Annotated in this window: 49 protein-coding genes (2 of these 49 running past the window's edge); 18 read left to right on the forward strand and 31 right to left on the reverse strand. The window is 57.8% G+C overall.

Going from position 1 to position 57,671, the window contains the following annotated elements:
• Nucleotides 1–298, forward strand: partial view of a type VI secretion system ATPase TssH gene (tssH, locus tag FIV03_RS21680; protein ID WP_152510939.1) — the final stretch only. 2,510 nt of this gene lie to the left of the window's left edge; 298 of the gene's 2,808 nt are visible here — the last part of the coding sequence; its start codon lies beyond the left edge, outside the window; its stop codon occupies nt 296–298.
• Between the two features lie 91 nt (nt 299–389).
• Here tssH and FIV03_RS21685 read toward each other — a convergent pair whose 3' ends face one another.
• The 7 genes from FIV03_RS21685 to FIV03_RS21715 form a co-directional block, all read right to left on the reverse strand.
• Entirely contained in the window at nt 390–686 is a 297-nt protein-coding gene (locus FIV03_RS21685) for a PAAR domain-containing protein (protein ID WP_077292990.1), read from the reverse strand.
• 107 nt (nt 687–793) lie between these two features.
• The gene (locus FIV03_RS21690; protein ID WP_173013905.1) at nt 794–2,611 is read right to left on the reverse strand and encodes a M23 family metallopeptidase; all 1,818 of its coding nucleotides are present in this window, start codon (nt 2,609–2,611) and stop codon (nt 794–796) included.
• Between the two features lie 280 nt (nt 2,612–2,891).
• Nucleotides 2,892–4,775, reverse strand: a complete 1,884-nt coding sequence (locus tag FIV03_RS21695; RefSeq protein ID WP_209009738.1) for an adenylate/guanylate cyclase domain-containing protein — start codon at nt 4,773–4,775, stop codon at nt 2,892–2,894.
• A 50-nt stretch (nt 4,776–4,825) separates the two neighbouring features.
• Nucleotides 4,826–5,506: a hypothetical protein gene (locus tag FIV03_RS21700; RefSeq protein WP_209009739.1), complete on the reverse strand. Its 681-nt coding sequence runs from the start codon at nt 5,504–5,506 to the stop codon at nt 4,826–4,828.
• 161 nt (nt 5,507–5,667) lie between these two features.
• Nucleotides 5,668–7,293, reverse strand: coding sequence for a caspase family protein (locus FIV03_RS21705; protein ID WP_152510942.1), 1,626 nt, complete (start codon nt 7,291–7,293; stop codon nt 5,668–5,670).
• 24 nt (nt 7,294–7,317) lie between these two features.
• The gene (locus tag FIV03_RS31645) at nt 7,318–7,641 is read right to left on the reverse strand and encodes a hypothetical protein (RefSeq protein ID WP_173013906.1); all 324 of its coding nucleotides are present in this window, start codon (nt 7,639–7,641) and stop codon (nt 7,318–7,320) included.
• Nucleotides 7,642–7,661: 20 nt separating this feature from the next.
• Nucleotides 7,662–10,286, reverse strand: a complete 2,625-nt coding sequence (locus tag FIV03_RS21715) for a caspase family protein (protein WP_173013907.1) — start codon at nt 10,284–10,286, stop codon at nt 7,662–7,664.
• 382 nt (nt 10,287–10,668) lie between these two features.
• On the opposite strand from FIV03_RS21715, the gene FIV03_RS21720 reads away from it, so the two are divergent.
• Nucleotides 10,669–11,520 (forward strand): GNAT family N-acetyltransferase, encoded by an 852-nt coding sequence (locus tag FIV03_RS21720; RefSeq protein ID WP_152510944.1) that lies wholly within the window; start codon nt 10,669–10,671, stop codon nt 11,518–11,520.
• A 33-nt stretch (nt 11,521–11,553) separates the two neighbouring features.
• On the opposite strand, the gene FIV03_RS21725 is transcribed toward FIV03_RS21720, so the two are convergent.
• From FIV03_RS21725 to FIV03_RS21755, 7 genes are all read right to left on the reverse strand, one after another.
• Complete coding sequence (locus FIV03_RS21725) at nt 11,554–12,498, reverse strand: ornithine cyclodeaminase family protein (RefSeq protein ID WP_055653978.1); 945 nt, start codon at nt 12,496–12,498, stop codon at nt 11,554–11,556.
• A gap of 103 nt (nt 12,499–12,601) precedes the next feature.
• Nucleotides 12,602–13,702: a calcium:proton antiporter gene (locus FIV03_RS21730; protein WP_286202218.1), complete on the reverse strand. Its 1,101-nt coding sequence runs from the start codon at nt 13,700–13,702 to the stop codon at nt 12,602–12,604.
• Nucleotides 13,703–13,833: 131 nt separating this feature from the next.
• A complete protein-coding gene (locus FIV03_RS21735; protein WP_152510945.1) occupies nt 13,834–14,613 on the reverse strand; it encodes an ABC transporter ATP-binding protein in 780 nt (259 codons plus the stop codon).
• Nucleotides 14,610–15,365, reverse strand: coding sequence for an ABC transporter ATP-binding protein (locus FIV03_RS21740; RefSeq protein ID WP_022999385.1), 756 nt, complete (start codon nt 15,363–15,365; stop codon nt 14,610–14,612). The genes FIV03_RS21735 and FIV03_RS21740 overlap by 4 nt, the downstream gene beginning before the upstream one ends.
• 11 nt (nt 15,366–15,376) lie before the next feature.
• Nucleotides 15,377–16,444: a branched-chain amino acid ABC transporter permease gene (locus FIV03_RS21745; RefSeq protein WP_228932952.1), complete on the reverse strand. Its 1,068-nt coding sequence runs from the start codon at nt 16,442–16,444 to the stop codon at nt 15,377–15,379.
• A gap of 73 nt (nt 16,445–16,517) precedes the next feature.
• Nucleotides 16,518–17,546: a branched-chain amino acid ABC transporter permease gene (locus tag FIV03_RS21750; RefSeq protein ID WP_152510947.1), complete on the reverse strand. Its 1,029-nt coding sequence runs from the start codon at nt 17,544–17,546 to the stop codon at nt 16,518–16,520.
• 89 nt (nt 17,547–17,635) lie between these two features.
• Complete coding sequence (locus FIV03_RS21755; protein WP_152510948.1) at nt 17,636–18,982, reverse strand: substrate-binding protein; 1,347 nt, start codon at nt 18,980–18,982, stop codon at nt 17,636–17,638.
• A gap of 484 nt (nt 18,983–19,466) precedes the next feature.
• On the opposite strand from FIV03_RS21755, the gene FIV03_RS21760 reads away from it, so the two are divergent.
• The 5 genes from FIV03_RS21760 to FIV03_RS21780 all read left to right on the forward strand — a co-directional run bounded on the left by FIV03_RS21760 (nt 19,467) and on the right by FIV03_RS21780 (nt 25,361).
• On the forward strand, nt 19,467–20,075 hold the full coding sequence (locus FIV03_RS21760) for a pyridoxamine 5'-phosphate oxidase family protein (RefSeq protein ID WP_152510949.1): 609 nt from the start codon (nt 19,467–19,469) through the stop codon (nt 20,073–20,075).
• Between the two features lie 225 nt (nt 20,076–20,300).
• Entirely contained in the window at nt 20,301–22,343 is a 2,043-nt protein-coding gene (locus tag FIV03_RS21765) for a M3 family metallopeptidase (RefSeq protein WP_173013908.1), read from the forward strand.
• Between the two features lie 63 nt (nt 22,344–22,406).
• On the forward strand, nt 22,407–22,802 hold the full coding sequence (locus tag FIV03_RS21770) for a DUF423 domain-containing protein (RefSeq protein ID WP_353622179.1): 396 nt from the start codon (nt 22,407–22,409) through the stop codon (nt 22,800–22,802).
• Nucleotides 22,803–22,860: 58 nt separating this feature from the next.
• Nucleotides 22,861–24,291: a cytochrome P450 gene (locus tag FIV03_RS21775; RefSeq protein ID WP_152510950.1), complete on the forward strand. Its 1,431-nt coding sequence runs from the start codon at nt 22,861–22,863 to the stop codon at nt 24,289–24,291.
• Nucleotides 24,288–25,361, forward strand: coding sequence for a lysophospholipid acyltransferase family protein (locus tag FIV03_RS21780; RefSeq protein WP_152510951.1), 1,074 nt, complete (start codon nt 24,288–24,290; stop codon nt 25,359–25,361). Before FIV03_RS21775 ends, FIV03_RS21780 begins: the two co-directional genes overlap by 4 nt.
• Before the next feature lies 1 nt (nt 25,362).
• On the opposite strand, the gene fghA is transcribed toward FIV03_RS21780, so the two are convergent.
• Together fghA and FIV03_RS21790 are read right to left on the reverse strand one after the other, a co-directional pair.
• Nucleotides 25,363–26,190: an S-formylglutathione hydrolase gene (gene fghA / locus FIV03_RS21785; protein WP_152510952.1), complete on the reverse strand. Its 828-nt coding sequence runs from the start codon at nt 26,188–26,190 to the stop codon at nt 25,363–25,365.
• Between the two features lie 151 nt (nt 26,191–26,341).
• Nucleotides 26,342–27,454 carry an S-(hydroxymethyl)glutathione dehydrogenase/class III alcohol dehydrogenase gene (locus FIV03_RS21790; protein ID WP_022999395.1) on the reverse strand — a complete coding sequence of 371 codons (1,113 nt, stop codon included), beginning with the start codon at nt 27,452–27,454 and terminating at the stop codon, nt 26,342–26,344.
• Between the two features lie 392 nt (nt 27,455–27,846).
• Here FIV03_RS21790 and FIV03_RS21795 point away from each other — a divergent pair, with 392 nt between their 5' ends.
• The 6 genes from FIV03_RS21795 (at nt 27,847) to FIV03_RS21820 (ending at nt 35,217) form a co-directional block, all read left to right on the forward strand.
• Entirely contained in the window at nt 27,847–29,100 is a 1,254-nt protein-coding gene (locus FIV03_RS21795) for a sarcosine oxidase subunit beta family protein (RefSeq protein ID WP_031268788.1), read from the forward strand.
• A gap of 14 nt (nt 29,101–29,114) precedes the next feature.
• Nucleotides 29,115–29,420: a sarcosine oxidase subunit delta gene (locus tag FIV03_RS21800; protein ID WP_152510953.1), complete on the forward strand. Its 306-nt coding sequence runs from the start codon at nt 29,115–29,117 to the stop codon at nt 29,418–29,420.
• Nucleotides 29,417–32,419 carry a sarcosine oxidase subunit alpha family protein gene (locus FIV03_RS21805; protein WP_152510954.1) on the forward strand — a complete coding sequence of 1,001 codons (3,003 nt, stop codon included), beginning with the start codon at nt 29,417–29,419 and terminating at the stop codon, nt 32,417–32,419. The genes FIV03_RS21800 and FIV03_RS21805 overlap by 4 nt, the downstream gene beginning before the upstream one ends.
• Complete coding sequence (locus FIV03_RS21810; RefSeq protein WP_152506733.1) at nt 32,412–32,987, forward strand: sarcosine oxidase subunit gamma family protein; 576 nt, start codon at nt 32,412–32,414, stop codon at nt 32,985–32,987. The genes FIV03_RS21805 and FIV03_RS21810 overlap by 8 nt, the downstream gene beginning before the upstream one ends.
• Nucleotides 32,988–33,066: 79 nt before the next feature.
• Nucleotides 33,067–34,428, forward strand: coding sequence for an HD-GYP domain-containing protein (locus tag FIV03_RS21815; protein WP_152510955.1), 1,362 nt, complete (start codon nt 33,067–33,069; stop codon nt 34,426–34,428).
• Between the two features lie 72 nt (nt 34,429–34,500).
• Nucleotides 34,501–35,217, forward strand: coding sequence for an endonuclease/exonuclease/phosphatase family protein (locus tag FIV03_RS21820; RefSeq protein WP_055653958.1), 717 nt, complete (start codon nt 34,501–34,503; stop codon nt 35,215–35,217).
• Nucleotides 35,218–35,229: 12 nt separating this feature from the next.
• On the opposite strand, the gene FIV03_RS21825 is transcribed toward FIV03_RS21820, so the two are convergent.
• The 12 genes from FIV03_RS21825 to FIV03_RS21880 form a co-directional block, all read right to left on the reverse strand.
• Nucleotides 35,230–36,720 carry an inorganic phosphate transporter gene (locus FIV03_RS21825; protein WP_055653956.1) on the reverse strand — a complete coding sequence of 497 codons (1,491 nt, stop codon included), beginning with the start codon at nt 36,718–36,720 and terminating at the stop codon, nt 35,230–35,232.
• 120 nt (nt 36,721–36,840) lie between these two features.
• Nucleotides 36,841–37,326, reverse strand: a complete 486-nt coding sequence (locus tag FIV03_RS21830; protein ID WP_152510956.1) for an NUDIX hydrolase — start codon at nt 37,324–37,326, stop codon at nt 36,841–36,843.
• Nucleotides 37,327–37,447: 121 nt separating this feature from the next.
• Nucleotides 37,448–38,956, reverse strand: coding sequence for an inorganic phosphate transporter (locus tag FIV03_RS21835; protein WP_286202219.1), 1,509 nt, complete (start codon nt 38,954–38,956; stop codon nt 37,448–37,450).
• A 32-nt stretch (nt 38,957–38,988) separates the two neighbouring features.
• Nucleotides 38,989–39,474: an NUDIX hydrolase gene (locus tag FIV03_RS21840; protein WP_022999405.1), complete on the reverse strand. Its 486-nt coding sequence runs from the start codon at nt 39,472–39,474 to the stop codon at nt 38,989–38,991.
• A gap of 113 nt (nt 39,475–39,587) precedes the next feature.
• Complete coding sequence (locus tag FIV03_RS21845) at nt 39,588–40,478, reverse strand: nitrilase-related carbon-nitrogen hydrolase (protein WP_152510957.1); 891 nt, start codon at nt 40,476–40,478, stop codon at nt 39,588–39,590.
• A 118-nt stretch (nt 40,479–40,596) separates the two neighbouring features.
• Complete coding sequence (locus FIV03_RS21850; RefSeq protein WP_022999407.1) at nt 40,597–40,788, reverse strand: hypothetical protein; 192 nt, start codon at nt 40,786–40,788, stop codon at nt 40,597–40,599.
• An 85-nt stretch (nt 40,789–40,873) separates the two neighbouring features.
• Nucleotides 40,874–42,691: a single-stranded-DNA-specific exonuclease RecJ gene (recJ, locus tag FIV03_RS21855; RefSeq protein WP_152510958.1), complete on the reverse strand. Its 1,818-nt coding sequence runs from the start codon at nt 42,689–42,691 to the stop codon at nt 40,874–40,876.
• 10 nt (nt 42,692–42,701) lie between these two features.
• Nucleotides 42,702–43,697 (reverse strand): class II fructose-bisphosphatase, encoded by a 996-nt coding sequence (gene glpX, locus FIV03_RS21860; RefSeq protein ID WP_022999409.1) that lies wholly within the window; start codon nt 43,695–43,697, stop codon nt 42,702–42,704.
• Nucleotides 43,698–43,748: 51 nt separating this feature from the next.
• Nucleotides 43,749–45,071: a homoserine dehydrogenase gene (locus FIV03_RS21865; protein ID WP_022999410.1), complete on the reverse strand. Its 1,323-nt coding sequence runs from the start codon at nt 45,069–45,071 to the stop codon at nt 43,749–43,751.
• A 22-nt stretch (nt 45,072–45,093) separates the two neighbouring features.
• Nucleotides 45,094–46,311 (reverse strand): LL-diaminopimelate aminotransferase, encoded by a 1,218-nt coding sequence (locus tag FIV03_RS21870; RefSeq protein WP_022999411.1) that lies wholly within the window; start codon nt 46,309–46,311, stop codon nt 45,094–45,096.
• 342 nt (nt 46,312–46,653) lie between these two features.
• A complete protein-coding gene (locus FIV03_RS21875; RefSeq protein ID WP_062488910.1) occupies nt 46,654–47,889 on the reverse strand; it encodes a GGDEF domain-containing protein in 1,236 nt (411 codons plus the stop codon).
• Nucleotides 47,890–48,030: 141 nt separating this feature from the next.
• Nucleotides 48,031–48,282 carry a hypothetical protein gene (locus FIV03_RS21880; protein ID WP_152506738.1) on the reverse strand — a complete coding sequence of 84 codons (252 nt, stop codon included), beginning with the start codon at nt 48,280–48,282 and terminating at the stop codon, nt 48,031–48,033.
• 233 nt (nt 48,283–48,515) lie between these two features.
• Here FIV03_RS21880 and phaC point away from each other — a divergent pair, with 233 nt between their 5' ends.
• The gene (gene phaC / locus FIV03_RS21885; RefSeq protein WP_055653945.1) at nt 48,516–50,321 is read left to right on the forward strand and encodes a class I poly(R)-hydroxyalkanoic acid synthase; all 1,806 of its coding nucleotides are present in this window, start codon (nt 48,516–48,518) and stop codon (nt 50,319–50,321) included.
• 75 nt (nt 50,322–50,396) lie between these two features.
• On the opposite strand, the gene FIV03_RS21890 is transcribed toward phaC, so the two are convergent.
• Nucleotides 50,397–52,718 carry an EAL domain-containing protein gene (locus tag FIV03_RS21890; RefSeq protein WP_152510959.1) on the reverse strand — a complete coding sequence of 774 codons (2,322 nt, stop codon included), beginning with the start codon at nt 52,716–52,718 and terminating at the stop codon, nt 50,397–50,399.
• A gap of 327 nt (nt 52,719–53,045) precedes the next feature.
• Here FIV03_RS21890 and FIV03_RS21895 point away from each other — a divergent pair, with 327 nt between their 5' ends.
• Nucleotides 53,046–53,651 (forward strand): DUF6653 family protein, encoded by a 606-nt coding sequence (locus tag FIV03_RS21895; RefSeq protein WP_152510960.1) that lies wholly within the window; start codon nt 53,046–53,048, stop codon nt 53,649–53,651.
• A 35-nt stretch (nt 53,652–53,686) separates the two neighbouring features.
• Here FIV03_RS21895 and FIV03_RS21900 read toward each other — a convergent pair whose 3' ends face one another.
• Nucleotides 53,687–54,331: a hypothetical protein gene (locus tag FIV03_RS21900; protein WP_152510961.1), complete on the reverse strand. Its 645-nt coding sequence runs from the start codon at nt 54,329–54,331 to the stop codon at nt 53,687–53,689.
• A gap of 19 nt (nt 54,332–54,350) precedes the next feature.
• The gene (speB, locus tag FIV03_RS21905; RefSeq protein ID WP_152510962.1) at nt 54,351–55,313 is read right to left on the reverse strand and encodes an agmatinase; all 963 of its coding nucleotides are present in this window, start codon (nt 55,311–55,313) and stop codon (nt 54,351–54,353) included.
• 286 nt (nt 55,314–55,599) lie between these two features.
• On the opposite strand from speB, the gene FIV03_RS21910 reads away from it, so the two are divergent.
• The 3 genes from FIV03_RS21910 to guaD form a co-directional block, all read left to right on the forward strand.
• Nucleotides 55,600–56,547, forward strand: coding sequence for a cation diffusion facilitator family transporter (locus tag FIV03_RS21910; RefSeq protein ID WP_152510963.1), 948 nt, complete (start codon nt 55,600–55,602; stop codon nt 56,545–56,547).
• Nucleotides 56,548–56,640: 93 nt separating this feature from the next.
• Nucleotides 56,641–56,826, forward strand: a complete 186-nt coding sequence (locus tag FIV03_RS21915) for a hypothetical protein (protein WP_152510964.1) — start codon at nt 56,641–56,643, stop codon at nt 56,824–56,826.
• Between the two features lie 182 nt (nt 56,827–57,008).
• A protein-coding gene (gene guaD, locus FIV03_RS21920; RefSeq protein ID WP_152512028.1) for a guanine deaminase crosses the window boundary here: on the forward strand, nt 57,009–57,671 show its 5' portion. It continues 633 nt past the right edge of the window; only the first 663 of its 1,296 coding nucleotides appear in the window; its start codon is at nt 57,009–57,011; its stop codon lies beyond the right edge, outside the window.

Consider the following 57,671-nt stretch of genomic DNA (forward strand, 5'->3'; position numbering starts at 1 on the left):
TCCGCTATCGCCATCCATGCTCGGGTTCATCGTCCGGCTTCAGCTCAACCGTATTGTCAAACGGGTCAAGCAGAACCGGGATGCCGTGCTGAGTTATGGCGACGACGTGGTGAGCCATATCGTTTCACTCTGCCGCGACCCGGACAGCGGTGGTCGCATGATCGACAACATCCTGACCAACGACCTTCTGCCGAAGCTGTCACGTGCGTTCCTCACCGCGCAAATGAACGGCGAAGAACTGAAGGGTGTGACCTTGAAAGCGACGGAAACCGGAATCGAAATCGAGCCGACCAACTGACATCAACCAACAAAAACGCCGGACAGGTTCTCCCACCTGTCCGGCGTTTCGATTCCGCCCGGAAATCCGGCTGATTGTCGCAAGTCCTGGTTCAGCCCCCGATAAGAACGGTAAATTCACCTGTCGTGATCGCGCCACCCTTGGCTGTTGGATCGCCAATGCGAGCCGCAGGCAAACTTCCGATAAGAACAGTCAGCGACCCCATGATAATGGGGTCGACATTTGCCGGCGGTGGGCCGACACACACGCAAAGGTCCGTCATTCTCGCAGCAGGACGCTTGCCGATCAGGACGTTGATCTTGCATGGTGGCGCAATCGGCAACCCTGGCGGAATGGGTGTCATCGGGCACATATGAAAATCGCCCAGGCGGGCAGCTGGTCTGGTCATGGCAGCCTCGTGCGTTGTTCCACTCTTGCCAGAATGAACGTTCCTGCGACAAATACTGGGACCTGGATCACAGTCTGGCGTATTTCAGCGCTGCCGCAAGTCCTGTTTCACTGCACGCTCAAAATGTCGGCAATCACCGTCCGGTATTCCTGCAGATCCTTGCCCCCGACAGACTGCGGTGCTTCCGCTCCCGTCTCCATTTCAAAGGCCAACGGGTCTGTCGGCTCTCCCCTGTGCCTGATTTCGAAATGAAGGTGCGGTCCGGTGGAAAGCCCCGTAGTTCCGACGTAACCAATCAGATCACCCGCCTGAACCACAGACCCCAGCTGGATGCCATCGGCGTATTCATGCATATGCGCGTAGCGGCTGGTAATTCCGTCCTTGTGGGTAAGTTCAATGAAATTGCCGTAACCGCCTCGAACATCGCGATAGGTGACCTTTCCGGAAAAGGCCGCGTGGATCGCGGTTCCCGTGGGGGCCGCCCAATCGACACCGGCATGCAGGCGTTCCGTTTTCTTGATCGGATGAAATCTCATGCCGAACTTCGATGTCAGAACACCTTTGACCGGGACAAGCATGGCGCCGGACAAGCTGACCTTGCCGCCTTCATTCACACAGGCAAAACCGCGATTACCGGGAGCTTTCAGCACGTAGCAGCGAACGGACCAGTCGTCCCCGCGCCGAACACCGGCAAAGAGCACCCTGCCACCGCCACGCTTCTCGTCTCGAGCACTGTCCGTGAATACCAGAGTAACTCTCTCATCTGGTTTGATCGACCGCTTCAGGTCGGTCATGGGCGCCAAATATGCGATTGCCTCGCCCACGATAGAAGCGGGTACGGCATTGCGGACTGCGGTGGCATAAACACCGTCGATCAAGCGATGCGAATTGGCAGGTTGAGTTGCCTCCTCACCCGCGATCTTCTGTTCAACGATAGTCTTGCCAAACCAGGGATCGGCGCCTGCTACATACCCGTCCCCGTCTCTCCCAACCGAATAGGCGGCTGTACCGATATACCCTTCCCGGCCGTAGATCGAAATCTGGACAGGCCGATAATAATCGCCAATCCGGCCTACCTTGTTCGGCATACGAACACCACGCACCGCGATCTTGTCGCCTGCGATCAAATCGCTTTTGTCAAAGTTGTCCCTGACGAATTCCACCAGCGAATCCAGGACTTCCTCGTCGAAGCCTTTGCCTTTCAGGAAATCCTTGAGCGGAGCCGCCTTTGTTACCTCCTCGCGTACTTCGACCCGGCTAGGCCCCTGACCGATGGGACGCTCGGTAAGATAGAGGTTCAATGTGTCCGTTGACGGTTTCAGAAACACCGGCAAATCGGGAGAACCATCGTCCGCGGGCTGCGCATCTTCTTCAACGACTATGCCCTCGGCTTCATCCCCGCCCCCGAAATTGCCGAACTGAAAGTCCGCCTCGCTACCCGGTGCGCGAATAACAAGGTTGCCGTCATCGTCCAGCATCTGACTGTCCAGCACGTATGCGGCAACAGACGGCACCGACGCAGCACCGTCCCCGATCGCAGCGGTTGGCACTGGACGCTCCGACAAGTCAATCCGCCGATTGGCAGCACCATCCTTCAGAAGGACCGGGTCGCCCGCCAACGGAATGACAGCAGAGAGGGCCATGTCGAAAAACGGATCGGCCGGAACATCGAGATCCTCCTCGTTGGTCAACGCAGTGTCATCAACATCCTGTTCCAGGGGTTGGTCATTGGCGGCGGTTTCGTCGGGATCTTGCTGCGGAGCATTTTCCGGAGAGGCGCTGTCCGACACCGCTTCGGCGATATCCTGTAACCCGATTTCCTCGGGAGGTGACAAGGATATCGCGCCGGAGGAGATCAGATGGGCAATGCCGCCAGCAGCACCACCCAGCACCAGGAACCCGATGGCCATTGCGGCATAAAGCACAATGGGTGACCGTTTCGGAGCTGCCGCCTTGGCCGGCGCAGCTCCTGGGTTTGGCGGTGATGTAGCGGTAGGGCCAGCTTGTGGCGCCTTTTGCGACGGACGGATCACGGTCCTGTCAAACTCTGGGCGATGAGCACCCGGATTTTGGTTGTCAGGCCATTGGACCATTGTGAGACCTTAAGCGCAGCGTCGCAGCTGCTCAGGCTGCTGAAAATCAATACCCCGATCATGCCGGATGATTGGGAAAGATGCAAAAAATGCTGTGTTTGAAAGCGCTTCGTCAGGAGCGCGGAAACGTGACCAGCTTGCTCCTGTCCTGTTCCTGCCGCGCGATTGTCCGTCTTTCTTCCGGTTCCATGTACATTTCAGGTAGATCCAGAGTGTAAACGGTGATGTCGGAACTGAGACCACGCAATTGTCCCTTCCAGATCTCAGCAACCGGATAGGACGAAGGCAGTTTCTCGGCGACCGATTGACTGACTGCGAGACGAACCTTGTGGTCCTTGGCAACGGATTCGACCCGGCTTGCCGTGTTGACGGTGGTACCCATGACTGTGAAGGAACGTCGATGTTCACCACCGATGTCGCCAACCAGAACCGGTCCGGCGTTAAGGGCTATGCGCAGGTCCAGCGGCGGTTGTCCGGTGATTTCGCGCAATCTGTCTAGCAGGTTTATGATTTCTGTTGCGGCATCGACAGCCGATTTTTCGGGATGCTCAACCGTATTGGGTGCGTTCCAGACCGCCATGATCGCATCGCCGATATACTTGTCGATATACCCTTGGTGAGCAGTGATCACCTGTCCGATCCTGTCAAAACAGGAATTGACCACGCGCACCACATCCTTATCGGCGAGCTTTTCAGACATCTTGGTGAAGCCCACGATATCGATGAAAGCCACGACGACATGCCGGGTTTCCCCACCAAGCGCCGGCAACTGTTCGGAACTCGCCATCAGCTTGATGACATCCGGGGCAAGGTAGTGACCGAAGAGCCTCACCAGAGACCTCTGCCGGCGCTGCAGGATGCCAACCTTCCCGACAGCCGCGATGATTGTCGCGGTGACGAAGGCAACCGGAGCAACGCCTGGCGAAGGAAACATGCCGAGCTCCATACTGCCAAGGCTCACGCCCAGTCCGCAAAGCACTCCGCCGACAACCACAACAGGCAAGACGACCAGCGGAAGCGACAGGCCTGCGAGCGCGCCAACCACGGCAAAGATCACCGCAAATGCGGGGACGAGACCAGCGGGGGGCTCGGTCACGATCCTTCCGGCGATAGGCGAGCCGATGAAATCGGCCAGTACAAATACACCGGCGGTTTGCGGCTGTACGCGTGGTCGCCCGCTTGGCCCCGTTTCCGCCAGCTCTTCCGGCAGATGCGGCAGGAAACGGTCTGAAAAAAGATGCTCGTCTTCATAGGGCAACAGCCCGCCGAACAGTACGATGCGGCCTTCTGCAAAACGGGCAAGCTCTTGCCTGCCCTCTTCACTTTCCAGAAGCTGCAGAACGTCGATGAGCGAAAGATACGGAACGGACGTCGCGAGGCGGGCGGATGGCACCGGAATGTAGGTTTGAGCGACCTCGGCACCTGCGATACCCAAAAGCGCATCGATCAGATGTGGCGAAGCGGTGAGAGGTGAATGCGGCTCGTGTCGTCGCACCACACCGTCGCTGTCAGTAGAAACGATAACCGACCTGACACCACCCTCACCGGCTGCAGCGGAAAACATGCGTTGAGGTACGCCTATTTCGGTGTGAGCAATGAAGACCCTGCCGCGGTTCTGATAGAGGAACCGCTGAAATGCCAGGTCAAAGCCTTTCAATCTGGCTTCGCCGGTGCTGGGATCCACAAAGCCGTCCGCACTATAGGCAAATACAAAGTCATAGCCCAGCGCCACAGCGCCGGCATTCAGCATGGCTTGTCCGGCCTCTGCCAGAACCGGGGTCATCAGGACCCGAGGTATTGGTGCCAACCGGTCGGAGTTAAGCGCTTTTTGATCAAGACCGACCACGACAACAGGTGCAGGACCTGCCTGCTCCTTGTTGTCCATGAGGGCCTTGATCTGGAACAGGCGGTCTGTCACCCACCCTTCCCAGATGGCCTTTTGAGCGGATAAACCGATGGCGATCCCAGCCCCTACCGCAACGAGTGCGATGAGCAAGATGAGCTGTTTTCGTCCAATGGCTGCGTCCGCGAACCGGCCGCCAAATATCATTTCACGATGACGACAGCGGTTTTCCGTCCAACCTGGACCGGGTCAATGGTGATCGTACGCATGACGACACCATAGTCTGGCGCCTTGCCTTGCAGGAACAGTTCAACCTCAACGGCCTCGTCTTCCGGCTCACGGTTCGGCATGTCGGTCAGAATATTGTCGAGCATGTCGAAGCGCTTGGGTTCACCGCCACCAAAGGAAACAAACACCGTGTCGTATTGATCGCGCAGCTTGTTGTCGAACCGCAGCATCAATGACGCAGCTTTCTTGTTTTCCAGCGTAAGGCCACGCAGCGTGACGGTCAGACCCTTGTCAGCCTTTTCGCTGTCGGTTCCGCTGTCTGCCTGCAAGCAGTTACCCGCTCTCAGAACTTTCTGTTCGGAACCTTCTGCGGTGTATCCTTCGGAAGATACCTTGAGCACACCGGCCTGAATCCTGACTTCCTGACACGCGGAATAGTCCAGCAGGTCGACATGTCCGGTAGCGCCGAGATCGACTACGTCACCAGGCATTAGCTCGGTAAACGCGGACACATCAACACCTTCCGACTTGTCCAGCACCAGCGCAATCGGATCCGCTAGTGCAGTTCCGGCGGACAGCGCAAACATAAGACCCGCGAGAGCACTCGTGGCCTGCAAACTTCGCCTTGAACAGGCATGCTTCAAAATCCGTTTCATGAAGGGCTCCTGATTCCCTGGTCATTCCAAATACGCTCGGCCTTTTCGACGCAGCCCAGCGCTGACTATGGTTCGATATTACCAGAGGATGGCGAAATGAGTGTGGCCATGGTCACAAAAATTCTTTTCAAGCGCAACAAGATAGAAGGAGACCTCTCGCGTCAGCCGGCAGGCTCCGTGTAGACACCGGCAATACCCACGGCATCTGCATACTGGCCAATCAACTCAAGCAATTTTGGTGTCAGCTCGGCGCTCAGAGGTTTGCCATCGAGTGCAGCCAATACGCCGACCAATTGAGGCATCGGTTTGGCCGCCCGTACCATAACGATATGGTCCGCACCGAACGGCAGGGCAGCCCTCAAGTTCAACACGTAAGGCTTGGCTGCCTGAACCGTGGTGTCCTTGCCAAGCGGGTCCGCCTTCTTGTTGGGAGCAAGCAGACGAAGCGTGCCGTCTGCCTCCAGCGCGAACACGACCATATTGCCTGCCTGGTCCGATTTAAGACCAACCTTGAATGCATCTCCTTCGGGGATATGCCCGACTGACGGCTGGAGTGTTCCTTCAATTGGCTGGCGCTCACGCGACAAGGCATAAAGATCGGATAGAAAACCCCATTTGGTGACAACATCGGAAAACCGGTCGATGTTGGTCGCATTGCCGCGCAGCACCACGTCGCCAAATTTGGTCAGGACGTCGCCTTCTTCCACATCCCAGAACAGATCCGCGGTCCCATCTTCAACGACCTTCAGGCGGCCCTCCTGTTTGCCGGCCAGCTGCTGCAATACCGGTGTGGCAGCATTGGTGCTCGCAGACAGGGTCAAGACGCCGTTTTCATGTGCGAATATCTGCTCGTTGACACGTGGCAGGACAGCGGCGCGGCTATCACCGCTCATGATCAGGCTGGGCGACTGGCGTCCCTCCGTTGCGACCCGCACGGTTTCCTTGAGAAACAGGCTGAGCTCCTCCATGGATATACCGCCATCGCGATCCAGGTCCGCCCTTCCCTCGACACCGCGCGCAAAGGCCCAGCTCAAGGCACCGCGCGGTTCACCGGCAATCAGAAGCTCGGGGATGACCTGTCCATCGACAGTAGCGCCTACGTAGATGACATTGGGAAGGTCCTGAACGTCGCCTGACGGTTGGGCGTTTCCGGCCAGCATTGGCGGAAGAGGTTGAGAGCGTAATGCGTCGTTCTCGAACGGGGGTAAACCAACCAGCCGCGTCCCCAGCCGTGTGATACGCGGATCCACGGATCGGGTCATCGTGCCCGAGTGGCAGCTGTCTGCCAGAACCAGGACACTGCGTCCACCGGCTGCTCGGAGCATTGCGGCAATGTCATCGTCTCGCAGTCTCTCGCCATTACCCGGTGCTGCAATATCGAAACCGGCCAGGAGGAAGACTTCATCCATGCCGTCTTCTTCCGAACCCTTTACCCACTCGGGCTCCTGGGCCCCGTGCCCAGCATAGGACAAAACAAGAACATCATCAGCATCCGCGCGGGAAATGAGATCCTGCCATGACGACAGGATTGCCTGCCTCGACGCATCGGCATCGTATAGCGTGGTCAGGTCGGTAACACCGGCAGCGGTCAGTGTTTCGGCGATGTCTCGCGCATCATTGACCGCCCCTTTCAAGGGAGAAACGTGCTGATAGGCGTCGACGCCCACAACGAGTGCGCGCCACTGTCCGGCTTCCGCTGCTGAGCCAAAACTCACTGCGATAAGAAACAGGCAGCACATTCTGGCCCAGAAATATCGTCCGGACGCCAGGCCAAATGGAACATTCATCGGTGTTACCTTTTCTGTGCGAGGTTAGCCCCAGCTACCGCCGCCGCCGCCACTTGGGCCGCCGCCACCGCCGCCGCCGCCACCGCCGCCACTTCCGCCGCCGCTGTTGCCGCCGCCTCCACTATTTCCGCCACCGCTATTGCCGCCACCGCTATTGCCGTTGTTGCGGTCTTGAGCGCTAGGATCGTTGATCGGATCATAGGCAGGTCTCGAAGCCCTATTGGTCGTCGGGCTCGTGGTCGCAGGCTGCCTGACACCTTGCGGGGCCGGGTTTTGCTGTGTTTGGCATCCTGCCACCATCAGCGTCAGCAGTCCTGTGACCGGCAATAAGAACAAGAACGATTTCATCTGAATATCTCCCTCAACGATTAAAACAGATCATATCTGGGACGGTTCTGTTCCCACTGATGCTTTACCAGTGCAATCAGGGCCTCATCGCCTTCGGAAGGCGCCCGTCCAGAGGCTTCAAAGAAGTCGGCCAGGGCTTCACGGGTTTTCCGTCCCGGCTGCCCGTCAACCGGTCCTGGATCGAAACCGAGATCGGTCAGGGTCTGTTGCAACACCTTTGCCTTGAGGTTTTTCCGCGCATCGCCGAGAGCGGTCTTTGCCTGCTCGGCAGCCTGCGAAGACGGTTCAACAGCCACAGCCATGGCAAGCATGCGAACACGGTCCTGGCCTGCGGCATCGCCATCTTGCTGGCCGAGCATCCACGCGGTGTTGAATGCGCCCCAGGGATCTCCGCGCTGGGCACTTTCACGGAACCAGCGAGTTGCCTCTTCGGCGTTTTTCTCAACACCCTGGCCATTGTAGTAAAGCAGTCCGATGGCCGTGCCTGCGGCCGGGTGCCCGCCTTCATGTGCTTTCATGAACCAGCCAAGTGCTGCTTCATAGTCCTGCGGCACACCTTTGCCGTCGCGGTACAGCGTACCCATGTTCAGGTAGCCATAAATGTCGTTCCGCGATGCCGAGCGGTTGTAGTAATAAACGGCGCGGTCGATGTTTTCTTCCACGTGCTGGCCATTCAGGTAGAAGCCACCAATGGCATTGAACGAGAACGTGTGGCCTGCCTCCACCGACTGCAGCAGTTTGTCCAGGCCGTCCTTTTCATTCTGGGCCGTGCCTTCGCCCTTGATCTCGGCCATACCAAGCGAATGCAGAGCATAGGCGTCTCCCCGCTCCGCAGCCTTGCGGTACAGGTCGACAGCCTTCTCGCGGTCACGATCGATCCCGGCACCCAGGAAATACATGCGCCCCAGCACCTGGCCGGCACGAACATGTCCCATCTGGTAGGCCTGTTCAAAGTAACCGACAGCCTGTTGCAGATTACCGGCGGCAAATGCTCCACGGCCGCGCTGGAAGACGAACCGGCCGATCTCCGGGTAGGCAGCCATCGCTTCGGCGCAGGCCGTATCCACAGCCGCCGCATCAAGATCGTTGGCGAGCCGTCCTTCCGTAACCGCCTGCAAATCGAAAGGCTGGGTCGCCAGGCGATCGCATTGCGTTACACGGGGTTGAACAATCTGCGTGATGGTTCTGGCGGGCGTTCCTTCGACAGCCGGCAGTTCCAGAGCAAACTTCCGCGCTTCGCTTTCGCTGCCGATCTGCGGACGGACGGTCAACGTCGCGAGAGCAGAAACAGGAAAACGGTCGCCGGCCTGCAGCAATCGGTTGTCGGAAGCAAGCTGCAGGTCCGTATCGACAGAGACGACCTTCAGCCAATCGCTTGTTGCCGGCAGATCCTCGACGGGCGCATCCGGATAGACGTTTACGGGGCCGGTGCCGATATCAGCTTCGACCGCTCCCTTTGAGGCAGCGTTGCCCAGCCATTCCAGGAGTGCTTGAAGCCGCTTCGTGCGGTTTTCTTCCACCTGCTCGTTTTGCACCGGCGCTTCGGCCTGCGCGACCGTAATTGAGGCGATCGCGGATGCAGAACCACCCCATTGATCCTCTACCTCGTAGGAGATCAGTTCCACGTCGCCGGGTTGGGAGCCTTCCGGAAAGAACTCGAGACTGGCAAGCTCCGCCGCATCTATCACGTCCCCTTCGGCAACAGCCCGTCCTCCGGGCAGCTTCAAGGTACCTTTTTCGGGTAGCAAGGTGAGCTTCGCCTTCAGCGTTCCACCTTCCGGCTGAACCGGCTCGGGGATGCTGATCGGAACAGATTCAGCCGATGCAGATACACTGACCCTGTGATGGGCAGTCACGATCGGAGCCGGTTTGGGCGGTACGAAATAGAAGCTGGTGACGAGCGTTGAATCCTCATATGGGATCTGCTGGCCGCCGGTCTTGCGAACCACGTCATCGCGAACCTTGGTCATCAGGTCCTTGATCTCGAGCGCCGGATCAAGAGCATTTTCGACCACAGAAGAGGTGAACGGGCTCATCGGCCCCTTGCCGTCGTAGGCAACCTGACCAGGACGCGTGGCATAGGAGATAAATGTGCCGAGCTTGTTCGGAATCCGGCGCAGCCCTCTGGTCTTTCCGAGCGAATATTCTTCCTCGCCCCAAAACAGGCTTGCGATTTCGAACGGGTTGTCCCGGCAAGCGTCAAGCATGACGATCTGCAGGCTGGAAGCGGCCTTCATGTAGTCCAGCAGATGGGACACCTTGAGGCTTTCGAATTCCAAGTCGTATTGAGAGGACAGTTTGGCGTCGACAGGAAGAATGAAATTGGATTCGCCTACCTGAAGCGCATGACCGGAATAGTAGAACAGCGCCGTGTCGCCGTCATTCAGTTCCCTCAGAAACCGGCGTACGACCTGCTCCAGATCCTTCTTGTTGAGGTCCGTGCCGATCGTCACATCAAAATCGGCCTCCCGAAGGATCCTGGCGATTTCCGTCGTGTCCGTAACGGGATTTTCCAGCGGGGTCACATACTGGTATTCCTGGTTGCCGATGACCAGCGCAACCCTGCGCCCGTCCTCGGTCTGTGCCATCGCCTGGGCGGAAGGCAAAGCAAGAGCGGCCCCCACCGGCAGGCTCAGAAGGCCCATCCTGACAGCTTTCCTCAACCGGCCAACAGGCTTGGTGGAGGTCATAGATTTGCCAACTCGTGTGGCAAGAGGTCGATAATCCCGATTCTGCATAACGTCCTCAGCGCTTAAATCCGCGTGTAACTATCGCGCTAGAGCTGCCGCCTGTCTGTGATGGAACTCACACGGAGGCACTTCCGGCTCCAAAGCGTCCGGCGCCCCCGTCGATCAAATACCCTAAGGGAAAGTGATGCACACTTGTGGGTCCGACGCAAGGGAGACGACATCAGCAACCGTCAGCTGTTCAGGCAAAGCCGGGGGAACGTGGCCTCAGGCAAGTGTTTCTTTTCATTTCGAGTCATCCTACGCTGCTGCAAAAGCCTGCAAATGCTCGGGAGGTCAGATGACAGACGCGTTCAGGATTCGCCAGCTGAAGGAAAGTGAGATTTACGTCCCACTCGAATTGGCGATGGAGGAAGGTTGGAACCCCGGGATCGAAGACGGCCCAGCATTCTTTACAGCTGATCCGAACGGGTATTTTGCTGGCGAAATAGACGGAAAGCTGATCAACGTTATTTCGGCAGTCCGCTACGGCGATACGTTCGGCTTCATTGGGCTCTATATCTGCAAGCGCGAATTCCGGACAATGGGATACGGCCACCGGATCTGGGACCACGCGATGGCATATCTGGGGTCTCGGGTCATCGGTCTGGATGCGGTAAATGAGCAGACTGCGAGTTATGCCCAGCACGGGTTCAAATCAGTCTACCGAAACATCCGGCATGCCGGCATCTCAATGTGCGATACGCCCATGGACCCGCGCCTTGCACCACTTGGTCATGGGCTTTTTCCCGGCATCCGTGATTATGACCGGCGCTTCTTTCCGGCTGAACGCACGCAATTTCTGCAGACCTGGGCCGCCCCCATGCTGGAAACGCGGCGCGGCTTTGCCTTTGTCGAAGATGGTCATGTCAGGGGCTACGGGATTATCCGCCAGTGCCATGAAGGCTACAAGATCGGGCCCCTTTTCGCGGATGAGCCGGAAATTGCCGATACCTTGTTCCGCACACTTGCCGGACAGGTCAAAGGGCAGACCATTATCCTCGACACACCCGAACCCAATGCGGCGGCATTGCTGATGGCGGAAAAATACGAACTGTCACCGGAATTCGAAACCTTCCGCATGTATCGCGGCATGGCACCCGATCTGCCTTTAGACCAGCTCTACGGCATCACAACGTTCGAATTGGGCTGAGGCGGCAAACCGCCCCGCCCTGTTCGTTTCCAATCAATGCTCGACTGACTGGTAGGCAAGAATGGCGCCGGCAAGGTCTTCCAGCGCCGCCCCAACCGACTTGAACATGGTGATGGCTTCTTCACTCTGCCGGCCAGGATGGTCGCCCCGGCAAAGCTCATACAGATCAGCCTTGATTTCGCCCGGCGACAATACCCCGGCCTTGATCGGCTGAACGATATCTCCACCTTCGGAAAGGCACCCGTCGCGGGTGTCCACGAAGATCTCTGCCCGCTTGACAAGATCGTCATCACTCTCGCGCATGCTGGGCTTGAAGGCCCCCACAAGATCCACATGCGTTCCCGGCTTCAACAATGCCCCCTTGATCAAGGGCTCGGAAGAGAGTGTTGCGGCGCTGACGATATCCGCTTCCCCAAGCGCTTCCTTCAAACTTGTTGCTGACTTCAGTTTCACCGGAAACTGGTCGGCAAGCGAGCGCACGACTTCTTCCGTCTTTTCCCTGGACCGCCCCCAGATGGTGACTTCGTCAATGGAACGAACGGCCATATGCGCGGCGATCAGATTGGGAGCAAGGCGCCCGGTGCCGAGTACCAGCAGGTGTCGCGCGTCGGAGCGAGCCAGGTAGCTGGCCGCAAGTGCGGAGGCCGCTGCGGTGCGCCTGGCAGTCAATTCGCCACCGTCGATAAGCGCGAGCATCTCTCCGGTTCGTGCATCCGACAAAAGGTATTGCGCAGAAATTGCGGGAAGATTGCGTTCCGAATTGCCAGGAACCACATTGACCACCTTCACGCCCGCATATCCGCCCGGCACCCAGGCCGGCATCAGCAGCACAGTCGCATCGGGCTCACCGGGTATTTCCATGTCATGATGGTGGCGGGTTGGCATCACGCAGCCAGACCGGAACATCTTTGCCAGAGCGTCTATCAGATCAGGATATGGCAATGCATCGCGGGTCTGGTCTTCGGTCAAAAGCAGCATGTTGAGCCAATCTGTTAAGTGTTAACTTTTATTGATACAAATCATATTCCCCGGAGCAGTCCAAGCATTTGCTCGGACGAAAAACTCCAGGAGAGCGTAATTTTCAGGACAAGTCGAAGATCATCATTACATAGGCGGCGAACAGTGCCAGGTGAACTGCGCCCTGGAGATAGTTCGTCGCCCTGCTACCGAACGTCAACAGGCTTATGAACAGGGTCAGCACGAGCATGATGATGTCAGCAGGTTCCAGGCCAAGCTCAATCTTAAGTCCCGTCACCCAACTTACGAGAAGAACGGCCGGCACGGTCAGACCAATGGTCGCCACCGCAGAGCCAAGGCAGATATTTACAGCGCGCTGAAGCTTGTTATCACGTGCGGCCTGCAGAGCGCTGAGCCCCTCGGGCATCAGCACAAGTGCCGCAACAATGAACCCGCTCAAGGCCAGCGGTGCTCCCAGCCCCTCGATACCGAATTCCACATAGAGCGCGAGTTTCTTCGACAGGAGAATGATCGGAAGAAGTGCCCCGAACAGGCCAATGATGTGAAACGGCATCGACCGGACGACCACACCATGATGCCCGTCGTCATGGCCGTCGTCATCGGGCTGACGAAAGATATCACTGTGCGTTACCGTCTGGATCGCCAGAAACACGCCATACAGCAGCAGGCACATAACGACATCGAACGCCGACTGTAGCGGAGACAGCTCTCCGCCTGGAGCCGAATGGGTGATGCGCGGCAACACGAGTGCAAAGATTGCCAGAGGCACAAGCACCGATAGGAACGCATTCGCGCCTTGCAGATTATAGGTCTGGTTCTTGTGGCGCAGGCCGCCTGCCAGAAGACACAGGCCAACCAGCCCGTTCAGGACAATCATCACGACCGAGAACATCGTGTTGCGTGCCATCGTCGGAATAGCATCGCCCGACAGCATGATCGCAACAATCAACGCAACTTCGATCCCGATGACAGCAAGGGTCAGGATCAAGGTACCGAAGGGTTCGCCAAGCAGGGTTGCCAGGCATTCCGCGTGCCGGACGACCGAAAAGGCGCACCACATAACCGTGACGAATATGACCGCCAGCAGCAACAGCGACGGGACAATCCCGATCGTTTCCGGCTTCAAGGCATCGCCCGCGAAAGTGAAGGCGGCAAAGACCGCAAATCCCGTGAGGCTCGGCAATTCCGATTTGAGGCTGGTCACAAAGAAACCCGATAAAAAATGAAAACAGTCTGGACAGACTATAGGCCGCCGCCGCCGCCTTCAACCAATGCCGGCAGACAAAAAAGGCCGGTGCTTGGCACCGGCCTTCAGCTTCTGAAATGTCCGCAGGGTCAGATCGCCAGATATTCCTGACGCAATTGCGGATTGTCGAGGACATCCTGTGCCGATCCGTCGAACACGACCTCTCCCATGTCCAGAATGACCGCCCTGTCGGCAAGGTGAAGCGCCGCGATTGCGTTCTGTTCAACAATGATGGTCGTGATGCCGAGATCCTTCACGCCTTCGAGGATGCGCTCGATCTCCTGAACGATCACCGGTGCCAGGCCTTCATAGGGCTCGTCCAGCAACAGCAGCTTGATGTCGCGCGCGAGGATACGTGCAACAGCCAGCATCTGCTGTTCGCCGCCGGACATGGTGATGGCGTCCTGCGACCGTCGTTCGGCCAACCTTGGGAAATGCTCGTAGATACGCTCGATCGACCATCCGACCGGCTCGGCAATCTGCGAAAGCTCCAGGTTCTCCTGAACCGTCAGTCCCGGAATGATGCGTCTGTCTTCCGGAACGAGGCCGACGCCCTGGCGGGCTGCCTGAAAGCTCTTCATGGTGTGAAGCGGCTTGTGATCGAGCCACACCTCACCATGTTTCAGCTGCGGATCCTCCATCCGGGCGATTGCCCGCAACGTCGATGTCTTGCCTGCACCATTGCGGCCCAGAAGTGCCAGGATCTCGCCCTCACGAATGTCAAAACTGACACCCTGAACGATATAGCTTTCGCCGTAATAGGCATGCAGGTCCCACGCCGAGAAAAATGCGGGGGCGCCGCCCTGAGATTTGCGCGGCGGGACGCTGGGAGCGGACCGGCCGCTGAACTGATCGTCAAGTAGGGTCACAGATGCGCTCCTCCGAGATAAGCTTCCTGTACGCGCGGGTCGCCCTTGATCTCTTCGGGCTTGCCTTCCGCGATGATCGTTCCCTGAGCGAGAACGGTGACCTTGTCGGCAAGCGAGAACACGACATGCATGTCATGTTCGATGACCACCTTGGTGATTCCGCGTCCGGCAATCCGTTTCAGAAGATCGATCGTGTTGTTGGTATCGGCGCGGGACATGCCCGCGGTCGGTTCATCGAGAAGCAGCAGCTTCGGATCCTGCGAGAGGCACATGGCCAGCTCGAGCCGGCGCTTGTCACCACGTGACAGGGAACCGGAGATAACGTCTTTTTTCTCCGCCAGGCCGACGTCCTCCAGCATGTGAAGTGCCTTGTCCTGGATTTCTGCATCCCTATCGAGCCGCTTGAACGGACGCAATGAGAACTGGCCGTCGCGCTTTGCCATTGTAGGGATGATGACGTTTTCCAGCAGGGTGAGTTCTGCGAAGATTTCAGGGGTCTGGAACACCCGAGAAACGCCGACCTGGTTTATCTCGTAGGGCTTCATGCCTGTGAGCGAGATATCACCGAACTTCACCGTGCCGGTATCCGGGATCAACCGGCCGATCATGCAGTTCAGGAAGGTCGACTTGCCCGCTCCGTTCGGCCCGATGATCGCGTGAACAGTGCCCTGCTCCACCGAGAAGTTGACATTGTTGAGGGCTCTCAGACCGCCGAACGACTTGTTGACGCCCTCTACACGTAGGATTTCCATATTCTTGTTCCTTACTCTGCAGGGGCAGTTGCACGGTTCGGTTCGGACTTGCCGGACGACCGCTTGAACAGCTTACCGATCCGGGACACGCCTTCCATGATGCCACCAGGCAGGAAGATAACGATCAGCATGAAGAGAACACCGAGCGTAAGATGCCAGCCTTCACCGACGAACAGGCCGGCAACGGAGATGACGGGGCCTTCGATAAAGTCCGGAAGGAAGCCGAAAATCTCGTGCAGGGTCTGCTCGTTGAAGGCGGAGAAGATGTTCTCGAAATACTTGATCAGCGCCGCACCGAAGATCGGGCCGAGCAAGGTACCTGCGCCGCCGAGAATGGTCATGAGAACGACCTCTCCAGATGCAGTCCATTGCATGCGCTCAGCACCTGCCAGCGGATCGGTGATGCACATCAAAGCACCTGCCAGACCTGCATACATGCCCGAGATCACGAACGCCGCCAGTGTGTAGGGACGCGGGTTGAGACCGGTGTAGGTCATACGGTTCTGGTTGGTCTTGACGGCGCGCAGCATGATGCCGAAAGGCGACCGGAAGATCCGCTGTGCAACGAAGAAGCCGATCAGAAGGATGACCGCACAGAAGTAGAACCCGCCCCACCCGGTCATTTCAATGCCGAACAGGTTTGCGATCAAGGGTCCATCCGCACCGCCGTTGCCATCGAACAGACGCGGGTCGCTGCGCAGAACACGCAAGCCGGTCTCCCCGTTGGTGATCGGCGTCAGAACAGAATAGGCCAGGTTATAGGACATCTGAGCGAAAGCGAGCGTCAGGATCGAGAAATAGATACCCGACCGGCGCAGCGAAACGTAGCCGATGGCAAGCGCGAAGATACCGGACGCGATGATTGCCATGATCGCGGCAGGGATCGGGTTCATGCCAAGCAGCTTGAACGTCCAGACCGCGGTGTAGGAACCGACCCCCAGAAAGGCGGCGTGTCCGAATGACAGGTATCCAGTCAGACCGAACAGAATGTTGAAACCGGTCGCAAAGAGACCAAAGATTGCAAACTTCTGCAGAAGGTCAGGATAACCGGCACCAATCGGTTCAAGCCAGATCGGCATCGTAAGCACCGCGACGGCAAAGATCGCGAAGAAGATGTAGTCGCGTGCAGGAGAAGTTTTTGTAGACATTTTTTTAGTTCTCCATGACGCCCTTGCGGCCCATCAGCCCGCGCGGACGCACGAGAAGGATGACCACAGCAACGAGATAGATGATGATCTGGTCGATGCCTGGAAGAATGGCCTTGATTTCATTCATCGATGCGAAGGACTGCAGGATGCCGAGCAGGAAACCTGCCGCGACGGCTCCAGGCAGCGACCCCATGCCGCCAACAACCACCACGACGAAGCTGAGCACGAGGAAGTCCATGCCCATGTGATAGTCGGGTGGCAGGATCGGCGTGTACATGACCCCGGCAAGACCAGCGACCACTGCGGCGATCGCGAAAACGATGGTGAAACGGCGCTCGATGTTGATGCCCAGCAGCCCGACCGTATGACGGTCTGCCATCCCGGCCCGAACAACCATGCCGAAGGTGGTGAATTGCAGGAAGGCGAAGACGGCTGCGATGATGGCGCCTGCGAAAGCAAGGTAGACCATGCGCCAGTACGGATAGACGATCACGCCAGGATCCATCCCGAGCGCTGCGCCGATATCGGCTGCGCCGCGCACTGCATCCGGAGCGGTTTGCGGGATCGGGTTTGCGCCGAAGATCGACTTGATGATTTCCTGAAGAACGATAGCGAGGCCGAACGTGACCAAAATCTGATCGGCGTGCGCCCGGTTGTAGAAATGCTTGATCAGGCCACGTTCCATGATGAAGCCGAACAGCAGCATGACGGGGATGGCAAGCAGGATGGAAACCGGTACTGAATAATTGAGAACCCAGTTACCAAAGTCTCCGAAGTAGGCCTCGATATAGGGTGTACGGATCTCGAGAGGCGTTCCCCAGGCCGTCGTCTTGGTCGGGTCCGTCGTCACGATCTCCAGGCTGAGAAGCTTGTTGAACGAAACCGCGCAGAACGCACCAAGCATGAACAAGGCGCCATGCGCGAAGTTGACGACCCCAAGGGTCCCGAAAATCAGGGTCAGCCCCAAGGCGATCAGCGCGTAGGCTCCGCCCTTGTCCAACCCGTTCAGCAGTTGAAGAATAATCACATCCATGGTCTTGCCGCTATTTGCTGCGTCACTTGCGTCCTGATAAGCAGCAGCCGCCGGCGGAGATCCTCCGGCGGCTGCCGACGTTCAAGAGCTTATGCGCCGTTGTTGCACGCGCCGAGTTCGCCACCCAGCAAGTCTGCCGGGTATTCGACCTGCGAACGCGGAGTGACTTCCACCACTTCGAGAAGGTCGAACTGGGAGCTCGGGTTTTCTTTACCCTTCACGACCAGAACGTCCTTGAAGCACTGGTGGTCTTCTGCGCGATAGAGGGTCGGACCGTTGCCCATGCCGTCGAATTCGAAGCCTTCGAGAGCTGCGGCAATTGCGCAAGGATCGAACGTGCCTGCCCGCTGTGCGGCATCTGCATAAAGCAGTGTCTGGACGTAACAGGTGTGCGCAGCCTGGCTCGGCGGGAAGCCGTATTCCTGGCCGAAGGACTTCACGAAAGCCTTGGAGCCTTCGTCCTGCAGCGACCAGTGCCAGTTGGTGGACCCGAAGATGCCCTTAACGTTTTCACCGGCACCCTGTGCCATCAGGCGAGAATACAGCGGAACAACGATCGCGAAGTCCTTGCCGTTGACCTGCTTGTCGCGCAGACCGAACTGAACGGCCTGGGTCAGGGAGTTCACCATGTCCTTGCCGTAGTGGTTCAGGACCAGAACGTCAGCACCGGAGTTCAGAACCGGCGTGATGTACTGCGAGAAGTCACCAGCGCCAAGCGGAGTGCGAACGGCAGCTGTCGTCTCCCAGCCCATGCCTTCGGTGTACTTCTTGATGGATTCTTCCTGAGACCAGCCCCAGGTGTAGTCGGCGGTCAGGTGGTAGGCCTTGCGGTCGGTGCCGTAGTTGTTCTTCAGAACCGGAGCCAGTGCAGCGCCGGACATTTCGGTGTTGAAGAAGTGACGGAAACCGTTCTTGCGCTTGTCCTTGCCGGTGGTGTCGTTGGAGTGGGTCAGACCTGCCATGAAGATGACGCCCGCTTCCTGGCAGAGCGACTGCACGGCGATCGCCACACCGGAGGACGAACCGCCGGTAATCATGATAGCGCCGTCTTTTTCGATCATGCGCTTTGCGGATGCACGGGCCGCGTCGGACTTGGTCTGCGTGTCACCGGTCACGAAGGCGACCTTCTTGCCGTTGACGCCGTTGCCCTTGAGTTCCTTGGACGAGAAGGTGTTCAACAGACCGCCATCGCCTTCACCGTTCAGGTGCTTGACGGCAAGCTGATAGGCACGCAGTTCGTCTGCCCCTTCGTCGGCATATGCGCCGGTCTGCGGAACGTTGAAGCCCAGAACGACTTCAGCGCCTGTCGGTTCGTTGAGATAACCGGCAGACCATGCGCGGCTGGTGAAAATGGTCGGCGTTGCCAGTGCGGCACCGCCCAATGCGCCAGCGCGCAAAATGGAACGACGATTGAGGGGTTTACGAATTAAGCTCATACTTTCCTCCCAGAAAGGCGTCGCGTACCCACCTCGGGCACGCCTGCAATAGCTGTACAGCTGCAAGCAATTCCGGCTTGTTCCCCGTCCGGGATCCCGGCTCCTCCGCACCAAAACTGCAAGCTGCAACGACTGTAAAAAAATCATCTGCAAAACAGCAATACGACTATCGGATCGCTCACCCTCACCAACTCATTATACTTTCGAAGTAATCACGGCTAATCTTCGAATTTCTTCGCGATTTTTATTGCATTGCGTCATTTTGTTTCTTTTTGATTTTCAGCCACTTACTTCTCACCTATACCGCAACGCGAAGTTACCTTGACGTAAGAGTTCAAAAATCCGAAATTTCAAAGCGTTAGACCAAAGTGCAAGATCACGCGGAGCTCAAAGGGCGCCTGCAGCGAAATTGACGGAGTCGGATCCGGGCGGATAAGCTGCGGCCCTCGCCTTCGTCCCCGTACACCTGCCCGGAATCAATTCAATGAGCATCCTCACTTCCCTTGAGGACCTTCACGCACACTACGGCACTGCCGGAGAAGCGTCCTTGATCAAGGAAATCGATTATTTGAGCCCTGCGTATCGCAGGATTGTCGAGGCTTCCAACTTCTGCACACTTGCAACCTGTGGACCAGAAGGGCTCGACTGCTCTCCGCGCGGCGACGACGGCATGGTTGTCAGGATAAAGGATGATCAGACGCTGCTGATGCCCGACCGGCGGGGCAACAACAGGATCGACTCACTGCGCAATATTGTGCGCGACCCGCGTGTCTCGCTCATGTTCATGATTCCCGGCTGGAACAACGTTTTGAGGATCAACGGCAAGGCAGTACTTTCCGTCGAGCAGGACCTTATTGCCAGCTTCGAAAAAGAAGGCCATCTGCCTCGTTCGGTGATCGTGATCACGATCGGCTCGGTCTACTTCCAATGTGCGCGCGCCGTCATGCGTGCCGGCCTCTGGGAAACCAAGAGCAGCATCGGCAAGGGCGACTTGCCGTCACCAGGTGAAATCATGAAGGAAATCAAGGCAAGTTTCGATGGTGAAACCTATGACCGCGAATGGCCGGAGCGTGCCAAGACCTCGATGTGGTAAGCGGCCTCCAATTGATGCCAATGACATCGAAAGACCGATAGAAAGCATCCTGAGGCAAGCGAGTGCCTCTGCCTTCCCTACCCGCCGAACAGACACACAGGTTGCCCTATCGCGTTCTGCGACCTGACCGGCTTCAAGCCGCTATTTAGCCGCAGAGTGCTTGGAACCGATCCCAATCTGCGCCATATGTCGCTGACATCCTTTAAGATACCTTCCGAGGCACAAATGACCGTCAATCCGCTTCTTTCCGACTGGACCACGCCGTTCGACCTGCCTCCCTTCGAGACGATCGCTCCCGAGCATTTCGAGGAAGCATTCGACGCCGCCATGGCAGAAGCCAAGGCCGACACTGACAGGATTGCCGATCAGGAGGTGGCGCCGACTTTTGAAAACACGATTGTTGCCCTGGAGACGTCAGGAAAGACGCTGACAAAGGTTGCAAGGACGTTTTTCAACCTGACCGGTGCCCATACCAATGAGGCCCTGCAAAAGATCGAGCGAGATGTCGCGCCGAAGCTTGCCAAACATTCCTCGGAAATGCTGCTGAATTCCAGGCTTTACGGCCGGATTGCTGCGTTGTGGGATCAAAGGGATTCCCTTGATCTCAATTCCGAGGACGCGCGCGTCCTGGAACGGTATCAGAAAATGTTCCAGCGGGCCGGTGCAGGCCTCGACGATGCCGGCAAGGCGCGGATGGCTGACATTTCGCAAAGACTTGCCACCCTCGGCACCAGCTTTTCCCAGAATGTACTCAAGGATGAGTCGGACTATCAGCTTGTTCTGGAAACCGAGGAAGACCGTGCCGGCCTGCCTGACTTCCTGCTGACGTCGGCTGCGGAAGCTGCAAACGAACGAGGGTTGGACGGTAAGCACGTCATCACGCTTTCCCGTTCCTCGATCGAGCCTTTCCTTCAATTTTCCACGAACCGGCGCTTGCGTGAAGAAGCCTTCAAGGCATGGTCTGCCCGGGGAGAAAACGGCGGCCAGACGGACAACCGGGCAATCATTAGCGAAACCCTTAAACTGCGGGACGAGAAAGCCCGGATGCTCGGTTTCAAGAACTTTGCGGAGTTCAAGCTCGACGACACGATGGCCAAGACGCCCGACAACGTCAGAGGCCTGCTTGTGAAGGTCTGGGAACCGGCGGTCGCTCAGGCGCGGGAAGAAGAAGCCAAGCTGGCGGACATGGCGCGCAATGCCGGCGAGAACCATTCTATCGAGGCATGGGACTGGCGCTTTTATTCCGAAAAGGTCCGCAAGGCCGAACACGATCTGGATGAAACGGAGCTGAAGCCTTACCTGCAGCTCGAAAACATCATCCAGGCTGCCTTTGACACGGCAACACGTCTCTTCGGGCTTACTTTCAAAGAACTCAAGGACATGCCGGTCTACCATCCGGATGTCCGGGTGTTTGAAGTTCTCGGCAAGGATGGCAATCACGTCGGTCTCTTTCTGGGAGACTATTTCGCACGGTCGTCAAAAAGATCCGGTGCCTGGATGAGTGCTTTCCGGTCGCAGCACAGGCTGGAAGGCGACGTAACGCCAATCATCGTCAATGTGATGAATTTCTCCAAGGGTGCCAGGGGTGAGGCCACGCTGCTGACGTTCGATGATGCCCGGACCCTGTTCCACGAGTTTGGCCATGGCCTGCACGGCCTTCTTTCGAATGTGACCTACCCCATGATCTCGGGCACAAGCGTCTCGCGTGACTTCGTCGAGTTGCCCTCTCAGCTGTATGAGCACTGGTTGTCGCAACCCGAAGTGCTTTCAAAATACGCCGTTCACTACAAGACCGGCGAACCGATGCCCGAGGCACTTCTCGACAAGCTGCTTGCCGCCGCCAATTTCAATCAGGGATTTGCGACGGTCGAGTATACGGCTTCCGCACTGATCGATCTCGAACTCCATCAATTGGAAGATCCGTCAGAACTAGATGTTGCAGCCTTCGAAAAGGAAGAACTCGGCAAGATCGGCATGCCGCAGGCCATCACCATGCGTCACCGTATCCCGCATTTCCAGCATATCTTTTCGGGCGACGGCTACGCGGCCGGGTATTACAGCTACATGTGGTCGGAAGTGATGGATGCGGATGCGTTTGAGGCATTTGAAGAGAAGGGCAACGTTTTTGACCCGGAAACGGCTGGAAAACTGTTGACCTACATCTACTCAGCCGGTGGCCGGCAGGACCCGGAAGCCGCGTATCTCTCATTCCGGGGGCGTGCACCAAGGATCGATGCACTTCTCGAAAAGCGCGGCTTTGCTGCCTGATCCGACCTCTTCTCAAGGCCTGCCGGCTTGCGTCGGCGGGTCAAACGTTTCCAGGACAACCGGATGACCCACATGCAGCCTCAGGCGACCCCGACCGCTCCTCTTCTCAGAACGGGCATGGCCATGGCCGGTGTCTCAGGTGCAGCCGGCGTCGTAAGTCTGGCATTGTCCGCGCACGCCAGCGCGTCAAGCCTGATCGAAACCGCTGCACAAATGCTTCTGTTTCACGCGCCTGTGTTCCTGGGCATCGGCCTTCTCGCCCAATTGCGGAGAGTGCCGCTCCTTCCCGTCGTTTTGATATTCCTTGCCGCAGGACTGTCCCTGTTCTGTGGTGACCTGTTGATGCGGGCCTTTCTGGAAAGGCGCCTGTTTCCGATGTCGGCGCCAATCGGAGGCATGACGGTGATCCTCGGATGGCTGATGCTCGCGCTCTGTGCTTTACGTGTTCAGCCCAAGTGACTAAAAGCCATCTGACAGGTTATTCCGGTAAAACCAGAACCAATTCGGATTATTTTTAGTGACTGTTTCCGCACAAATTTCAGGCGACACCCAAAAGGCCGAACCGACAGCCACCAAGGCCGAAGACTTCGTGCCGCCCTACCCGTTCCGTTATGAAAAGATGCCGCCGGTCTGGAGCCTGATCGGCATGGCCAAGCGCAATTTTCTATCCATTTGGGGCGTTGATGATTTTCAAAGCCGCCTCAGAAGCAAAAAGATCTTCACTCGGGAACTGGTGATCTGCAATCGACCAGACGTGGTTCGTGAAGCGTTTCAGACCAATCACGAGGTCTTGCAGCGCAAGAGCCCGCAAATGCGTCATGCCTTGCAGCCTCTGCTCGGCGACGGTCTTTTTATCAGTGATACCGAAACCTGGGCGAAACGACGCAAGGTGGTAGCACCGATCATCCACGGCTCGCGGGTCAAAGGATTCGCGCCGATCATGATCGAAACCATTGAGGAACAGCGAGCCGACTGGGCATCGCAGGGCGAAGGCGCTGAGGTCGATGCGCTCGCCGATATGGCACACCTGACAGCAGAGATCATTTGCCGGACCATTTTTGGGCGCCAGCTGGGCAAGGATCATGCTGCCGAAGTCGTTCAGGGTTTTTCGGATTATCAGCGCCATATCGACCAGGTCGACATCCTCTCCCTCTTCGGACTGCCCGAATGGCTGCCACGTTTTCGTGGCCGTGCGATCAAGAAACCTGTCGAGCGCATCATGACGGTGCTCGACAAGATCATCGCCAACTACGAAGCGCAGAAGGAAAAAGGCGAAGCATCCGTCATTGGCGGTTTGCTGGAAGCGCGAGACGAGAACGGCGAACCATTGAGCCGTGAGGCAATCATCAGCGAAGCTGCCGTGATTTTCATGGCCGGCCATGAAACAACCGCCAACACACTGGCCTGGGCCTGGTTCCTGCTGTCCCAATGCGACGAGAGCAGGGCTAAATTGCAGGCCGAACTCGACACGGTCCTTGCCGGCCGGTCACCGACATTCCAGGACGTTCCCAACCTGCCCTACACCAAGGCTGTCATTGAGGAAACCTTGCGGCTGTATCCGCCGGTCCCGATCCTTGCGCGAGAGGCAATGGCGGACACAAGCATCGGCGGCAAGTCAGTGCCAAAAGGTTCGCTGGTCATGGTGGTGCCGTGGCTTATGCATCGCAATCCGGTGCTGTGGTCGAAACCGGACGTTTTTGATCCCGGCCGTTTTCTCAATCCGAAATCGAAGAAACCCAATAAATACGGGTATGTCCCGTTCAGCATCGGCCCGCGCATTTGCGCTGGACTGCAATTCGGCATGACGGAAGCAATTCTCAGCCTGGCCATTCTCGCCCAGGATTTCGAGCTGAAGCTGAAAGACGGCACGGACGTCCAGCCGGTAGCGCGGTTGACCTTGCGTCCTGGTGAAAACCTGCCAATGACGCTGCATCCGCGCCATACATGACCAAACAGACGCGGCTGGAAGATATTCCCTTCGCTGAAACTCTTGCAGAAGAGCCCGCCGCTCCTCGTCTGCGGGACCTCTTTTCTCAGCAGGAGGCAGAGAGAGAGACAGCTAGGCTTTACTGGTTCGTTCATGTCAAAGACGGTGTGCTGAACATCCTTTTTCATCATTCGCTGAAACTGTGCCCACCGGCATTCGCATCGGCTTTCGGCAATCTGCTCGTGCCCGTAATGCGCTGGTCATATCGAGACAAACTGTTTCCGCAGCGCATCAGCCGTAATTTTGAAACGCTGACCGTGAACCGCTGGAGCACCGACACGGGCCAGAAAGCGGGACTGAATCGATGGTGGCACAACATCGGCCGGACGATGTCCGAGTTCTGCATCGTCAACAAGTTATGGAAAAGTGCTCGTATTGAAGTTGAAGGACTGGAACATCTGAAAGCGGCGCAGGCCAAAGGCGCACCAGTGATCTTCACATCCATGCATCTTGGCACCTGGGAAGCACTTTTCGTGGCGATTCACGAGGGTCTTGCCGGACCGAGCATCGGTCCATTTCAACCGGAACCAAACCGGTTCAAGAACCGCATTGTTCATGCCATCCGCAAGGAGCGAAACCAGTATCTTTTCCCACCGGGGCAAAGAAGCGCGTATCGGCTGCACCGGTTGATGAACAACGGGCAGTATTCCATGACCATTTTCGTGGACGAGGTTCGCGACAAGCAGGTCCATCTGCCCAGTTTCGGTCGACCATTGCCGAAAAAAGGAAATGCGATCGTCGCAGTGAAGATCGCCAATTCCTGCGGCGGCACAATTATCCCGACATATCTTGTGCGACTGGGACCGGCCCGTTTCAGGATGGTCCTTCTTCCGCCGCTGGAAAGACCTGAAGAAACCACCGGCTATGATTTACGGGAAACAGTTAGGGCCATGAACGATGTGTTCGAGCCGATCGTGCTCGAACACATCGAAGAATGGTACATGTTGGGCGAATTGAGATTGCCCAGAAAATTCGCCCAAAGCGCCTACGCGAAGGCCTTGAGCGAAAAGAACCAAGCCCGAAAGTGGTAGATTATCCCTTCAGTCGCTCGGCATGCCAGGCAACGTGGTCGCGCGCGAACGTTGACACGAAATAATAGGAATGGTCGTAGCCTGCCTGCAAGCGGTAGGTGTGAGCCGTCTTCGTTTCGGTCAATGCATCGATGAGCGCAGCGGGTTTGAGCAGTTCGTAGAATTGGTCGCCTGCACCCTGATCAATCAGAACATCACCGGCCCAGCCCTTTTCCTTGACCAGAACCGTCGCGTCATGCGCTGTCCAGAGTGTCTCATCAGCTCCGAGATAGGCCCCAAGCTGTTTGCGGCCCCAGTCGGAATCCGTGGGGTTTGCGATCGGCGCAAAGGCTGACAACGACTGGTAGTGCCCGGGATATTTCATTGCCAGCGTCAACGCACCGTGCCCGCCCATGGAATGCCCGGTGATGCCGTGATGCACGGAAACTGGGAAGTTCTCGGTCACCAGATCGCGCAATTCGCTGGCAATGTAGGTCTCCATCTGGAAATGCGGCGCCCATGGAATCTCTGTCGCGTTGACATAGAAGCCCGCCCCTTGCCCCAGATCATAAGCCTCATCGTTGGCAATGCCCTCGCCGCGCGGGCTGGTGTCCGGAAAGACGACGGCAATACCAAACTCTGCTGCATGGGCCTGCAGCCCGGCTTTGGTCATGGCGTTTTCATGGGTACAGGTCAGACCCGACAAATACCAAAGACATGGCACGGGGCCGTCCTTGGCCTGCGGCGGAATGTAGACCGCAAAAGTCATTTCACAACCACAGGCTTCCGACATGTGGCTATAGACACCTTGGGTGCCGCCAAAGGACTTGTTTTCGGAAAGGGTTTTCATTGTCAGTCAATTCCAATCTCTGAATAGCCGCCTATCCAAAAGGACTTCTCCGGCCTTGCCTTGCCAGACCGGAGAGACGCAGCATGCGCGTCCCCGCTTTCGCAGGGACGACGCCTTGGCAATATGTCGGCGGGTTACGCCTGACGTTCGATCAGTAAACCACCACCGAGCGGATCGATTCACCGGAGTGCATCAGATCGAACCCCTTGTTGATGTCTTCGAGAGGCATCGTGTGGGTGATCATCGGATCGATCTCGATCTTGCCGTCCATGTACCAGTCAACGATCTTCGGAACGTCCGTGCGGCCACGCGCGCCACCAAATGCGGTTCCTTTCCAGACGCGGCCGGTCACAAGCTGGAACGGACGGGTCGAGATCTCCGCGCCAGCCGGAGCAACACCGATGATGATGCTCTCGCCCCAGCCCTTGTGAGCTGATTCCAGCGCCGTACGCATGACATTCACGTTGCCCGTCGCATCGAAGGTATAGTCGGCCCCACCTTTGGTGAGGTTCACCAGATACGGAACAAGGTCGCCGTCTACTTCACTCGGATTGACGAAATCGGTCATGCCGAAACGCTCGGCCATCTCTTTCTTTTCCGGGTTCAGGTCAACGCCGACAATCTGGTCGGCACCGGCAAGACGCAGGCCCTGGAGAACGTTCAGACCGATGCCGCCGAGGCCGAAGACAATCGCACGCGAACCGATTTCCACCTTTGCGGTATTGATCACCGCACCGATACCGGTCGTTACACCACAGCCGATGTAGCAGACCTTGTCGAACGGCGCGTCCGGACGGATCTTCGCCAGGGCGATTTCCGGTACAACCGTGTAGTTCGAGAACGTCGATGTGCCCATGTAGTGCAGAATCGGGTCACCATCGAGGGTCGAGAATCGGGACGAGCCGTCCGGCATCAGGCCCTGCCCCTGTGTAGCGCGGATCGACTGGCAGAGGTTTGTTTTCGGATTGAGGCAGTATTCGCAGGTCCGGCATTCCGGCGTGTAGAGCGGAATGACATGGTCGCCCGGCTTCAGGGTAGTCACACCCGGGCCAACCTCGACAACGACACCTGCCCCTTCGTGACCCAGAATCGCGGGAAACAGACCTTCCGGATCCGCACCCGACAGGGTGAATTCATCGGTATGGCAGATGCCGGTTGCCTTGATTTCCACCAGCACTTCAAAAGCGCGCGGGCCTTCAAGCCTTACAGTGGTGACTTCAAGCGGTTTTCCGGCCCCAACGGCCACAGCGGCGCGAACTTCCATGAAGGATCTCCTGATGTGTGTTTCCCGGGGAGAGTTAACGTCCATATCTGCAAATGCAAGAACCGATGCGGCATCCGCTGTCGGGATTGCGCTATTCGATGCAATCTAGCCCGCCTGACACCTTGCAGGAAGCGCTGAAATCCATTGTTTCTCCGAGGGTTTGGTTAGTCTGGCACAATTCATCGCAGGCCGTAAGACACCCATGTCGCATTCAGACAAGCATGCGACTGAAACCTTATACGCAACCTCGACCCCAATCGCGAATATGCCTCCCAATGGACGAGACTCCGGCCGTGTCGCTAAAGTCGTCGTTCAATTGCGTATTGACCCTGACGGCCGGCCGAGCGGATTTATCCGATTTGCTTGCCGGCAACGTGCGGAGCCGCTGCTTCATGAAGCGATATTCCTTTCTGGAACTGGCGAAAAACGCCTTTTCCGCGCACCAGAACTGGGGCCGCCAGTGGCGCGCTCCGGAACCCAAGGCCGAATATGACGTCGTGATTGTCGGCGCCGGCGGGCACGGTCTGGCAACTGCCTATTACCTTGCCAAGGAACACGGCATCCGCAACGTCGCGGTCATCGAAAAAGGTTGGCTCGGCGGCGGCAACACTGGTCGCAATACGACCATCGTGCGCTCCAACTATCTCTGGGAAGAAAGCGCCGGGCTCTACAATCACGCAATGGGCTTGTGGCAGAACCTGTCCCAGGAACTGAACTACAACGTCATGTATTCTGCACGTGGCGTGATGATGCTTGCGCACACTGTTCACGACGTTCAGGTGGCACAACGCCATATTCACGCCAACCGTCTGGCAGGCGTTCAGAATGAGTGGCTGACACCGGAAGAGGCAAAGGAATATTGCCCGCCTCTGAACATTTCAAAGAACATCCGTTATCCGGTCATGGGCGCAGCCTTGCAGCGCGTCGGCGGCACTGCCCGTCACGATGCTGTCGCCTGGGGCTATGCCCGTGGTGCTGATGCCCTGGGTGTCGACATTATCCAGAACTGCGCCGTCACCGGCATTCGCCGCGGCCAGAATGGGGCCGTCGAGGGTGTGGAAACGGTCAAAGGTTTCATCAAGGCCAAGAAGGTCGGTGTCGTCGCGGCCGGTCACACGTCTGTCGTCATGGACATGGCCGGCGTCCGTCTGCCGCTGGAATCCTTCCCCCTGCAGGCACTGGTCTCCGAACCCGTGAAACCCGCCTTCCCGTGCGTGGTCATGTCAAACACGATCCATGCTTACATTTCGCAGTCCGACAAGGGTGAGCTTGTGATCGGTGCGGGCACTGACCAGTTCGTGTCCTATTCGCAGGCTGGCGGCATTCACATCACCAACCACACAATCGACGCGATCTGCGAACTTTTCCCGCATTTCCGGCGCATGCGCATGCTTCGCAACTGGGGTGGCATTGTCGACACGACGCCTGACCGTTCGCCCATCCTGTCAAAAACCCCGGTTCAGGGGCTCTACGTCAACTGCGGCTGGGGCACTGGCGGCTTCAAGGCGACGCCCGGATCCGGCCATGTCTTCGCGCATACGATTGCCAAGGACGAGCCGCACCCGATCAACGCGCCTTTCACCATCGACCGGTTCCGGACCGGTCGCCTCATCGACGAAGCCGCTGCAGCGGCCGTGGCCCACTAGGGGAGATCACAAGAATGCTGCTGGTTTATTGCCCCTACTGCCAGGTCGAGCGTGCAGAAACGGAATTTGCCTGCCGCGGTGAAGCCCATATCGCGCGACCGGCCGATCCGAGCCAGGCCACGGACGAGGACTGGGTGGAGTTTTTGTACATGCGCGACAATACCAAGGGTGTAGCCGCCGAGCGCTGGCGCCATATCCACGGCTGCGGACGGTTCTTCAATGCTGTCCGCGATACCGTCAGCGACAAGTTCCTGAAAATCTACAAGACCGGCGAACCGAAACCGGATCTTGAAGCGATTGCCAAGGAGGCCGGCAAATGAGCCAGCCATTCCGTACTGAAAAAGGCGGCCGGATCGACCGCGCTGAGCAACTCACCTTCACCTTTGACGGCGAGGAAATGCAAGGCCACAAGGGCGATACCCTTGCCTCTGCGCTGCTTGCCAATGGTGTTCACCTGGTTGGCCGTTCGTTCAAATATCACCGTCCGCGCGGCATTCTGACTGCCGGTTCGGAAGAACCGAACGCGCTGGTCGGGGTTTACCGCAACGGCGATCAGACACCGAACCTGCGCGCTACACAGGTTGAGCTCTATCAGGGCCTTGAAGCCGTTTCACAGAACCGTTTTCCCTCGCTCGGGTTTGACGTCGGCGCCGTGAACGATCTGCTTTCGCCGCTGTTTCCGGCCGGGTTCTACTACAAGACCTTCATGTGGCCGCATGCCTTCTGGGACAAGGTCTACGAGCCGATCATCCGTTCGGCAGCCGGCCTCGGCAAACCGCCGAAAAACCCGGATCACGACTTCTACGGCAACATCTACGCCCACTGCGACGTTCTTGTCGTCGGCTCCGGGCCTACCGGACTTGCAGCGGCTCTGGCTGCGGCAGAGACCGGTGCCAAGGTAATGTTGGTCGACGAGCAGGCTGAATTCGGTGGTTCGCTGCTTTCTGAAGTCAGCGCAAGCATCGACGGAAAGGACCCTGCGGAGTTCGTTTCGGAAACCATCGCCAAGCTTGCCGCGATGGACAATGTCACACTCCTGCCGCGCACAACGGCCTTCGGTTATTTTGCGCATAACTTCATTTCGCTGGCAGAGCGCGTCACCGAACATTTGCCCAACCCGGATCCCAAACTGCCGCGTGAACGACTGTGGCAGGTGCGCGCCAAGGAAGTCGTGATTGCAGCCGGTGCGATCGAACGTCCGATGGTGTTTCCGGAAAACGACAGACCGGGCATTCTGCTTGCGGAAGCCGGAAGAACCTACCTCAACCGCTATGGCGTCAAAGTCGGCCACAAGGTTCTGGTGGCGACGGCCTGCGACAGTGCGTGGCAGGCGGCATTCGACCTTGCAGACCATGGTGTCGACGTAGCCGCCATCGTGGACATGCGCGAAACACCACCTGAAAGCCTGGTTGCAATCGCTGAAGCCAGGGGCATTCGTGTCGAGGCAGGATGCGTTGTAACAGGAACCCTCGGACGCAAGCGTGTCAAAGGCGCCTTGCTCGGCCGGATGATGACATCGGGACAGGTTGCCTCCGGTGGCCAGATCGCGTGCGATGCGCTTTTGATGTCAGGCGGCTGGACGCCGACCGTCAGCCTGTATTCCCAGTCTCGCGGCAAGGTCGTCTGGGACGCGGACAAGGGTGCTTATGTTCCCGGTATTTCCGTTCAGAAGGAACGTTCGGCAGGCGGTTCCAAAGGCCTATACGGCCTGCAGGCAACGCTTCACGACGGCTATGCGGCCGGTGAAGAAGCAGCCAGGGCTGCAACCGGCAAGTCCGCAAAGGTGACCTACGTCACGGCAACAGGTGGAGAAGCCGGATCAGGCGGCATCCTCGGTGCCCTGCCCCACGATCGGAACGCATCACGGGTCAAGGCATTCGTCGATTATCAGAACGACGTTACCGCCAAGGACGTCAAGCTGGCCGTGCGCGAAGGTATGCAGTCCATCGAGCATATCAAGCGCTACACCACCACCGGCATGGCCACCGACCAGGGTCGTCTTTCGAACATGAACGCCCTGGAGATCGCGTCAGGGGCCTTGCAGAAGCCGGTAACGGATGTCGGGCTCACCACATTCCGCCAGCCCTACACTCCAACGACATTCGGTCTCTTTGCCGGTGTATCGCGTGGCGACTTCTTCGACCCGGTTCGCAAGACGCCGTCCCATGACTGGGTGGTGGAGAACGGCGGCGTCTATGAGGACGTTGGCCAGTGGAAGCGCACATGGTACTTCCCGAAGAACGGTGAAGACATGCATGCGGCGGTTGCTCGCGAATGCAAGACCGTCCGCGAAAGTGTCGGCCTGTTCGATGCATCCACACTCGGCAAGATCGAAATTGTCGGACCGGATGCGGCCGAATTCCTGGAGCGGATGTACACCAACCCGTGGAAGAAGCTGGCGCCCGGCCGCTGCCGCTATGGCCTGCTGCTCAACGACGCCGGTTTCATCACCGACGACGGTGTTATCGGACGCCTTGCGGAAGACCGTTTCCATGTAACCACCACGACCGGCGGCGCGCCGAGTGTGTTTGCGACCATGGAAGACTACCTGCAAACAGAATGGCCGGACCTCGATGTCTGGATCACGTCGACCACCGAACAGTTTGCGGTCGCCGCGGTTCAGGGACCGAAGGCTCGGGAGGTGATTGCGCCGTTTATCGAAGGTGTCGATCTTTCCGCCGATGCCTTCCCGCACATGAGCGTCAAGGAAGCGACCTTCTGCGGCGTTCCCTGCCGGCTTTTCCGGATTTCCTTCACCGGTGAACTCGGCTTCGAAATCAACGTTCCCCGCCGTCATGGCAAGATGATGTGGGAAACGCTCGCCAAGGAAATCGAGAAGCACAACGGTACCGTTTACGGAACGGAATCCATGCACGTTCTGCGCGCCGAGAAGGGTTACATCATCGTCGGTCAGGACACGGACGGTACCGTTACCCCGCAGGATGCCGGCATGAGCTGGGCGATCGGCAAGAACAAGTTCGACTTCGTCGGCAAGCGTGGCCTGGCCCGTACTGACCTTGTTGCAGAAGGTCGGAAGCAATTCGTGGGCCTTCTGACGAAGGACCCGAAAGTGAAGCTGGAAGAAGGTGCCCAGATCACGACTGCCGAGAATCCCGCCACCGGCACACCTGCGGAAGGTCATGTCACCTCGTCCTACTACAGTCCGGCGCTCGACCGTACGATTGCCCTCGCGATCGTGAAGAACGGCCACGCACTGGAAGGCAAAACGCTCTATGTGCCGATGCCGACCGGAAGCATTCCGGTCGAGGTGACGAGCACGGTGTTCTATGACAAGGAAGGAGCACGGATCAATGTCTGAACTTCTGGCAAGCGATCTGATCACGCCGGACGCGGGCGAAACACCGCTTCTGAGCCTACCGTCGGTCTCCATCCTGAAAGCCGCGCCCATGACGCGTCTTTCCCTGCGTTGCCGTGAAGCTGCGCAAAAGGAAGCCGGCACGGCATTTGGTGCCTCACTGCCGCTTTCTCCCTTGTCGAACTCCACTTCCGCCAAGCGGGCAGCGCTCTGGATGGGGCCGGACGAGTGGACATTGCTAGCACCTGAAGAAGACCTCAGGGCGGTGTTCGACGGCATCGAGGATAAGCTCTCAACGCATCCTCACGCCCTGGTTGATATCTCTGACCGATCGGAAGCGATCATCGTCAGTGGCGACAAGGCTGCCTGGTTGCTCAACACCGGTGTCTTCATCGATTTCTCGCTTGAGGTCTTTCCGGTCGGCACTGTGACAAGGACCCTGTTTCACAAGTCGCCAGTGATGATCTGGCGGACAGGTGCGGACACATTTGTGGTGGAAGCCTGGGTTTCCTTCATGGACTACGTGGCAGGTCTGCTTGTCCAATCGGCAACAGAGCTGGAAGCAGCCTGACCAGGGTCGGTGAAAACACCTGATTTTAACGAAGCTTTGCGAGCCTTGCGGAACACATCGTTGCGCGAGGCTCGCTTTTATGTCCGAACAGGTTTCCAGAAAACTCCGGCTGGCGGAGCTGCTCGGCGCACTCAGCCACGCATTGGACATCACTGAAGGCCAGCCGCGCGGGCACTGCGTTCGCTGTTGCTGGATCGGCATTCATATCGGACGGCAAGTCGGGCTGACAGAAGCGCAACTCAGCGATCTCTATTACACGCTGCTTTTGAAGGACCTTGGCTGTTCAAGCAATGCAGCGAGGATCTGCGAGCTTTATCTCACCGACGACCTGACCTTCAAACACGACTTCAAGACGATCAGCGACAGCCTGCCTGCGGCCCTGCGCTTCGTGCTTTCCCACACCGGGTTGAAACACGGCTTTGCAGAACGTGTGCGCGCCATCGTCAACATTCTTCAAAATGGCGGCGACATTGCCAACGAGATGATCGAAACACGCTGCACACGCGGCGGCGATATTGCCCGCCAGATGCATTTCTCGGAAACTGTCGTATCCGGAATTTACAGTCTGGATGAGCATTGGGACGGCAAAGGACGGCCGCACGGCATCGCAGGTTCCACCATCCCGGTATTTTCCCAGATCGCCTTGCTGGCACAGGTCATGGATGTCTTTCAGATCAATGCAGGCGTACAGGGAACCTTGCAGGAATTGAAGGAACGGGCTGGCAGCTGGTTCGACCCCGCCTTGGTGGCTGCAGCAGAAACCGTCGCAAGTAATCCCCAGTTCTGGAACACCTTGAAATCGGAAAACCTCGACAAGATCGTCTACGGCCTTGAGCCCGCGCAGAACATTCGTTTTGCAGATGAGGAGCAGCTCGACGACATAGCCCACGGCTTTGCGTTGGTGATCGATTCCAAAAGTCCCTACACCGCCGGACACAGCGAGCGCGTAACGCTTTACACCGACATGATCGCAGAAGAGTTGGGTTACGGAATGCGTGACAGGCAGCTGCTGAGACGGGCAGCTCTCCTGCACGACATCGGCAAACTCGGCGTCAGCAACTCTGTCCTCGACAAGCCCGGAAAGCTCGATGACACGGAGTGGGAACAAATCCGCATGCATCCCGTTTACTCCGACGAGATCCTCTCCAGGATCGATACGTTCAAGGACCTGTCGCCGATCGCGAGAGGGCATCATGAAAAACTGGACGGCCGCGGATATCCGGACGGGCTGACCACAAGCGGGATTTCGATGGAAACGCGCATCGTCACGACGGCGGATATTTTCGACGCATTGACCGCGGAACGGCCTTATCGTGGACCGATGCCGTTGCCCAAGGCACTCGGCATCATGGAAAGCGAAGCCGGCACAGCCCTGGATGCAAAATGCCTTGCTGCGCTCAAACGGGCGACTGAGCGCATGGAGCAGACCAAGGCTGCCTAAATTGGTCGCAAAGGCGACCAAATCAACCTATTCCCCTTGCAACTTTTAACGTGAGCCCTTCACTCTGCGCGCATGCTGAAAATCGGTTCTTACAACATACAAAAATCAATAGGCGTCGATGCGCGCAGGCGGCCTGACCGGACGCTCAAGGTAATCCAGGAACTGGATTGCGACATCCTGGCCTTGCAGGAAGCAGACAAGCGCTTCGGACCACGGGAAAGCACCCTCGACAGAGACACGATTCTTCAGGAAACGGATTACCGTCCCGTGCCGTTCGCGACGGGCGACAAGAGCCTGGGCTGGCACGGCAACGCTATTCTTGTTCGAAACTCGATCGGCATTCTCGACCATCGCCGGTTAGATCTGCCGACGCTGGAACCACGTGGTGCGGTTGCTGTCGACCTTGAAGTTGCCGGTGAAAAAATCCGCGTGGCAGCCATGCACCTGAGCCTGATCGGTCACTTTCGCAAGAAACAGATAACTTCGCTGATGCATCAGCTGCATGAGCATCTTGATTACCTGCCGACAGTGCTGATCGGTGACCTGAACGAGTGGCGAGACACGGCGGGCAGCATCAAGCTGTTTGAAGAACGCTATGAGGTGACGACGCCGGGACGGAGCTTTCCCAGTCCCCTTCCCGTCGGCAGCCTGGACCGGATCATAACCAGCCCGGAATTCGTCGTCAGGCAGGCTGGCGTCCATAAATCGAAGACGGCACGCGTTGCTTCGGACCATCTGCCGGTCTGGGCCAATCTCACCCTGGAGCCGGCCGGACATCTACCCGGCTAGAAATCGCCTTTATCAGGCAATCAGCTTGACCATGACGAAGTAAAGCCCGGCGGACAGGACGGCAGCAGCCGGAACAGTGACGACCCAGGCGGCGACGATGGTCATGAAATGCGCCCGGCGCACCAAGTGACGGCGTGCCTGCTCCTCGCGATTGCGGACAGGTCGTACCACGTTGCCATTACCTTGTTTCTGGTTCACGAAATCCAGGCGGCGCTTTGAGCGTTCCGTATACCACTCCCGGAAGAACCCAACACCGAAGACAGCTCCCACAGCGATGTGCGTGGAACTCACGGGCAGTCCGAAACCCGAGGCAACAATCACCGTGATGGCAGCTGACAGCGAAACGCAGTAGGCCCGCATCGGATTGAGCTTGGTAATCTGTTGGCCGACCATTTCGATCAGGCGCGGCCCGAACAACAATAGGCCGAAGGAAATGCCGAAAGCACCGACAGCCATGACCCAGAGCGGAATGCTCACCTTTGCGGCGACGTCTCCGAGTTCCGCCGTGTGAACGATGGCGGCAAGTGGGCCGACAGCATTTGCAACGTCGTTGGCTCCGTGGGCGAAGGACAGCAGAGCCGCCGAGCAGACAAGTGGCACAGAAAACAGGATGCGGAGAGACTGGTTACGGTTTTCCAGCCCTTCAGACTGACGCCTGATCAGCGGTCGCACGATCGCCCAGACGGCAAGCCCGACAACTACCCCAAGCAACAATGACATCGGCATGTCGATATGCACGATCTTCTTCAGGCCCTTGAGTGCCAGGTAGCTGGCAAAGGTTCCCGACATGACACCGATCAGAACAGGAACCCATTTGCGGGCCGCGGCGATTTTATCGTCCTGATAGATGATGAAGGTCTTGATGAAGGCCAGGAAACCTGCAGCAACCAGACCGCCGAGAAAAGGCGAAATGACCCAGCTTGCTGCGATACCACCCATTGTCGCCCAGTTGACCGCGCTGAAGCCCGCCGCCGCAATACCGGCTCCCATAACGCCGCCAACAATGGAATGCGTTGTCGAGACCGGCGCACCGATCCAGGTGGCAAGGTTGATCCAGAGTGCGGAGGACACCAGAGCCGCCATCATAGCTGCCATGAAGACATTGGCATCGGCTACCGAAGCGGGATCAATGATGCCCTTGGAGATGGTGCTGACGACGTCCCCACCTGCGATCAGGGCCCCTGCACTTTCGAAGACGGCCGCAATGATCAGCGCCGTCAGCAGCGTCATGGCCCGCGAACCGACGGCGGGGCCAACATTGTTGGCAACATCGTTGGCGCCGATGTTGAGTGCCATATAGGCGCCGATGGCTGCCGCAGCGACGATGATGACCGTTCCCGGTGCTCCTGACATGGAGGCACCGGCGCCAAGGGCGCACAAGACGATAAAGACCAGCGCGATACCCGGCGCGATCAAGCCACGTCCAAGAGACCCAGCAGCCTCTTCCATGTAGCTCAGCTTGTCGAGATCCTTGTCGAGGGTCGGCTTTTTCAAATTCGGCATGGGCGTTCCAGTCGGGAAGTCCTTTGAAGGCAAGTCTTGCAAGCCAAGCGTCATCTGGCGCCTGCCTTAAACAATCGTCCGAAAAGGTCAACCAAAACGGCCCTCATTGGCCAAAATTTCTTAGTTGGGTAAATTTTCCAGTTTGCGAAGCACCTTCACGAGGCCCGGATCGCCGGCAAGCCGCATCGCTTCCTGTATCGGAAGCCACCGGACATCGCGCTCGTCCTTGTCGGGAAAGCTACTTGTCGTGCTCTCTACGTCGACCAGGAACACAAGAACTTCCGTCCTGAGCTGCAAGCCGCCTTCGCCGCCTTTGTGTGACTGAAAGCTGGCAAAGGGTTTCTTCTGCGCATTTCCGATAACGCCCGCCTCTTCGAAAGCCTCCACCGCCGCAGTGTGGTGTGCTTTCAACGACATGACCGGCCAGCCTTTGGGCAGAATCCAGCGATGCGTGGATTTGGTCGTCACAAGCAGGACTTCCCGCTCCCCATCGCGCAAACGATGGCACAACGCTGCGATCTGCAATCTCGAAGGGCGCCGGAACAACAGAAGCAGGTTCTGAAACCAGGAAGTCCGGGTGTCGATTGCTGAATAAAGCTGCGCCATGGTGCCCTTTCCAAAATGTTGGTGACGCTCAGAAGATAAGGCCGGAACTCAGGTTTGTCCAGAAAATGCGCACTGTGTGCTGCTTGTTATCCGTCGAACTTATTAGGGCAGAACATAGTTCTCATGAGAGGACGAGCTTGAGCACCGTGAAAAGGCCGGCGGCCAGCAAGGCAGAAGCGGGAACAGTGACAACCCAGGCTGCGATGATGGTGATCAGGCTGGATCGACGCACAAGGAGGCGTCTGCGACGCTCTTCCCTGTTTTTCATCATCTTGCGCGGTTTCATGACCCCGCCTTCCGCAACATACTTGTTGCGATACCATTCCCGATAAAAACCCACGCCGAACAGCGCACCAACCGCGATATGGGTGGACGATACCGGCAGCCCGGCACCAGAAGCCGTCAGCACGGTCGCGGCGGTTGCCAGGGTAATGCAAAAGGCACGTACGGGACTAAGTTTGGTGATCTTCTTGCCGACAACGGTGACAAGGCGTCTGCCGAACAGCAGAAGGCCGGCGGAGATCCCGCATGCGCCGACTGCACTCACCCAGATCGGCACTTCGGGATTGAGCGCCCCCAGATACCAAAACACGAGATCCGGAAAATCATTCGATTGGCTGAGAACGATGGCTGCCAGCGGCCCGATGGCGTTTGCAACGTCGTTGGCACCATGGGCAAATGACAGCAAACCTGCCGCGACCATGAGCGGTACTGCAAACAGGTTGCGCAAGGCGCGCGCACTGTTTTCCAGCGTGAGCGTTTGGGCGTGGATTACCCGGCAATAGATCTGCCAGACAACGAAGCCTACGGTGAGCGACAGCGCGATCGCGAGCCATTCAGGAACAGAGATGAGCCGGTCTGAGGTTTTCAGCAGAATGTAGCCGGTGAAGGTCGCCCCCATGAGGCCCAGCAGTATCGGCAACCAATATCTGGCAGCTTTCAGCCGGTCCGGCGTATAGACGACCCTTGAATTGATAAAGGCCATGATCCCGGCCCCGACGAGACCGCCGAGCACCGGAGACAGAACCCAGGAAGCCGCGATTGTCGAAATGGTTGTCCAGTTGATGGCTGCAAAGCCGCTTGCCGCGATCCCGGCGCCGACAACACCGCCAATGATCGAATGGGTGGTCGAAACAGGTGCGCCGATCACAGTCGCGAAATTGATCCACAAAGCTGAAGCTGCCATGGCCGTCAGCATTGCCAGCATGAATTCCGAACTGTTTCGGACATCGCTGGGGCTCAAGATATCTCCGGAAACGGTCGAGACGACATCCGCTCCGGCAAGCAATGCGCCCGCGCTTTCGCAGACGGCCGCAATCAGCAAGGCGCCGGTGAGGCTGACGACACGCGCGCCCACGGCGGGACCGACATTGTTGGCAACGTCGTTGGCGCCGATATTGAGCGCCATGTAGCCGCCAATTGCACTGGCGGCCACAAGGATGAGCATGTTGGAGAAACCGCTGGAAGACACCTGGAATGCGGCAACGCAGGCGCAGATCACCAGGAACACCAGGGCAAGACCCGGTCCGACAAGACGCCGGCCCATAGCCTCCGCCGCCTCACTGACAAAGCTGATCTTGTCGAGATCCTTGTCCAGAGCCTTCTTTTTCAGGTCCTTGTTGGTGAGCACCCGAACACGCCTCGCTATCCCTCAGGAAATGTCTAGCAAATTTGCGATTTGTGCTGCCGCAAAAACCGTCTCAACGCCGGCTCTTCGGCGGCCTCGATTGCCTTCGAGAAGGGCAGCCAGACCCTTTTGCGTTGCCCGAGTTCAGGAAAGTCTTTCAACTGTTTTTCAAAACGGATCTTGAAGACAATCACCTTGGTGCGGATCTTCAATCCGTCCGCAAGGCCCTTGTAGGACCGGAAGCTGCCAATGGCCCGCGGGTCGGCCGTGCCGACAATTCCCGCTTCCTCATAGGCTTCGATCAACGCCGTTTCAAATGCGGGCTTGTCCTTTTCAGGCCAGCCTTTCGGCAAGATCAAGCGGCCGGTCTCGCGGGTCGAGACCAGGAGAATTTCAGGCTCCGCCTCGCCCGGACGCACGCAAAGAGCCGCGATCTGCAGACGGAGCGGTTTGACAAACAAACCTGCAATTCCGTGCAGCCACGATGCATCCCGCGCTGTCAGTGCCTTAGCGAATCCCATCTCCACACCTGTTGTTCTGGAACAGCAGGTGTATAGGGAGTTCCCTTAGGGACGTCTAGAGAAAAGTGCACTCGGTGCGCGCACATTTTTATTACAAATATTACAAGTCCGCTTCAGGCCGCCGAAACGGAAACGTGATCGGCTGTCCAGGCTCCCGGCCAAACTTCCGCCTTGCCGGACTTCAGGTCGCGAAGTTCGTTGAGGGGGACCGAAACGACAAGGAACGGTTCTTCCCCGTTGCTTCCGGAGGTCGCGGCTACCTCTGCGGCAACACCTGTAAAACCGAATTCCTCTTCACACGGCAGATACAGCGCTGCCCCGGAAACGTTGGTGTCGTTCTGCGTCGTGCCCTTTGATGTGCCGACAAGACCGCAAACGGCGACCGCGCACATGAGCTCAACCGCACGTGCCTTGGCACAGCCGAAGACACGGTGATAGCCGGAGAGTTTTTCCGTCATTGAAGGCACTAGCAGAAGATCGAGATCCAGCTTCGCCAGCAGGCTGCTGAGCGCCGGCATTTCGACATCCAGACAGATCAGGATCGCCATCTTCAATCCGTCGAGCTCGAACGTCTTCAGATCAGCTCCAGGCACCAGATGCCAGATTTCCGGATCCTGCTCGAACGGTGTGAGGCACAATTTGTCCTGACGGATCTCGCGCCCGTCGGCTGTCAGTAGAACGGCTGTGTTGGTGAAACCCGCAGGCGCTTGAACAGGCATCGATCCAGCCAACAGCGACACGCCATACCTGGCAGGTAGCGGAGCAAGTATCGCGAGCAAGTCGGTGCCCACGTCCGCCAGGAACGCCATTTCCTGTTCAGGCGGCAGGCCTTCGGGTTTGAACGCCAGGCAGCATTCCACAAGGTATTCAGGAAGCATCAGGAGCTTTGCGCCCTCTCCCGCGGCGCGCTGCATTCCTTCTTCGATCTGTGCAGCAAAAGCTGCCACCGAAGCTGGAGCGCGGCTCAGGTTAAAGGACCAAAGTGCAATGGGATAATCTGTCATGGTGCCCGACGTCTCGATAAACTAAGACGCAAGACTTAAAGGTAGCACGCAGAGCGTTTCAAGCCCTTGTCTGCCTTTCGTTCACCGGAACGTGGCTCGTCCGGTATTTCCAGAAGGTTCAGTCGATGAACAGTCCGAGAAATGCTACCAGGACCATCAGAAATCCTGTTCCGACAAGGGCTGCTTTCGGCTCTTGCGGCAGGGCGGTGAGTTTTGCTGAACGTCTGACTTCCCGAATCCCTTTCAGGGCCCGGTCTGTACGCCTGTCTATTTCTTCGAAATAGGGCGACAGCTCATTCTGAGCACGCATGCCTGATCCTCACGATTCCTTCGTGGGTTCAAACCTTATGCCCGGAGACTTAGCGTTTGGTTAATTCACGTTTACCTGCGCCGCATCAAAGGCGGGTTTTCTGCGGATCCGCGACATCGAGGATGCGCAGTTGCACCTTGGGTGTCCCCTGCCAGGTGTCGATTGACAGCGTACCTGCCACATGCAGCGACTGTCCCCGGCCCTGCAAAAGCATCTGACCGTGCGGTTTGTCGTCCGCCTTGAAGCAGATTGCCTTTAACGCAGTGCCGTCACCAGAAGTAATCGAGGCCCGGACATGTCCCTTACCGACCACATCGGCGAAGGAAATCCGGTGGGCGGGAAAGGCAAACACCGGTTCAGCATGACCTGCACCATAGGGCCCCGCCTTTTCCAGCAACTCCAGAAGATCGAGATTTGCGCCCGTTGCCGTCAGCGCGGCATCAATCTTCAGTTCCCGGTTCGCACTTGCCGCCTCGACGTCGTCCTTCAGCACATCGTTGAAAAACGCCTCCAGGTCGGCGGTCTTCTCCCGCAGAACCGTAAGCCCTGCCGCCATGGCGTGCCCACCACCCTTTTCGAGCAAACCTTCGTCAACCGCTCTGCGAACGGCCTTGCCAAGGTCAACACCGGGTATGGAGCGCCCTGAACCAGTCCCCTTGCCGGTTTCATCAAAGGCGACCGCAAAGGAAGGCCTGCGGTGAGCTTCCTTGAGCCGAGAGGCAATCAGTCCAACAATCCCGGGGTGCCAATCATCGGAACCGGTCAGGAGAACCGCCGGATCACGTGCCTGGATCGCCATTGCGGCTTCTGCGCCGGCCTGTTCCAGCATCACTGCTTCCATGGCCTGACGTTCGGTATTGAGCTGGTCCAGCCGTTCGGCGATCGCCCGCGCTTCGTGCGGGTCTTCCGTCGTCAGAAGGCGCGCGCCCAATGCAGCGTCGCCAATCCGGCCGCCCGCGTTGATCCGCGGGCCTATCAAGAAACCAAGATGATAAGGCGCCGGCTTTCCGCTCACGCGCGCTGTGTCCGCAAGCGCAGTCAGCCCGTAATTGCGGCGTTGGTGCATCACCGCAAGGCCACGTGTCACATAGGCCCTGTTCAGGCCCTGCAAGGGCACAACGTCACACACCGTACCGAGCGCCACCAGATCGAGCAGCGCCATGAGATCCGGCTCCTGCCTGCCCTGGAAAACCCCGCGGCGTCGCAACTCGCGGTTCAGGCCGACAAGAAACAGGAACGTGACGCCGACAGCCGCCAGATGCCCCTGCCCCGACAGATCATCCTGCCGGTTCGGGTTGACGAGCGCCTCAACCGCCGGAAGCGTTTCGCCAACCTGGTGGTGATCGATGACCACGACGTCGAGATCGAGTTGCCGGGCAGTTTCAAAAGCTTCAAACGACGTGCTGCCGCAGTCGAGCGTCACCAGCAGATCAGCCCCGCCATGGCGAAGATGTTCGATGGCTGGACCGTTCGGCCCGTATCCTTCGATGATCCGATCCGGAATATGGATCACAGGGTCAAGGCCGAGCCACTGCAGGTATTTGGCGAAAATCGCCGAGGATGTCGCCCCGTCGACATCATAGTCGCCGAAGATCGCAATCTTTCGACCGGCCTGGACCGCATCCGCGACCCTTGCCACGGCGGCGTCCATATCGACCAGACCGGAAGGATCGGGCATCAGCAGCTTGAGTGACGGTTCCAGGAAGCCGGTTGCCTCGTCTGCCTGAACACCGCGCGCAGCCATGACACGCGCCAGCACGTCCGGCAGACCGTGAACCTGCGAAATCGCCATCGCGGTTCGCAGGTCAGCGCCACTCAGGCGCTCGCGCCAGGCGTTGTCGTTTGCGGAACGGGCGACCCCAAGTACGAGCCGCCTGTCGTTTTCCCCGGATTGTCCCAGCATTCAGCCGCGCTTAGTCCAGATGAAACTTCTCAAGATCCGTGTGCTGGGCCTTGATGTAGCGCACCGTCCCAGTGGAGGACCGCATGACAACGGTATGCGTGGTGATGTGATGACGGCCGAAGCGGACGCCCTGCAGGAAGTTGCCGTCGGTTACGCCCGTTGCGGCAAAAAGCACGTCCGGCCCGGCCATTTCTTCAAGCGTGTACTTCTTCTTGATGTCCTCGATGCCCATGCGATGCGCACGCTCGACCTGCTCGTCGCGCGTGATCACGAGACGAGACTGCATCTGGCCACCGATACAACGAAGAGCGGCAGCTGCAAGCACACCTTCCGGGGCACCGCCAATACCTGCGTAGATATCGATACCGGTTTCGTCCGGATCGGTCGTGTGAATGACGCCGGCGACGTCACCATCTCCGATCAGGCGGATTGCAGCACCGGTCGCCCGGATTTCTTCAATCAGGCGGGCGTGGCGCGGACGGTCGAGCACGCAGGCCGTGACTTCACTGACCTTGACGCCTTTTTCCTTGGCAACTGCAGCAATATTTTCGGCAATCGGCGCGTCCAGATCGATCAATCCGGCCTTGTAACCCGGCCCGATGGCAATCTTGTCCATATAGCTGTCCGGAGCGTTCAGAAGGTCGCCCGCCGGCGCCAGTGCGATAACCGCCAGGGAGTTCGGCAGGTTCTTGGCGCAGATAGTCGTGCCTTCCAGCGGGTCGAGAGCGATGTCGACTTTCGGCCCCTGCTTCGTGCCGACGTTTTCACCGATGTAGAGCATCGGAGCTTCGTCGCGCTCGCCCTCACCGATAACCACGGTACCGTCGATAGGCAGGCGGTTCAGTTCGCGCCGCATTGCGTCCACTGCCGCCTGGTCTGCGGCCATTTCGTCGCCGTGACCGCGCAACCGCGCTGCCGACACAGCCGCTCTTTCACTGACGCGGGCCAGCTCGAGCGTCAGAATACGGTCCAGGCCGCTCGACGGTTGTTTATCAGTATTGGACATCAACATCTCCAGTCTCTCCCTCCGCAGGACGCCTCGGCGGGCACTCACTCGTCAGTTCAGTTTTTCAATGCGGATCATCTGAGGCTGCTCGGAAACTACCCCCTTGGACATGATCACGTCCAACGCCTCTTTGATTGCCACTTCAGTCGTTTCATACGTGATGAGGATGACAGGTTGAGGCAGGTCCGCATCAAATTTCACAGGAACGTCCTTATTTGCATGACGTTTCTGGACAATCGATTCCAGTGAAATGCCGGCATCGCCCATGCATCTGGCGATTTCGGCGAAAGCACCCGGCCGATCGAATACGGACAGGCGGATGTAATATCCGCCTTCATGAAGCCGCATGCGGGCACGTTGATAGCTGTTAAGCTCTGCAGCGGGCATGCCAAGAACAGGCGTTTCGTCGCCCCTGGCAATATCAGCGAGATCGGCCACGACGGAAGACGCGGTAGCATTGCCGCCGGCACCCGGGCCTACGAGCACGATTTCACCAACGAAGTCACCGTCGACAGCCACAGCATTCAGCACGCCGTCGATCCGCGCGATCGCCGACGACTTCGGCACCATGGTCGGATGAACACGTTGCTCGATGCCCGTATCAGTGCGTTGGGCGACGCCCAGCAGCTTGATGCGGAAACCGAGTTCGTCCGCAGCCTGAATATCGGCGGTCGTGATCGAAGTGATGCCCTCGACGTAGATGTCGTCGCTCGAGATTTCCGTGCCGAAGGCAAGACTGGTGAGAATGGCAAGCTTGTGGGCGGTGTCATTGCCTTCGATGTCGAAGGTCGGATCCGCCTCCGCATAGCCGAGGCGCTGTGCATCAGACAGACAATCCTGAAAGCTTATGCCTTCTGCCTCCATCCGGGTCAGGATGTAATTGCAGGTGCCGTTCAGGATACCGTAGATGCGGCTGATGTCGTTGCTGGCCATGGATTCGCGCAGCGTCTTGACGATCGGAATACCTCCGGCAACGGCTGCCTCGTAGTTGAGGCAGGCGTCATTGGCCTCCGCCAGCACTGCCAGCTCAACACCATGGCGCGCAAGCAGCGCCTTGTTTGCTGTCACGACGTGAATGCCACGCGCCAGAGCAGCACGCACGCTTTCCTCAGCGGGACCGTTGTCGCCGCCGATCAGTTCGACAAAAATATCGACATCTGCCGTCCGGGCCATTTCCACCGGATCGGTGAACCATTCGAATGCCGAGACATCGATGCCCCGATCACGGGTCCGGTCACGTGCACTGACCGCTGTCACGGTCACTGCTCGCCCGGTTTTCGTTGCAATCTGTCCGCCGTGTTTTGAAAGGAGCTGCACCACGGCCGCCCCCACGGTGCCAAGGCCAGCGATGCCTACCTTCAATGCGTCTGCCATACGGAAATGAGTCCAGTTCTTATCAACCTTTGGTCCCGAGCGGGATGACGTTGTGCAGCTTTTGATCCGCAGTTTCAAGGAAGCGGCGGATATTTCTGGCTGCCTGACGCAGTCTTTGTTCGTTTTCCACCAGTCCGATGCGGACGTACTCGTCTCCGTGTTCACCGAAACCGATACCTGGTGCGACGGCCACTTCCGCCTTTTCCAGTAGCAGCTTGGAGTATTCCAGACTGCCGAGCGCCCGGAACTTCTCGGGGATCGGTGCCCAGCAGAACATGCTGGCTTCCGGTGCCGGAATATCCCAGCCGGCCCTGCCGAAACTGTCGACCACCACATCGCGGCGCTTCTTGTAGATTTCGCGGGTTTCACGGATGCAGTCATCAGATCCGTTCAGGGCCGCGGTTGCTGCAACCTGAATCGGTGTGAAGGCCCCGTAATCGAGATAGGATTTCACTCGCGACAACGCGGCAATCAGCCGTTCGTTGCCGACAGCAAAGCCCATGCGCCAACCCGGCATGGAGAAGGTCTTCGAAAGTGACGTGAATTCGACGGTGACATCCATGGCACCCGGCACCTGCAGGACCGACGGCGGCGGTGTCGCGCCGAAATAGATTTCGGAGTAAGCCAGGTCAGACAGGATGAAGATGTTGTGCTTGCGAGCGAATGCGACCACGTCCTTGTAGAAGTCGAGATCCGCGCAATAGGACGTAGGGTTCGCCGGGTAGCAAAGAATGATTGCAATCGGCTTCGGCACGGAATGGATCACCGCGCGCTCAAGCGCATCGAAGAACGCCGGACCCGGTTCCGCCGGAATATTGCGGATTGAGGCACCGGCCATCAAGAAGCCGAAGGTGTGGATCGGATAGCTGGGATTGGGGCTCAGAATCACGTCCCCGGGTGCGGAGATGGCCTGCGCCATGTTGGCGAAGCCTTCCTTGGAGCCAAGTGTCGCGATCACCTGGGTGTCGGGATCCAGTTTGACGCCAAACCGGCGACCGTAATAAGCCGCTTGTGCCTTGCGCAGGCCTCCGATGCCCTTGGATGCGGAATAGCGGTGCGTGCGTGGGTCCTGCACGACTTCGGTCAGCTTGTCGACAATGTGCTTCGGTGTCGGCAGGTCAGGGTTGCCCATGCCAAGATCGATAATGTCCGCCCCCGCCGCGCGCGCCTTCGCCTTCAAACGGTTCACCTGTTCGAACACATACGGCGGCAGCCGCTTGATCTTATGGAATTCCTCCATGACGCGAATCCTTGCGAGTTGACAGTATCAGCTGCGCTCCCTTGCCGGGCGCGGCGACGGCGCAGCGGGGCTCTTTTAGCAGTCCGGATAAAAATACGCACCCGTCTTTGCGTCGCTAGCCGACTAAATTTGTAGCGTTTTTTAGAACATGATTGCTTTGGCAGTAGTCCTCGGCTGCCCGAGCTCCACTAACGGCTTAAATGTCCTACAAATCGTGGTGTGCAGGAGCAAAAATCTGGCGAGGAGTGAATTGCAAGGGAGCAGTAAGCGGACCGCCTTCCGGAGCCAGATCCCTCACTCCACTGTGCCGGGCGTGTCGCGACAATCAAAGAGAGTAGGAGATCAGGCCGCCTTTTTCCGAAGCACGGAAAAACCGGTTCTTTTTGCGTCCTTGATAAGCCGGCCATTGGGCGCAAGATCCATCGTGACGATTTGTGCGCGGCCCTGTTTCTTTGCCCTGTGCAGGCCACCTTCGGCAGCTTCCATCGCACGCTCGAGCGGTGTCGAAACGCTGGCACTGACCAGACCGACGCTCGCGGTCACCATCAGCCGGCCGCCAGACGCTTCCTGACATTCCAGCCCGAAACGCCTGCAGATTCTCTGGGCAGTCAAATGGGCGAGTTCCTTGTTGCCCTCCGGCAGGAACACCGCGAATCCCGCACCGCCCACACGCCCTGAAATGGCGTTTTCGACCAGTGTATCCTTCAAGATGCGCGCGAAAAGCTGCAGGAGCGCATCTCCCATCGCCTGACCGAAACGCTCGTTCACCGATTTGAACTGGTCCATGTCAAACAGGATGAGGCTGTAAATTCCCTTTGGGGAGGAGTTCGAAGCGATCCAGTCCTCGGCATCATTGAGAAACGCCCTTCGGTTCGGCAGAGCTGTCAGGTCGTCCTGAAGAGCCTGCTCCCTGAAACCGTGCAAGGATCGCTCGATGACCATGGAAGCCGGCAGGACAATCGTCATGATGATCGAAAACAGGACGGTGATCAGGTAGGTGCTCATAAACCCTTCAGTGAACGTCGACTGGAAGGACGGGAACAGCAGTATGTTCTGGTGAAAGGTAAACCACATGAACCCCGCGGTTTCGACCAGCGTTGTCATGCCAAGCATACGTGCTGAATAGAGTTTCTCCCGATTTTCGAAGAACGCCATCCACACGACCCAGAGACCACTCAGGATCAGCACCGACTGAACATAATTCACCCGGGTGAGGAAGTTGTCCTGAAATTCGGGAAACTGGCATAGAACGAGCCAGGCGAATGCTATCGTTGCGAACACCCAGACATGACCGCTGCGGCCCAGGAACACGGCGAAACCGCTTCGCCTCAGACCGGTCCCGAGAATGACCAGGAAATTAGCGGCAACGATACTGAAAAGGTCCGGAATTGTTCCGCGAAATGCAAGCAGAACCGTCCCGCAAGCCGCCAGAAACATTCCTGCAGACCACAGGGCCAGGCTCCTCGAACAGGCAACGCTCCGCCCGGGCCAGAACATGTAAAAAAGGAACAGAATGACGCTACCGGCAAACTCGGCAATCATAATGCAGGTAAACAGTGTCGGTGTATCGAGCGTCATGAAAACAAAGGCCTTGCGATCAAGGCTTGCAGACTAGACCGCCAGTCGTAAAGGAAAGATTTAATCCGTATATTTATCAATATTTTATCTTCTTTAGCCACCTCACATCATCCGCATATGTATTGGGCATCGTCCCCTGCGTCACTCAGACGCAAGTGTTTCCAGATAGGCCTGCGTCTCTTGCCTCTCCTTCGGATTGATGAGGCCGGAAGACTCGCCGGGATTGACGATGGCACCATAGCCTTTCGGTGCCGGGACGTTGCCTCTCCCCTGCCCGGGTTCGGTTTTCAGCGCATCAAGCAAGGGTGTCCCTGGCCCGACGGCGCATGCCGACAACCCAAAGGCGAGAAGCAGGCACCCACCCAGTGCCAGCACGTTCCGCATGCAGCTCAACCGATCCTCCACCACTTTGTTTCCTCATCCATCCGATCGTCACAAATTTCCACTAGCCAGAGGGCTTGAACGTGGATTGAAATCCAATCGACGGAGACGTTACCTTGTGTCATAAATAGCCGATAGTTCAAAATATCGGCGAAAAAATAACAAGATAACGCGATTGAACAACAAGGGCTCACAGGCCTTTCGTGGGCTGAATGGGGCAAGACAACCGGAGGAAATCCCTGCCTATGGCTGATGACCGCGACCATCCCATGTTGCAGTATATCATCAACAACCCGGAAGCCTTTGCACAGAATCTTGCAAAGACGCTCGAGCAGGCAGGCAAGGCACTGGCGGCCTATATCGAGCCCCGGGAACAGGGCAAGATCACCCACGATTCGACCGACGAGCTGACTGGTGTCGTAAAGACCCTCGCTCAGGTTGGCGAATACTGGGCGTCCGATCCGCAGCGCGCCGTCGAGGCGCAGTCACGCTTGTGGAGCGGCTATATCGATCTCTGGAATTCCTCGCTGAAACGGATGATGGGCGAACCGTCTACACCGGCGATCGAAACTCCGGCACGTGACAAGCGCTTTGCCGATCCTGACTGGGAAAAAAACCAGTTCTTCGATTTCATCAAGCAGCTCTACCTGATCACCAGCAAATGGGCGGAGGACATGGTCCACGACGCCCAGGGGCTGGATGAGCACACACGCCACAAGGCCGAATTCTACGTTACCCAGATCGCCAACGCCGTCTCTCCGTCCAATTTCGTGCTTACAAACCCCGAACTGTTACGTCTGACACTGGAAAGCAACGGCGAAAACCTGGTCAAGGGCATGCGGCACCTCGTCGAGGATCTGAAAACCGGCAAGGGCGAGCTGAAGATCCGTCAGACCGATCCGACAAAATTCAAGCTCGGAGAGAACCTCGGCACCACCCCAGGCAAGGTGATCTCGCAGAACGACGTCTGCCAGGTAATCCAGTATTCGCCATCTACCGACGAGGTCCTGAAGCGTCCGCTCCTGATCGTTCCGCCGTGGATCAACAAGTTCTACATTCTCGACCTCAATCCGGAAAAATCCTTCATCAAGTGGGCGGTCGACCAGGGCCACACGGTGTTTGTCATTTCCTGGGTCAATCCGGACGAACGCCAGGCTCAAAAGAGCTTCGAGCATTATATGAAGGAAGGCATCCTCAATACGCTCGACGTCATCAAGCGGGCAACGCGCCAGGAAGAGGTCAACTCCATCGGCTACTGCGTCGGCGGCACATTGCTGGCGGTCACACTTGCCTATATGGCAAAGATCGGCGACGACCGCATCAAGACCGCGACCTTCTTCACCACACAGGTCGACTTCACTTTCGCAGGTGACCTGAAGGTGTTCGTCGATGAAGAACAGATCTCGGTCCTCGAAAAGAGGATGGCCGAGCACGGCTATCTGGACGGCTCCAAGATGTCGTCCGCCTTCAACATGCTGCGCTCCAACGATCTGATCTGGTCCTATGTGGTCAACAACTACCTGAAGGGCCAGGACCCCTTCCCGTTTGACCTGCTCTACTGGAACTCGGATTCCACACGCATGCCCGCCGCGAACCATTCGTTCTATCTGCGCAACTGTTATCTGGACAACAAGCTGTCCAAGGGCGAAATGGAAATCGCGGGCGAGCATCTGGATCTCTCCAAGGTAACCATTCCGATCTTCAACCTGGCAACGCGTGAAGACCACATCGCACCGCCGAAATCGGTCTTTCTGGGGTCAGGCTGTTTTGGTGGCCCGGTAGATTATGTGCTGGCCGGTTCCGGGCATATTGCGGGTGTGGTCAACCCGCCTGCGAAGAAGAAATACCAGTTCTGGACAGGCGCGGAAGCCAAGGGAACCCTGGAAAACTGGCTCAAGAATGCCGAGGAACACCCTGGTTCCTGGTGGCCGTACTGGGATCAGTGGATCCGCTCGCATGACGACGCCAAGGTCAAGGCCCGCAAGCCGGGTGCAAACCGGGTCAAGATCCTTGAGGATGCACCCGGCTCTTATGTGATGACCAAGGTGTAACGTGCTGCGCCAGGACACATCCCCGCGAGCTCCATTCTCCCGGCGCTGACTACGGCTGTTTCCGAAGCGTATATCTCAACCGAAATGTGCGTCCAGAGGCGTCAATGTCATGGCCAACAGCTTGCCGAACTTGCGGGCGGCCATCGGTCGACCGAAATGATAGCCCTGGACGACTTCACAACGGCAGCTGGCAAGAAATGCTTGCTGCTTCGCGGTTTCCACGCCCTCAGCCACGACACAAAGCCCAAGTTCCCGCCCGAGGGAAATGATGGCCTTTGCGATACACCGGTCGCTTTCGTCGAAATCCAGATCACTGATGAAGCTGCGGTCGATCTTGAGCCTTGTCAGCGGAAAGCTTTTCAGCGCGGCAAGACTTGAATATCCGGTGCCGAAATCATCTATGGCGAGCTTCACGCCCAGCCGGCGGAAATCGTCCATCAGTCCAACGGCCTGATCCGCATTCTTGATCAACAGGCTTTCGGTCAGCTCCAGCTCAAGGTAGGTCGCGGCAAGTCCGGTTTCCTCGAGTGCATCGCGAACATCCGAAATCAAACCGTCGTCCCGGAACTGGCGGGCGGAAACATTGACGCCAACCGTAATCGGCATCAGTCCGCTTTCCTGCCATTCCTTGTTCTGCCGGCAGGCTTCGCGTGTCACCCATCTGCCCAGAGGCACGATAAGGCCGCTTTCTTCCGCCAGCGTGATGAACTCGCCCGGCATCATGCGACCAAGTGCCGGATGTTGCCAGCGCACCAGCGCTTCCGCACCTACGATACGGCCGCTGACCAGATTGTATTGCGGCTGGTATTCCAGGAAAAACTCGCCGTTCTCGATGCCGGTTCGCATTTCCTCCAGAAGTGTCAGCTTGTTGACCGAACGTTCCGGACGGGTCTGTTCATAGATCTTGAAACTGTCACGACCTGCGGACTTTGCTTCGAACATCGCCTTGTCGGCATTCCGTAAAAGCTGTGCCGCACTGTCGGCATCCTGCGGGTAACAGGCAGCACCAATGCTGCAGGTAACATGGAACGACAGGTCATCGATCTGGATCGTTTTGGTGATCTCGTCCCGGAGCCTTGCCATGAATTCGTTGAGGGCGGCTTTCTCTGCCGTGTCTCGGTCGACAATCAGGACAAATTCGTCCCCCCCGAAGCGGATGGCCTGATGTGCACCGTCGTGGACGGACATGATCCGTTCCGCGACGATCATCAGCACCTGGTCGCCAATCGCATGTCCGAAGCTGTCGTTGACGAACTTGAAATTGTCGAGATCGACAAAAACGACGGCAACAGGCACGCCGGTCCTGTCACTTTCGGACACCTTTTCTTCCAGCTTGGTCTTGAACTCCTGCCGGTTGGGCAGGCCTGTCAGGACGTCATGATTGGCCAGATAGCGGATCTTGCGTTCGGCACGGTCACGCTCGACCGCTACGGACGCAAGCCGGGCAGCTTCCAGTGCAAGCTTCAGCTCGTGATCCGTCGGGCTGCGCGTTGATTTTGTGTAGAGCCCAAACGTGCCCAGAACCTTGCTGTCCTTGCCGAAAAACGGCACCGACCAGCATGACCGCAATTCGAAAGGAGCAACAAGGTCGCGTACATCCTCCCACAGTCGGTCCTTCTGGATATCTTCGACGATGACACTCTCGCGGCGGAACACAGCGGTTCCGCATGAACCCATTTTCGGGCTCACAGGTATACCGTCGGTGATGTCCAGGTATTCTTGCGGCAGGTTGGGACCGACAGTCGCCAGAAGATGCTCGCCTGTGTCATCCACAAGCATGATCGACCCCATAACTCCATCGAGCTGGTCCTCAATGGTCAACACGAGTGTCGTCAACACCTCGTTCACGGGTCTGCCCGCGGCAATTTCCTGAAGGACCTTGTTCTGCCCCTGCTGCAGCAGTAACGCCCGTTTGCGCTCGGTGATGTCCCGCGAGAGGCCAACAATGCCGACGACTTCACCCTTGCTGTTTGTGACCGGGTACTTGGACGAAGAGAACCATTTCCGCTTGCCGTTCGCCAGAATTGACGGCTCCTCGAAATCGATACGCGGAATATTCGAGGCCATTATCTCCTGTTCGATGGCATGGAACTTGGACCCGGTCTCCTCCGGATGCAGCTCCAGATCGGTCTTGCCGATCAATTGCGAAGCGTCATCGAGACCGACATCAAGCGCGACCTGCAAGTTCGCCATGACAAAGCGCGAGCTGCGGTCCTTCACATAGAGATAATCGGAAACCTCGTTAAGCAGTGTATGAAGCCAGTCGCCGCTGAGGCGAAGTTCGTCACTTCTTGACAGCTTCGTGATGTGGTTAAGCCGATCCAGCTCGGAGGCCAGGGACGAGACTATTTCGCTATTCTCCGCGTCCCCTTCATCCTGGCTTGTTTGTAAGACCATGCTCCAGTCCAATTGATTGGATTTATCACTCTCAAGTATTTGGCCATCTTTGCCGATTTCAAACTAAAAAACAATGAACTGAACAGAATGTAGGCCTTTTTACTCATTAGCGATTTGTTATTCATCAAACGAACTAGCCCATCCGGGCAAGCGCATTGAAACTACACCAAAATCTCTAGGAGAGATCGATTCAAATACTTAGTGATACCTGGCCTTGGCCTAGGTATTTTTCACGATCTTTACTGTTGCTTGCGACAGAATGTTGTTTGCCAAGTCCCCATTTCGCCGGGTAAGATTGCCGGATATCCGAAAGGCCGGCTTCAGCATATGCAAACCACGCAACGTCACCCGAGCCCCCTTGCCCGTCCGGCATTGAAAGATGCAAACGGCCTGAGAGCTCCCGTTCTTCTGCCCAAAGCAGCGACCGGCAAGCCAGCGCCTGCCCTGGCAACTTTCATGAAGATACTCGCACCTGGCATGTTGACCGGTGCCTTGTGGACGCAAGCCTGGCTTGGTGTCTGGGGCGCACTTCTGCTCGCTTTTGCGGTTCTGGCAGGCGTGATCGCTGTACCCAGGCTTGTCGGTGAGACCGGCAAGGCCACCAGTTGGGCCAAACGCGTGAGCTTTGGAGAAAAGATCTGGCTCAACAGATTGTTCCTCCCCGTTCCCGCCACCGACAGTGCCCGGATAACAACGCTTTATCTCGTATTCTGGATGGGTGGGCTGATTGCGTTGCTCGGCGGCTTCCTGTCGTCGCCAATCCTGTCACTGACAGGTCTGGCCGTTGCGTATGCGGCCCAATTCGTCAGCTTCGGCAAGTTGATCCAGCTTTACCAGACCATGAAGGACAAAACCCCGCTCTACCGGTTCTGGACTGCTGTTCCGCACAACGACAACCTTCCCGGGAAGGCAGCGCGCAGCAAACACGGCTGATTTCCTTTGAGTGTCGTCCTGAAGCGGGTCGCTGTTCAGTCAGCTGTGCTCAACTCCAGACTCACGATGGCGACCAGACCAAGTGCGGCAAGCGCAACTTGCTGCTCCTGAACCGCGATCTTGCTGCGCAAATCCGGCTCGTGAATGTCGAGCACCCAATCCCTGCCTGTCACGAATCTCTTCAAACCTGACAGCAAACCGGCTTTCTTGCCCTCTGCCTGATCCCGATGTTTGCGGACCAGCGTCCCCGCTGGATTACCGTCTGCCAACAGCAACAGAGCTTCCGTGTCGCCACCAAGCATCGTGCGGACGGCTTGTTTGGCGACACTGTCAGGATTGGTAAGGCTGAACTGAACATTGCCTCCTGGGACTTCCAGTTGCCAGCCCTGCTTCAAAGATCCCAGTCCCCCGATTTGTCCGATGCTGACGTCGGCACCGGTCCTCAGTTCCCAGCTGCCAGTACCGGACCTGGATCTGCACTCGAGTGCCCAGGCAGTCTGTGAGCCGATGCGGATGCTTGTGACGCCTCTCATGTGTGGCTTGTCCAGTTCGAACACCATGGCAGGTGCTTCCTCCAGACTTTGCCCGGCGCCAAACACCCTGAACTGCCTGGCGACACCGGGCGGCAGCGGCATGCTGCCCGGCGTTTTGACAAATCGGAAGCTGAGGATCGTTTCCATGTTGCCCCCTATTCTGGCCTCAGCCTTCCTGTTTGCGCTTTTCAGCAAGCAGGCCAATGTAGGTCAGCGCGACGCTAGCGCCGGCAATCGAGGTGATATCGGCATGGTCATAAGCCGGTGCGACTTCGACAACATCACCACCGACGAAGTTCAATGACCCCAGCCCACGCAGGATCGACAATGCCTCGCGAGAGGACAGGCCGCCGGAAACAGGCGTACCGGTACCGGGAGCAAACGCCGGATCAAGGCAATCGATGTCGAATGTCATATAGGCCGGGCCGTTGCCCACCCGGGCCTTGATCCTGTCGATCACACCGCCGATACCCAATTCGTCCATCTCATAGCCATGAATGATTTCCAGCCCGCAAGTTTCTGGGGCATGGGTACGGATGCCGATCTGGATCGAACGGTCCGGGTCGACAAGGCCTTCTCGCACGGCGCGTCCGGTGAAAGTGCCGTGGTCGATCCGGTCGCCTTCATCGTTCCAGGTGTCCTGATGGGCATCGAATTGCACCAGAGCGAGCGGACCATGTTTGGCCACATGCGCCTTGAGAAGCGGATAGGTGACGAAATGATCGCCACCGATGGAAAACAGATGCGCTCCGGAAGCCAGAATATCCGAAGCCTGAGACTGGATGTGTCCGGGAATATCGGCGTTGCGGCCATAGTCGAAAACACAGTCGCCGTAGTCCACGCAGGCAAGAACCTCGAAAGGGTCCATTTCGAACGGATATTGCGGGTCGCCGTCGAAAATGGCGGATGCGCGGCGCACCCCCTGAGGACCGAACCGAGCCCCCGGACGATTGGAAACAGACGCATCAAACGGGATGCCCCAAACCGCCAGGTCAATCCCGGTCAGATCGCGACTATAGCGGCGACGCATGAAGGACAGCGCGCCTGCATAGGTCGGTTCATGCGAACCGCCCTTGACCGATTTACCCAGAAATGCGTTGTCGGTTTCCCGCGGCAATTCTGCTGACATGACAATTTCCTTGAAGTCTGGTGTGGCAGGATTTTTGCGCCGCTCCGGATCAAGCGGCACGGACTGCCGGGTGTGTCATTTACCGGACACCCGAGGACGGTAATTCAGGTTTTACCAGTGATGGATCGTCCCGCCAATCCCGAGCCCCAAGGTCTGCTACGGAGTGTTGAGCCAGCACTTGTCCCCCGTGTCTTTGGTGCTGTTCCGGTTCCGCTTCTTGTCAACCGTCGGGATATGTCGAAAGATCGGGTCGCCCACCTCTCCGTGCAAAGGAAGGATCACAGCCATGAGCGACAGCGGCCATCACGACCATGCCGACGGCAGTGCGCACGGCCATTCTCACGACCATGATCATGGTCAAGGGCATGACCATGATCACACCCCTGAAGTGACGGACAAGAACGCGCGCGCTGTTGCATGGGCAGGTCTTTTGATCGCTGCCTTCATGTTTGCGGAGCTGATCGGTGGCTGGCTTTCAGGTTCTCTGGCTCTGATGGCGGACGCCGTCCACATGGTTACGGATGCCGCATCACTTGGGTTGGCCTGGTGGGCCTTTCAGCAATCCAAGAAACCTGCAGATGCCCGGCTGACATATGGCCGCGACCGGTTGCCGGTGCTGATTGCCTTCGCCAATTCCATATTCCTGCTGGTCGTGACAGGCTGGATCTGCGTGGAAGCTGCCGGGCGCTTCATGGAGCCGGAGACCGTGCTTGCAGGCCCGATGTTCATCATTGCCGTTATCGGCCTTCTGGTGAATATCGGCGCCTTTTTCATTCTGCAGCGTGGCGGAGACGGATCGCTCAACATGCGCTCTGCGATCCTGCACGTGCTTGGCGATCTTCTCGGCTCCGTTGCGGCCATCGCGGCCGCTATCGTGATCTATTTCACGGGTTGGTATCCGATTGACCCGATCCTGTCGGTTTTCGTCGCTGTGCTGATTGTTCGTTCTGCGGTCGCCGTGATGCGCCAGTCCGCGCATATCCTGCTGGAAGGTGCACCGGCAGACATCGACAGGGACACCCTGAAAACCGATCTGCTGAATGAAGTCCCTGGCCTCGCCGACGTTTATCACATCCATCTCTGGTCGCTGGCCGAAGGCAAGGTGAATGCCACCATGCATGCCATCTTGAAACCGGAAGACAGTCCGGATGCCGTTTTGCAGCAGATCCGCGAGCGGTTGAAGACAAGGCATGGCATCGGCCACGTGACGATCGAGGTAACTGAAGGCTCCTGAGTTTCTGAGCCCCCCGACCCGATCATTGCCGCTCATTTGAAGTCCCCGATTGTTTACGCGAGATTATCTCTTGCCGGTTAGCCTGAAGTCAGGATGGCTGGCTATGACAGAAATTCGGCGCAGGATCCGGCACCAACGGCCTGGAACGCCAGAAACGAAAACACCGCACCTCCGGAAGGTGTGGCCACCATTTTCACGTTTTATGCCTGCCTTGCCATTCTCGCCACACTGGCAGCCCTGGGTGGAGCGCTATTTTCCCTGACAGGATCCGGGCAATAAGGTCGGCTTGCCTCACACTCATATTTTGTCCTCAGGATTGTTTCCCGTCTTTCTCAGGATTTCGCGGCGATCCACGGGATACCAACACGGGACCGTTGTCGCCTTGCGCCCCCAGGACTAAAACGAGGAACAAACTGGCAATTGCCGGTCCATCTCCATGAGGAATTCCTGCCGTGGCAGACATGACCCCGAAGATCCTGCGCGGCAGGCTGCTTTCTTTCTCCGCCGCCCCCAATGGGCCGGATGACACGGACGCCTACAGCTATATCGAGGACGGTGCCCTTCTGCTTCGTGGCGGCAAGATTGCTGCTTGCGGCGAGTTTGCGGACGTTGCGGCCTCCGCCGATGAAGGAACGGCCATCATCGATCATCGGCCACATCTGATCCTGCCCGGCTTCATCGACACCCATATACATTTCCCCCAAGCACAGGTGATTGCGTCCTGGGCGGACCAATTGCTGGACTGGCTGAACGACTACACGTTCCCGACAGAAATGAAGTTTGCGGACAAGGCTCATGGGGAACGGATCGCCAAGGCCTTTTATGACGCGCTTGTTGCCCATGGCACCACCACGGCCTCCGCCTATTGTTCCAGCCATCCCGCCTCGGTCGACGCCTATTTCGAGGAGGCGGAACGGCGCGGCATGTTGATGCTGGGTGGCAAGACGATGATGGACCGGAACGCGCCTGCCGACCTTTGCGACACTGCTCAAAGCGCCTATGACGACAGCAAGGCTTTGCTGAAAAAATGGAATGGACGCGGACGGGCGCATTATGTCGTCACCCCGCGCTTTGCAATCACGTCGACACCCGGGCAGCTTGAAGCTGCCGGAACTTTGTTGGGG

The organism is Labrenzia sp. THAF187b (genome assembly GCF_009363375.1).
In the GTDB taxonomy this organism is placed as follows: Bacteria; Pseudomonadota; Alphaproteobacteria; order Rhizobiales; family Stappiaceae; genus Roseibium; species Roseibium algicola.

Coding starts and splice junctions, on each gene's coding strand:
- FIV03_RS21685 (WP_077292990.1), bottom strand. CDS start 686: ATGACCAGACCAGCTGCCCGCCTGGGCGATTTTCATATGTGCCCGATG.
- FIV03_RS21700 (WP_209009739.1), bottom strand. CDS start 5,506: ATGAAACGGATTTTGAAGCATGCCTGTTCAAGGCGAAGTTTGCAGGCC.
- FIV03_RS21705 (WP_152510942.1), bottom strand. CDS start 7,293: ATGAATGTTCCATTTGGCCTGGCGTCCGGACGATATTTCTGGGCCAGA.
- FIV03_RS31645 (WP_173013906.1), bottom strand. CDS start 7,641: ATGAAATCGTTCTTGTTCTTATTGCCGGTCACAGGACTGCTGACGCTG.
- FIV03_RS21715 (WP_173013907.1), bottom strand. CDS start 10,286: ATGGGCCTTCTGAGCCTGCCGGTGGGGGCCGCTCTTGCTTTGCCTTCC.
- FIV03_RS21720 (WP_152510944.1), top strand. CDS start 10,669: ATGACAGACGCGTTCAGGATTCGCCAGCTGAAGGAAAGTGAGATTTAC.
- FIV03_RS21725 (WP_055653978.1), bottom strand. CDS start 12,498: ATGCTGCTTTTGACCGAAGACCAGACCCGCGATGCATTGCCATATCCT.
- FIV03_RS21740 (WP_022999385.1), bottom strand. CDS start 15,365: ATGGAAATCCTACGTGTAGAGGGCGTCAACAAGTCGTTCGGCGGTCTG.
- FIV03_RS21745 (WP_228932952.1), bottom strand. CDS start 16,444: ATGCCGATCTGGCTTGAACCGATTGGTGCCGGTTATCCTGACCTTCTG.
- FIV03_RS21750 (WP_152510947.1), bottom strand. CDS start 17,546: ATGGATGTGATTATTCTTCAACTGCTGAACGGGTTGGACAAGGGCGGA.
- FIV03_RS21755 (WP_152510948.1), bottom strand. CDS start 18,982: ATGAGCTTAATTCGTAAACCCCTCAATCGTCGTTCCATTTTGCGCGCT.
- FIV03_RS21760 (WP_152510949.1), top strand. CDS start 19,467: ATGAGCATCCTCACTTCCCTTGAGGACCTTCACGCACACTACGGCACT.
- FIV03_RS21765 (WP_173013908.1), top strand. CDS start 20,301: ATGACCGTCAATCCGCTTCTTTCCGACTGGACCACGCCGTTCGACCTG.
- FIV03_RS21770 (WP_353622179.1), top strand. CDS start 22,407: ATGACCCACATGCAGCCTCAGGCGACCCCGACCGCTCCTCTTCTCAGA.
- FIV03_RS21780 (WP_152510951.1), top strand. CDS start 24,288: ATGACCAAACAGACGCGGCTGGAAGATATTCCCTTCGCTGAAACTCTT.
- fghA (WP_152510952.1), bottom strand. CDS start 26,190: ATGAAAACCCTTTCCGAAAACAAGTCCTTTGGCGGCACCCAAGGTGTC.
- FIV03_RS21790 (WP_022999395.1), bottom strand. CDS start 27,454: ATGGAAGTTCGCGCCGCTGTGGCCGTTGGGGCCGGAAAACCGCTTGAA.
- FIV03_RS21795 (WP_031268788.1), top strand. CDS start 27,847: ATGAAGCGATATTCCTTTCTGGAACTGGCGAAAAACGCCTTTTCCGCG.
- FIV03_RS21800 (WP_152510953.1), top strand. CDS start 29,115: ATGCTGCTGGTTTATTGCCCCTACTGCCAGGTCGAGCGTGCAGAAACG.
- FIV03_RS21805 (WP_152510954.1), top strand. CDS start 29,417: ATGAGCCAGCCATTCCGTACTGAAAAAGGCGGCCGGATCGACCGCGCT.
- FIV03_RS21810 (WP_152506733.1), top strand. CDS start 32,412: ATGTCTGAACTTCTGGCAAGCGATCTGATCACGCCGGACGCGGGCGAA.
- FIV03_RS21815 (WP_152510955.1), top strand. CDS start 33,067: ATGTCCGAACAGGTTTCCAGAAAACTCCGGCTGGCGGAGCTGCTCGGC.
- FIV03_RS21820 (WP_055653958.1), top strand. CDS start 34,501: ATGCTGAAAATCGGTTCTTACAACATACAAAAATCAATAGGCGTCGAT.
- FIV03_RS21825 (WP_055653956.1), bottom strand. CDS start 36,720: ATGCCGAATTTGAAAAAGCCGACCCTCGACAAGGATCTCGACAAGCTG.
- FIV03_RS21830 (WP_152510956.1), bottom strand. CDS start 37,326: ATGGCGCAGCTTTATTCAGCAATCGACACCCGGACTTCCTGGTTTCAG.
- FIV03_RS21840 (WP_022999405.1), bottom strand. CDS start 39,474: ATGGGATTCGCTAAGGCACTGACAGCGCGGGATGCATCGTGGCTGCAC.
- FIV03_RS21845 (WP_152510957.1), bottom strand. CDS start 40,478: ATGACAGATTATCCCATTGCACTTTGGTCCTTTAACCTGAGCCGCGCT.
- FIV03_RS21850 (WP_022999407.1), bottom strand. CDS start 40,788: ATGCGTGCTCAGAATGAGCTGTCGCCCTATTTCGAAGAAATAGACAGG.
- recJ (WP_152510958.1), bottom strand. CDS start 42,691: ATGCTGGGACAATCCGGGGAAAACGACAGGCGGCTCGTACTTGGGGTC.
- glpX (WP_022999409.1), bottom strand. CDS start 43,697: ATGTCCAATACTGATAAACAACCGTCGAGCGGCCTGGACCGTATTCTG.
- FIV03_RS21865 (WP_022999410.1), bottom strand. CDS start 45,071: ATGGCAGACGCATTGAAGGTAGGCATCGCTGGCCTTGGCACCGTGGGG.
- FIV03_RS21870 (WP_022999411.1), bottom strand. CDS start 46,311: ATGGAGGAATTCCATAAGATCAAGCGGCTGCCGCCGTATGTGTTCGAA.
- FIV03_RS21875 (WP_062488910.1), bottom strand. CDS start 47,889: ATGACGCTCGATACACCGACACTGTTTACCTGCATTATGATTGCCGAG.
- phaC (WP_055653945.1), top strand. CDS start 48,516: ATGGCTGATGACCGCGACCATCCCATGTTGCAGTATATCATCAACAAC.
- FIV03_RS21890 (WP_152510959.1), bottom strand. CDS start 52,718: ATGGTCTTACAAACAAGCCAGGATGAAGGGGACGCGGAGAATAGCGAA.
- FIV03_RS21895 (WP_152510960.1), top strand. CDS start 53,046: ATGCAAACCACGCAACGTCACCCGAGCCCCCTTGCCCGTCCGGCATTG.
- FIV03_RS21900 (WP_152510961.1), bottom strand. CDS start 54,331: ATGGAAACGATCCTCAGCTTCCGATTTGTCAAAACGCCGGGCAGCATG.
- speB (WP_152510962.1), bottom strand. CDS start 55,313: ATGTCAGCAGAATTGCCGCGGGAAACCGACAACGCATTTCTGGGTAAA.
- FIV03_RS21910 (WP_152510963.1), top strand. CDS start 55,600: ATGAGCGACAGCGGCCATCACGACCATGCCGACGGCAGTGCGCACGGC.
- FIV03_RS21915 (WP_152510964.1), top strand. CDS start 56,641: ATGGCTGGCTATGACAGAAATTCGGCGCAGGATCCGGCACCAACGGCC.